The following is a 53,861-nucleotide window of genomic DNA, read 5'->3' as shown; positions in this document are numbered from 1 at the left end:
TTCGAGGCGCCGCAATCCTTCGATCAGCACCGGAACGATATTACGCTGCGCAACTGCGCCGACAATGCCGCACATGAATGGTCAATCCTGTAAGTCGACGCGGGCGCCGTCCGGGCGCCCGCAAAAGGGTTCAGCTCTTCTTCTTGACCGGGCGGACGTAGCCGCTTTTCGCGGTCTGCGTCTTCTCGTTCAATGCGAGGACGCCCTCGGCGACGTCCTTCCAGATCGTCGTGCCGGCCGCGATCGTCACGCCGCGGCCGACGCGCACCGGCGCGACGAGCTGCGTATCCGAACCGACGAACACGTCGTCCTCGATCACGGTGCGGAACTTGTTCGCGCCGTCGTAGTTGCAGGTGATCGTGCCCGCACCGATGTTCACGCGCGCGCCGATGTCGGCGTCGCCGATGTACGTCAGGTGGTTCGCCTTCGAGCCGTGGCCGATCACCGCGTTCTTCACCTCGACGAAGTTGCCGACGTGCGCTTCGTCCGCGAGCTGCGCGCCCGGGCGCAGCCGTGCGTACGGGCCGATCACGGTGTGCGCGCCGAGCTCGGCGCCGTCGATGTGCGTGAAGGCGTCGATGCGCGTGCCGGTGCCGATCGACGCATTGCGGATCACGCAGTTCGCGCCGATCGTCACGTTGTCGGCGAGCGTCACGTTGCCTTCGAACACGCAGTTCACGTCGATCGACACGTCGCGGCCGCAGCGCAGCGTGCCGCGCACGTCGAGGCGCGCCGGATCGGCGAGTGTGACGCCGTCGACGAGCAGCGCATCGGCGACGTTGCGCTGATGGATGCGCTCGAGCTCCGCGAGCTGCGCCTTGCTGTTCACGCCGAGCGTTTCCCAGTCTTCGTCGGGCTGCGACGTGACGATCTCGAAGCCGGCCTCGATCGCGAGCTCGACGACGTCGGTCAGGTAGTACTCGCCCTGCGCGTTCTCGTTCTTCAGCGCGCCGAGCCACATCGACAGCTGCGCCGTGGGCGTGACGATGATGCCGGTGTTGATCTCGGCGATCTTCAGCTGCTCGGGCGACGCGTCCTTCTGCTCGACGATGCGCGTGACGAAGCCGGATGCGTCGCGCACGATGCGGCCGTAACCGGTCGGATCGTCGAGCGTGACGGTCAGAATCCCGTAGCGGCCTTCGCGTGCGGCGTCGACGAGACGCTGCAGCGTCGATGCGCGGGTGAGCGGCACGTCGCCGTACAGCACCAGCGTCGGTTGCGCGGGATCGAGCAGCGGCAGCGCCTGGCGCACCGCATGACCGGTGCCGAGCTGTTCGGCCTGCACCGCGAACTGGACGTCGGGCGCGGCGACGGCGGCCTGGACCTGCTCGGCGCCATGACCGACGACGACGACGAGCCGCGACGGCTGCAGCGTGCGCGCGGTGGCGATGACGTGGGAGAGGAGCGGCCTGCCGGCCAGGGGATGGAGCACTTTCGGCAGCGCGGAACGCATGCGCTTGCCGGTGCCTGCCGCCAAAATCACGATATTCATGGCGAGCTTGTCAGAGGAGTTCGTAGCCGATCATTTTAGCATGCGGCCCCTGGCGTTCCGGGCCTGTCGCGGCGGGGCGACAGCGCCGGAAAAGGGGGCTTGCGCCCCGCGCCGGCGAGTGTTCTGGCCCTGCTTACAGGTCGTCGAACTGGACGATCGAGATCGGTTTGGCGGCGCCCGGTGCGGCGGTGTCGTCGCCGGACGCGCACGGCTCCTCGTCGAACGCGATGTCGCCCTGCGGATCGGCAACGCCGGTCGCGCGCAGCGACGCGAACGGGAACTGGGTCGTATCCATCAGGTGCGACGGCACGACGTTCGCGAGCGCGCTGAACATGTTGTCGACGCGGCCCGGGAAGCGCTTGTCCCATTCGCGGATCAGCGCCTTCATTTCCGCGCGCTTCAGGTTCGGCTGGCTGCCGCACAGGTTGCACGGGATGATCGGGAATTCGCGCAGCGCCGCGTATTTCTCGAGATCGGTTTCCTTCACGTACGCGAGCGGGCGGATCACGACGTTCCTGCCGTCGTCCGACTGCAGCTTCGGCGGCATCCCCTTCAGCTTGCCGCCGTAGAACATGTTGAGCAGCAGCGTCTGCAGGATGTCGTCGCGGTGGTGGCCGAGCGCGATCTTGGTCGCACCGAGCTCGCCGGCCACGCGGTACAGGATCCCGCGGCGCAGCCGCGAGCACAGCGAGCAGGTCGTCTTGCCCTCGGGCACGAGCCGCTTGACGATGCTGTAGGTGTCCTGGTTCTCGATGTGGAACGGCACGCCGACCTGCGTCAGGTACTCGGGCAGCACGTGCTCCGGAAAGCCCGGCTGCTTCTGGTCGAGGTTGACCGCGACGATGTCGAAGTCGATCGGCGCGCGCTCGCGCAGGCGCAGCAGCACGTCGAGCATCGCGTAGCTGTCCTTGCCGCCCGACAGGCACACCATCACCTTGTCGCCCTGCTCGATCATGTTGTAGTCGCCGATCGCCTGGCCGACCTGGCGCACGATCCGCTTGAACAGCTTGTTGTTCTCGTACGCTTCCTTCTGCTCGCGGCGCGTCAGCGCGCGGCGGCCGGTGTCGGCGGCGGTGGCTTCGATGGCGGCCGCGTCGGCCGTCGTGTCGTTCATGTGGGGGGCGTTCATGCCTCGTCCTTGATGCGAAAGACTTCGACGCCGACGGCATCGCAGTCCGGATAGGCGTCCGGTTTCTCGGTACAGACGCGTACCGCGCGCACGGCGTCGTGCGCCAGCAGGTGCGCGGCGATCGCGTCGCACAGCGTTTCCTGCAGGTGGATGTGGCCGCGCGCCACGCTCTGCGCGACGCTCTGCTTCATCAGGTCGTAGTCGACGACTTCATGCAGCCGGTCGTCGACGGGGGTGGACAGCGCGAGCGGCACGAACAGGTCGACGTTGATGACGACGCGCTGCTCGCCGCGCTTCTCGTGTTCGAAGGCCCCGATGTTGATGTGCACCTCGTAGTCGCGCAGGTAGAGCCTGCGGCAGTCCGCGAGGCGGGGGTGCAGGAGAGCGGAAAACATGGTCGTTCCAGTCAAATTGGCGTGCGCGCACGCAAAGCGGCGCGGGCGGCGGCATCAGGCCGCGCGCTCGCGCGGTTCATTCATTCGGGCCGGCGGCGGGTGGCACCAGGTGCTCGCCGCCGTCGACGGTCAGCGTCGCGCCCGTCACGCCGGGCGCGCTCGCGAGATAGCAGGCCGCCGCCGCGATGTCGTTCGCGTGCGCCGCGTGGCCGCGCACGAGCGCCGCGACGCGCACCTTCGGCGCGAGCGCCAGCGCCAACGCCGAGGTCGCGCGGTTCAGCGCGGCCTGCATCAGCGCGTGCGACAACTGCGCGGGCGCCGGGTGAAACAGGGCCTGATCCAGTACGTGGATCGCGCACGCGCGCAGCGATTCGTTGCCGCGCGCGGCGTCGGGCGTCGCATCGGCGAGCGCGCGGGCCAGCGCGAGCGGCGCCGTCACGTTGCGCGCGAGTGCGCCGGCGAGCGATGCGCCGTCAACCGTGTGCGCGTCGTCGGTGCCCGCGCATGCGCTGACGAACACCACGCAAGTGGGCCGGCCGAGTGCCTCGACGCACGCGGCGACGAGCGCGGCAGCGTCGGCTTCCAGGGCCAGATCGGCATCGAGCACGGCTGCGCGGCGGCCCCGTGCGGCGACTTCGGCGACGAGCGCGTCGGCGGCCGCGCGCGGCGCGCCGGGGCTGCGCTGCAGCGCGACGTCCCAGCCGCGCTGCGCGAATCCGGTCGCGAGCGCACGACCGAGCGACGCGGCGTCGGAAGCGCTGCCCAGCGCGCCTGCGACGAGCGCGATGCGCGGGGGCGACGTATCGGCTGAAACGGTCATTTACAATGCCGGGATGAACCCGAAAGCTCACGAACCCGCTAGTTTACCTGCTCCCGGCCCTGACGCGCTTGCGCAGTCCGAAACCCTTGCCGCGCAATTGCGCGACGAGATCGCGGCGGCGGGCGGCTGGCTGCCGTTCGACCGCTTCATGGAGCGCGCGCTGTACGCGCCCGGCCTCGGCTATTACAGCGGCGGCGCGCGCAAGTTCGGGCGCCGCGCCGACGACGGCAGCGACTTCGTGACGGCCCCGGAGCTGTCGCCGCTGTTCGCGCAGACGCTCGCGAATCCCGTCGCCGACGCGCTCGCGGCGAGCGGCACGCGCCGCGTGATGGAATTCGGCGCGGGCACGGGCAAGCTCGCGGCCGGGCTGCTCGCGGCGCTCGATGCGCTCGGCGTCGAGCTCGACGAATACCTGATCGTCGACCTGTCCGGCGAACTGCGCGAACGGCAGCGCGACACGATCGCGGCCGCCGCGCCGGCGCTCGCCGGCAAGGTGCGCTGGCTCGACGCGCTGCCCGAGCGCTTCGACGGCGTCGTGGTCGGCAACGAGGTGCTCGACGCGATGCCGGTGCGCCTCTTCGCGAAGGCGGACGGCGCGTGGCTCGAGCGCGGCGTCGCGCTCGACGCGCAGCACGCGTTCGTGTTCGACGACCGGCCCGCCGGCGCGGCAGGCCTGCCGCCGGTGCTCGCGACGCTCGAGGTCGACGACGGCTACGTGACCGAGACGCATGAAGCCGCGCTGGCGTTCACGCGCACCGTATGCACGATGCTCTCGCGCGGCGCGGTGCTGCTCGTCGACTACGGCTTTCCCGCGCACGAGTACTACCATCCGCAGCGCGACCGCGGCACGCTCATGTGCCACTACCGGCACCACGCGCACGACGACGCATTCCTGTACCCGGGGCTGCAGGACATTACCGCGCACGTCGAATTCACCGGCATCTACGACGCGGGCGTCGCCACCGGAGCGGACCTGCTCGGCTACACGTCGCAGGCGCGCTTCCTGCTGAACGCGGGCATCACCGACGCGCTGGCCGCGATCGATCCGTCCGACATCCACCAGTTCCTGCCGGCCGCGAACGCGGTGCAGAAGCTGATCTCGGAAGCCGAGATGGGCGAGCTGTTCAAGGTGATCGCGTTCTCGCGCGGGATCGACGGCACGCTCGACGCGTTCGCGCGCGGCGACCGCTCGCACGCGCTCTGACGGGGGCCGGGATGCTGCGCTGGCTGATGGCGTCGTTCGTCGCGGTGATGATCCTGACGCGCTGCTGGCCGTGGCTCGGCAAGTTCGGCATCGGACGGATGCCGGGCGACGTCACGCTGACGCTCGGCGGACGGCGCTACCCGTTCCCGTTCATGTCGACGCTGGTGCTGACGATGCTGGTGTCGATGGTGGCGCGGCTGCTCTGAGCCGCGAATGCGGCGCGTGCGTGATGGCCCGGCGCACTACAGTTCGATTTCGCCGAGGATCCGGTGCGCGAGCGCCTTCGCTTCGTCGAACGCCTCTTCCTCGCTCGGGCTCGTCGTGTGGACGTCGTAGCGCACGTTCTCCGTATCGTCGCCATCGTCCCGGGCGAGGATCACGTAGCCCTGGAACTGCCCGTTGGCGGCGTGCTGCGTATGCGCCTTGGCCGTGTAGATGCCTTTCGTGAACGTGTTCGTGTCCATCGTGCCTCTCCCGCAATAGGACACTTCATCGTAGCACTGCGGCGCAGCATGTACAGCGCCGCTAATCGGCGACCGATCAGCGCGCCGTCATCATGCCGTCACCATTCGAGCAGCGCGACGACCTCGTCGAGCGTCGGCGCATGCGCGCCCGTATGCCGGCATGCCGCGGCGCCCGCCGCGAGCGCGAACGCCAGATGTTCGCGCCACGACCGTTGCGGCGCGGCCATCAGGCTGAACAGCATGCCGCCGATCGACGCGTCGCCCGCGCCGACGGTGTCGACCACCTCGACGCGCGGCGGGCTCGCCTCGAGCACGTCGCCGTCCGCGTAGAGCGTCGCTGCCTGCGCGCCGCGCGTGACGAATACGGCCGTGCGCGGATTCAGCGCGCGCACCGCGGCGATCGCGTCGGGGCCGTCGCCGCCGAACAGGTGACGCAGGTCCTCGTCGGATACCTTGATCAGGTCGGCGAGGCCGGCCATCTTCGCGAGCGTCGGCTGGTACGCGGCCGTCATCAGGTTCCGGTAGTTCGGATCGAAGCTGATCTTCACGCCGCGCGCGTGCAGCTCGGCCGCGAGTGCGACGAGCGTGCCCGCGAGCGGTTCGCGCACGAGGCTGATACAGCCGAAGTGCGCCCATTTCACGTGTTCGGCCCAGCCGGCCGGCAGCCGCGCCGGGTCGAACGCGAGATCCGCGCTCGCATCGCCGATGAAGAAGTACGCAGGCGGCCGCGTCTCGTGGACGATCGCGAGCAGCGGCGCACGCGGCACGCGCTGCAGGAAGCGCAGATCGAGCCCGGCCGCATCGCTGGTGCGCCACAGCACGTCGGAGAAGCAGTCTTCGCCGATCGCGCCCGCGAGCGCGCTCGGCATGCCGAGCCGCGCAACCGCGCGCGCGACGTTCCAGCCGGCGCCGCCCGGCACCGACGTCCACTGCGCGTCGCCCACGCGCACCATGTCGGTCAGGATGTCGCCCGCCGACACGAATGCCGGAAACATGCCGCCGCTCATTGCGTCGGCTCGCTGCGCGCCGCGCGCGCGAGGGTCGCGAGCACGTCGTAGCACGCGCCCATCGTGTGATAGTCGGTCTTGCCGGCCGGGCTCTTCTCGTCGCTGTACTTGCGGTTGTCGCAGGTGAGGATCCGGTACCACGCGCCGTAGCGGTGATCGACGAAATGCGCCCAGCTGTAGCGCCAGATCTCGTCGTACCAGTCCCAGAAGCGCTCGCTGCCGGTGCGCGCGCCGAGCATCGCGGCCGCCGCGAAGGTTTCCGCCTGCACCCAGAAATACTTGTTGTGGTCGCAGATCGTGAAGTCGGGGCCGAAGCCGTAGCAGAGGCCGCCGTGATCGGCGTCCCACGCGTGCGTGAGCGCCGCGTCGAACAGCTCGGCCGCGCGCGGCGCGAGCCAGTCGAGCGGGCGGTGCCGCTCCAGGATCAGCAGCAGCTTCGCCCATTCGGTCTGATGGCCGGGCTGGAAGCCCCACGGACGGAAGATGTTCGAGCTGTCTTCCTTGTTGTAATCCCAGTCGATCGACCAGTCCGCATGGTAGTGCTCCCACACGAGGCCGCCCGACAGCGCGGCCTGGCGCTGCGTGACGTGGGTCGCGAGCTTCTCCGCGCGGTCGAGGTAGGTGAGGTGGCCGGTCGCCTCGTAGGCCGCGAGCAGCGCCTCCGTCATGTGCATGTTCGCGTTCTGGCCGCGGTACGACGACACGTTCCAGTTCGGCGTCGCGTCGTCCGCGTAGAGGCCCGCGGCCGCATCCCAGAAGCGGTGCTCCGCGAGCTCGTAGGTCGACGCGATCAGCGCGCGTGCTTCGTCGATGCCGGCCATCGTCGCATGCGCGGCGGCCAGCAGCACGAACGCAAGCCCGTAGCAATGGCGCGTGCCGTCGAGCGTCGCGCGTTTTGCGCCGTCGCGCCAGTCGAGTTCCCAGTCGTAGCCCTGCAGCGCTTCATCCCAGTGCGCGTCGCGCAGGAAGCGCAGCCCGTGGCGTGCATGGTCGAGATGACGCGGATCGCCGAAATGCCGGTACGCCATCGCGTAGTTGAAGACGAACCGGCAGCTGCTGACCAGGTGCCGCGACGTGCGGTTGTAGATGCTGCCGTCGTCGCGGAAGTAGTGGTAGAAGCCGCCCGTCGGGTCGAACGCGTTCGTCGCGTAGAAGCGCAGCGTGTCCTCGATGTGCGACAGCAGGAACGACGGATCGCGGAAGCTCGCGACGAACGGTGCCGCTTGCGCGTGGTTGGCCGGCGTGGCCGTGCGTGATTGGACCGGGGGCATGTTCATGATTCGGTGACCGTGGCGGTATCGAATGCCGGCGAGCCGGCGGGCTGGCTGCTGGCCCGCACGATCAGCTCGACGGGCAGGGAGATCTCGGTGTGCTCGGGCGCTTCCGCGAGCAGCAGTTCGACGCCGCGGCGGCCGAGCGCTTCCTTGTCGACGGCGAGCGTCGTGAGTGGCGGGTTCGCGTGCGCGGCGGCGGGGATGTCGTCGAAGCCGACGATCGCGATCTCCTCCGGAATCCGCACGCCACGCGCGATGCACACGCGCTGCGCGGCCAGCGCGGCGGCGTCGTTGTACGCGAACACGGCGTCGGGGCGCGGGCCCGGCGCATCGAGCAGCTGCTGCATCGCGCGCGCGGCGCCGGTGTCGGGGTCGAGCCCGGCGTCGATCGTCACTTCGTACGCAGGATCGAACAGCCGCCCGGCCTCGAAGAACGCGCGCCGGTAGCCGATCGCGCGCTGCGCGATGCTGTAGTGCGCGGCCGATCCGCCGATGAACGCGATCCGCGAGCGGCCGGTGGCGAGTAGATGGCGCATCGCGAGCGCCGCGCCCGTCGCGTTGTCGATGTTCACCGAGCGCAGGCCGGGCGCCCACAGGTCGATCAGCACGAGCGGGCGGCCGGTCGCGGCGAGCGCCTCGATCGTCTCGGGCTCGATGAAGCCGGCCACCGCGATCGCGTCGGGGGCGTGCGGGCGCATCTGGCGCAGCACGTCGTCGTTCGGGCCGACCGTGAGCAGCGTCGGCACGATGCCGCGCTCGCGGCACGCGTCCTCGACGCCGTGCAGCACGTGCGAGAAGAACGGGCTGGCGGGAAAGCGGTTGTGCTGGCGATGCAGCAGGAAGGTAAGCCGGCGGATGCGCGGACGCAACTGGGCCGGGTCGTAGCCGAGCCGCTGCGCGATTTCGACGATGCGCGCGCGCGTGGCTTCGGACAGGCCCGGCTGGTTTTTCAGCGCGCGGGAGACGGTGCCGATCGAGACCTCTGCCGCCCGCGCAACGTCGCGAATGGTGGTGCCCATCGTTCGGGATCCGATTTGTTTAGGGTGACGGCGATTGTATAGTAAAACGCCGTACCTAATTAGGGCTGGATAGCCGGGGAATACCCGGAAATAATGGGTTTTTTACGCGCTAATCTGCGAAAACGCCGTTACTAAAAATACTAAACAAATCGCGGAAAAGGCAAGGTGATCGCGCGGAAAGGGGGCTCGGAAGGCGGCGCGTCACATGGGCGGGCCGGATGTTCGACGCAAAGGGCGGACGCTCGACAGTCCGTCACCGTCGATCGGGGCGCCAGGGGCGCGGGAAGGGCCGCACCGTCGATGCTGTTCGGGCAGCCGACGGCCCGTCTGCTGCAGGCAGCCTGCCTGCGGTCGGTTGCCGCCCGCCGTTCAGCCCGCCGCCGCGTGCGGCGGCTCGCCGCGCTCCCGCAGCGCCGCGCGGCCCGCGTCGAGATCGACGACCGCGAGCCCGCCCGGCTGCTGTTTCGCGCGCCGTTTCGCGAGCGCCGCAACCGACGCGATCTCGTCGCTGCCGTAGCGCATCGCGCCGTTCGCACCGGCCGGCACGCCAACCGCGCCGATCGCCATCGTCACGAAACCAAAGAACGCGGGGTTGCCGTGGCGGTCCTCGCCGCGCAGCCCGCCCGCCAGCCGGTCGGCCTGCGTGTAGAAGCGCTGCGCGCCGTCGTTGAAGCGCGCGATCGCGTCGGCCGCACGCGTGCGCCAGTCGTCGCGCTGGAACAGCACGAGGAAATCGTCGCCGCCGACGTGCCCGAGGAAGTCACGCTGCGGATCGCACACGCCGGCCAGCACGGTGGCCGCGAACTTCAGCACTTCGTCGCCCTGCCAGTAGCCGTACTGGTCGTTGAACGGCTTGAACTGGTTCAGGTCGACGTAGCACGCGTGGAAACCGGCGTCGCGCTCCAGCAGGCGGTCGATGTGCGCGCTGATCGGGATGTTGCCGGGCAGGAAGGTCAGCGGATTCGCGTAACGCGCGGCCTCGATGCGCACTTCGGTCACCGCGCGCACGAGACTCTCGCCGGTGCCGAGCCCGACGTAGCGGCCGTGTTCGGTGATCACGAAACCATCCGCGAGATAACGCTGGTCATGGCTTGCGAGCAGCATCGCGAGCTGTTCGACCGTCGTCGCGTTGTCGATCATCAGCGGCGCGTCGTTCGCGAATTGCAGGCACGGCTTCTTGCCGAACACCTCGCGGTGGTACGGCAGTGCGAAGCGGTCCATGAAGCCGCGCCGGTTCACGAGCGCGACCGGCCGCCCGCGTTCGACGAGCGCGACCGCGTGCAGGCCCGGCATCCGGTTGAACAGGTCCAGCACGTCGTTGCTGCTCGCATCGCGCGGCAGCGCGGGCGCCGGGACCAGCATCTTCGCCGCGATCGTGCCGGCCGGCCGCACGGTGCGCGTGGCGCCCGGGAACACCGCGATGTGCGGGGTGCGGATCGCGTCGCGCGCGGCCGGCGCGACGACCCGCGGCGGATGCGCGTTCGGCCGGCCGAGCAGGAAGCCCTGCACGCAGCAGATGCCCATGTCGCGCACGACCATCAGGTCGCACGCGTTCTCGATGCCTTCCGCGATCAGCTGCGCACCGCTCGCCTGCGCGAAGTGCTGCATCGCCCTGACCGCCTCGAACTTGAGCGGGTCGCGGGCGATGTCGTGGATGAAGAAGCGGTCGATCTTCACGACGTCCGGATGCAGGCGCAGCCACAGGTTCATGCTCGCGTTCGCGGTGCCGTAGTCGTCGAGCGCGAACTGGATGCCCGCGTCGCGCAGCGACGCGACTGCCGGCTCGATGCGCGCGATGTCCGGTATCGCGGTCTGCTCGGTCAGCTCGATCACGATGCGCTCGGCGCCGACCCGTGCGCGGCCGAGCAGCTGCCGCGCGCGCTCGCGTTCGCGCGCGAGTTGCTCGATCGTGCCCGCGCTGAAGTTGAGGAACAGCTTGCCGTCGCAGCCGAGTGCCGCGAACGCGTCGAGGCACGTGAGCGCGGCCGCCTGTTCGAGCGCGACGGTCGTGCCGTCGCGGGCGGCCTGCGCGAACAGCGCGGCCGGCGGCTCGAGATCGGTGCCGCGCGGGCCGCGGATCAGGCCTTCGTAACCGACGACCGTGCCGGATCCGAGGTCGACGATCGGTTGGAACACGGCGGCGAGCGCGCGCTCCGCGATCAGGCGCGTGGTGGGGGCGGCGGACGAATCGGGATGGGGCGCGGGCATTGACGAGGACGGCAGAGACGATGGGACGCCCGACTTTAACGGCAGCGCGTGCAGAGAATTGAATGAAGATTTCGTGACGCGATGCACGTTGCTGGTGCATGCGCCGCGGCGGGCTGAAGGGACGCGGCGGCGCGGTGGTAGAGGCTGAGGCTGAGGCTGAGGCTGAGGCGGGAAGGCGGGAAGGCGGGAAGGCGGGAAGGCGGGAAGGCGGGAAGGCGGGAAGGCGGGAAGGCGGGAAGGCGGAAGGCGGAAGGGCGGAAGGCCGAGAGCCGAGAGCCGAGAGCCGAGAGCCGCGGGACGGAAGCAGAACGGCGAATACCCAGCGGCGGCCAGCCATGCCGGCCGCGCCCTCCCGCGTCAGTGCTTGCCCGCGTTCAGCGCACCCTGCGTGCGCGCCGTCCCGGCCGCGGCGCTCTCGCCGTCACGCTCGCCGCTCATGTCGCGCGCGCCCCAGCGCTGCGCGAGCGCCGCGCACGCCATCAGCTGGATCTGGTGGAACAGCATCAGCGGCAGCACGATCGCGCCGACCGCCTGCGCGGAGAAGATCACCTTCGCCATCGGCACGCCGGCCGCGAGGCTCTTCTTCGATCCGCAGAAAATGATCGTGATCTGGTCGGCCCGGTTGAAGCCGAGCCGCTTGCTGACGACCGTGGTCAGCACCAGCGCGATCACGAGCAGCACGACGTTGACGACCAGCAGGCCGCCGAGCGCGCGCGCCGGAATCTGGTGCCACAGCCCCTGGTTTACGGCCTCGCTGAACGCGACGTAGACGACGAGCAGGATCGAGCCCTGGTCGACGAAGCGCAGCACGCCGCGATTGCGGTCGATCCAGCCGCCGATCACGGGCCGCAGCAGCTGGCCTGCGATGAACGGCACGAGCAGCTGCATCACGATGCTGCCGACGGTGCTCCACGGCGACGCGGCCGCGGCCGACTGCGACGTGATCATCAGCCCGACGAGCGCCGGCGTCACGAAGATCCCGAGCAGGCTCGACGCGGACGCCGCGCACACGGCGGCCGGCACGTTGCCCTTCGCGATCGACGTGAACGCGATCGACGACTGGACCGTCGACGGCAGCGTGCACAGAAAGAGCACGCCGGCATAGAGCGTCGGCGTGACGAGCGGCTGCAGCACGGGCTTCAGCGCGAGGCCGAGCAGCGGGAACAGCGCGAACGTGCTGAGCAGCACGACCGCATGCAGCCGCCAGTGGGTCGCGCCCGCGACGACGGCTTCGCGCGACAGCTTCGCGCCATGCAGGAAGAACAGCAGGCCGACCGCGATGTTGGTCGCCCAGTTGAACGCATGGGCGGCCGGGCCGCGGCACGGCAGCAGGCTCGCGAGCACGACGGTGCCGACGAGCGCGAGCGTGAAGTTGTCGGGAAGGAAACGGGGACGGGCCATCGGGAAACTCGATTCGGAAACGGCGGGCGCGCACCTCGCGCGTGAAGCCGATATTGTCCCGATTGACTATTCAATACGCAAATTCATTGTGCGAATCAATTGATGAATCGATTGCATGCAACAGCGGGCGTCCGCGGCGGCCCGCTGTTGCGCAAAATGGCAGAAGAATGTTCTGCCACGATTGCGCCATGAAGTGAAAAAACCTAGCAGTAACATGGTGTTACACCGATGCCCGCGACCTAACACTTTTTGGCTCGACACCGTTTCGGACCGCTCATAAATTACTGCTGAAAGGCTTGCGTTGGCTGGAAACGGCCGGCGGCGAGCGGTAACAGGCACTGAATGATGACGGAACGGGTGAAACTGAAGGTCGGACGATGGGTGGCGGGCGTGCTCGGCGCGCTGCTGGTGCCGCTCGCGCTCGCGCAACCGCCGCACGGCGGCCAGGCGTTCGGCGGCCACGGCTTCGGTCACGGTTTCAGTCACGGTTTCGGTGGCGGCGACATGCACGCCTATGGCCGGCCGGCCGGCAACGCGCCGGTCTGGCGCAGGGCACTGCCGCCGGGCGGTGCCGGCGCGCGTGCCGGCGGCGTGAGCGGCTATGGTTCCCGCTGGGGGCTGCGGCCGACGCCGTCGTACGGCCATTACGCCGCGCAGAGCCCGTATCGCCCGATCAGCGCCGACTCCCGCCAGATGCCGCGGCCACCCGGCGGCGGCAACGTGCCGCTGCGTGCCGGCTCGATCCGCGCCGACGTCGCGCGCTACAACGAGGAGCGCGGCGGCCGTCCGATGCCGCCGCCTCGCGCGCAGGAAGAACCTTCCCACTCGCCGTTTTTCTCCCCGTTCTACCGAAACTGAGCGCCCTGCGCGTTCGCTGAGCGCCCCGCGCGTTCGTTCCCCCCCGCCGGCTGTGATGCGAATTCGCCACAGTCGCGCGCAGATTTCCGCTGATTTTCCCGCAGCATTGCGCTATCTTTCGCGCCCGGCACGCGCGCGCCCCGCGGCCGTCCGGTCGCGTGCCCGCTCCGCGCGGGGCCGCTGACGCGCGCCCGGTCATGTGTCGATTTCGCGAAGTTAATGCCGTCGCTATACCCGCAATAAGTGCGCGCAATTTTGACCGGACAAATGATCCGTAAAGATGGCTGCGCCCCATACGACGCAAGCAATCGGCTCCAAAAACAACGCTCGCGCCACTTATCGACTATTCGACAAAACCTGGAGATCCCATGAAAGCATTCGCTCGCCGTGCGTCGCGCACGTCCGTCAAGCTGATCGCCGCGGCCGCCTGCGTGGCGGCAACCGCACCCGTCCACGCGCAGTCGAGCGTTTCGCTCTACGGTCAGGTCGACGAATGGGTCGGCGCAACCAAGTTCCCGGGCGGCAATCGCGCATGGAACGTGTCGGGCGGCGGGATGTCGACGTCGTACTGGGGCCTGCACGGCGCAGAGGATCTCGGCGGCGGCTACAAGGCGATCTTCACGATGGAAAGCTTCTTCCGTGCGCAGAACGGCCAGTTCGGCCGCTTCCAGGGCGACACGTTCTTCGCGCGCAACGCGTACGTCGGCGTCAGCTCGCCGTACGGCACGGTGACGGCGGGCCGCCTGACGACGCACCTGTTCCTGTCGACGATCCTGTTCAACCCGTTCTACGACTCGTACACCTTCTCGCCGATGGTGTACCACGTGTTCCTCGGCCTCGGCACGTTCCCGACCTATCCGAGCGACCAGGGCGCGGTCGGCGATTCGGGCTGGAACAACGCGCTGTCTTACACGTCGCCTTCGTTCGGCGGCCTGAATTTCGCGGCGATGTACGCGCTCGGCAACACGGCCGGCGACAACCGCTCGAAGAAGTGGAGCGCGCAGTTCAACTACGCGAACGGCCCGTTCGCGGCGACCGCCGTCTACCAGTACGTGAACTTCAACAACGGCCCGCAGGACCTGAGCTCGCTCGTAACCGGCATGAAGAGCCAGGGCATCGGCCTGGTCGGCGCGACCTACGACCTGAAGTACGTGAAGCTGTTCGGCCAGTATATGTATACGAAGAACGACCAGGTCGCGGGCAGCTGGCACGTGAACACCGCGCAGGGCGGCGTGTCGGTGCCGCTCGGCGTCGGCAACGCGATGGCGTCGTACGCATACTCGCGCGACGCGGGCGGCCTAGACCAGACGCGCCAGACCTGGGCCGTCGGCTACGACTATCCGCTGTCCAAGCGCACCGACGTCTACGCCGCGTACATGAACGACCACATCAGCGGCCTGTCGAGCGGCAACACGTTCGGCGCCGGCATCCGCGCGAAGTTCTGACGATTCGTTCGCAGGGCGCGCACACGCAGCGCGCGTCCCGCCTGCCGGCTTTCCGCCCCAAAACGGCGCCGCCATCCGCGGCGCCGTTTTGCTTTTGTTGACCTTTTTGTTTCCTCGCCTTTGTTACCCTATCTCGTAATTGCATGATTCCCAGGAATTGCGAGCTAGTTCGATGGATACCCTCGTCAGCATGAATGTGTTTCGCTACGTCGTCGAAGTGGGCAGCTTCGTCGGCGCGGCCGAGCGCATGCAGATGTCGGCCGCGATGGCGAGCAAGCACGTGATGCATCTCGAGCAGCAGCTCGGCGCGCGGCTGCTGCATCGTACGACACGACGTGTCGCGCCGACCGAGGCGGGACGCGAATACTATGAGCGCCTCGTGCAGGCGCTGTCGGAACTCGACGAAGCCGGACAGGCGGTCGGCGCCGCGAGCGTCGTGCCGCAGGGCCGCCTGCGCGTGACGTCGCTGTCCGCGTTCGGATTGCGGCACGTGATGCAGGCCGTCACCGACTATGCAGGCCGGTTCCCGGACGTGACCGTCGACATGACGCTGTCCGATCGCGTGGTCGACCTGATCGAGGAAGGCTATGACGTCGCGGTGCGCGCGGCGCCGAACGGACTGAAATCGTCGTCGCTGGTCGCACGGCAGATCGCGACCGCGCACATCTTGCTGGTCGCGTCGCCCGCGTATCTCGAGAAGCACGGCACGCCTCAGACGATTGCCGATCTCGCGCACCACAACTATCTGCGCCGCGATTCGAATTCGACGATGCTCGATTCGCTGGTGATCGACGCGGCCGCCGCGTCGCGCGTGAGCCTGAACGGCAACCTGATCGTGAACCATCTCGAAGGGCTGCGCGCGGCCGTGCTCGCGGGCGCGGGCATCGCGCTGCTCGGCACCGAGGTGGTCGGCGACGACATCGAATCCGGCCGGCTCGTGCCGGTGCTGCTCGACTCCGTGCCGCCGCACGAGGCGCCGATCTATGCGGTGTACGCGAGCCGCCGCCATGTGTCCGCGAAGGTGCGTTCGTTCGTCGATTTCCTCGCCGCGCGATTCGAAGGGCAGTCGCTGTGCCCGTCGATCGAGTCGCGCCTGCGCGTGTTGCCGATCACGCGGATCAAGCGCGCGGGCTGAGCGGCGCCGGCCGTCCGCGGGTGGACATGAAAAAAGCGCGAGCCGTGTGCGGTTCGCGCTTTTTTGTTGAGGCCGGCATCAGGCGCGGCGGTGGAGCAACCCGCCGCCTGCTTCAGCGGGCGATGCCGAGCCGTGCCTTCGCGTCGTCGTACTCGCGCTTCAGCCGCTCGACGAGCGCGCCGACGCTCGGCAGGTCGTCCATCAGGCCGACGCCCTGGCCGGCGCCCCAGATGTCCTTCCATGCCTTCGCCTTGTCGCCGCCAAAGTTCATCTTCGACTTGTCCGATTCCGGCAGCGCGTCCGGATCGAGGCCGGCCTTCTCGATGCTCTCGCGGATGTAGTTGCCGTGCACGCCGGTGAAGAGGTTCGTGTAGATGATGTCGGACGATTTCGCGTTGAGGATCGCGTGCTTGTAGTCCTCGACCGCGTGCGCTTCCTGCGTCGCGATAAAGCGCGTGCCCATGTACGCGAAGTCGGCGCCCATCGCCTGCGCGGCGAGGATCGAGCCGCCGTTCGCGATCGAGCCGGACAGCACGATCGGGCCGTCGAACATCTGGCGCACTTCGCCGACGAGCGCGAACGGCGAGGTCGTGCCCGCGTGGCCGCCGGCGCCGGCCGCGACGAGAATCAGCCCGTCGACGCCGGCTTCGAGCGCCTTCTGCGCGTGACGCAGGTTGATCACGTCGTGCAGCACGATGCCGCCGTAGCTGTGCACCGCGTCGACGATCTCGCGCGCCGGCGCGCGCAGGCTCGTGATGAAGATCGGCACCTTGTGCTCGACGCACACGCGCACGTCATGCTCGAGCCGCACGTTCGACTGGTGGACGATCTGGTTGACCGCGATCGGGCCGATCACCGCGTCCGGGTGCTTCGCCTTGTGGTCCGCGAGCTCGGACTGGATCTGCGTGAGCCACTCGTCGAGCAGTTCGGCCGGACGGGCGTTGAGCGCGGGGAATGATCCGACGATACCCGCCTTGCATTGCGCGAGCACGAGTTCGGGGTAGCTGACGATGAACATCGGCGACGCGATGACGGGCAGCGTCAGGTTCTGCAGGGCGGCGGGCAATGCCATGTGATGTCTCCAGTCTCGAGGGGCGGCCGGACCCGGCGCGATCGCGCCGGCGCCGGCATGCATGCTTGGCGGTCGAACGGTGCTTCGAGTGTAGCGGCGCAGCGGTGCGTTCATATTGATACGAACGGTCGTGCGATTCTACGCGAGCTTAGCAAGCTGCGCGGTGTGGCGACAATCGAGTGAGTGTTCTCTTTCTACGCATTCGGGCATCTACCGCGCGCAGCAGTCGGCCGGGCGCTCCTACAATATCCGCCATAACAAGCCAACGAGAAAGAAACCATGTCGTTCGACGCGTTTGTACCGTTTCGCGTGACGGTGCAGGACACCGACATCTTCGGTGTCAAAGGAGGCGCGGGGCCGCCGCTTCTGCTGCTGCACGGCCATCCGCAGACCCACATGATCTGGCATCGCGTCGCCGCGACGCTCGCGAATCACTTCACGGTGATCGCGACCGACCTGCGCGGCTACGGCACGTCGGGCAAGCCGCCGAGCGACGCGCAGCACGCGCCGTATTCGAAACGCGCGATGGCGGCCGACCAGGTCGCCGTGATGCGGCATTTCGGCTTCGCGCAATTCCACGTATGCGCGCACGATCGCGGCGCGCGCGTCGCGCACCGGCTCGCGCTCGATCATTCGGCGGCCGTCGAGCGGATGATGCTGCTCGACATCGCGCCGACGCTCGCGATGTACGAGCAAACCGATCGTGCGTTCGCGACCGCGTATTTCCACTGGTTCTTCCTGATCCAGCCGGCGCCGCTGCCCGAAACGCTGATCGAAGGCCGCACCGATGCATACATCGAGCGCGTGATGGGCAATCGTTCCGCCGGGCTCGCGCCGTTCGAGCCGGAAGCGCTCGCCGCGTATCGCGCCGCGCTCGCGCAGCCGGGCGCCGTGCATGCGATGTGCGAGGACTACCGCGCGTCGGCGACGATCGATCTCGAACACGACCGCGCGGATCTCGAGCGCGGCAACAAGGTCGCGTGCCCGCTGCGCGTGCTGTGGGGCGAGAACGGGATCGTCGGCCGCTGCTTCGATCCGCTCGACGAATGGCGGCGCGTTGCGCGCGACGTCAGCGGCCGCGCGCTCGCGTGCGGGCACTACATTCCGGAAGAGGCGCCCGTCGCGCTGATCGACGAGCTGCTCGCGTTCTTCGAAGCGCGCGACGCGGCCGCGTGAGCGGCGCCGGCCGCAGCGGGTGGCGCGCGCCGACGGTCAGCGGCGCGCGGCATCGTCTTCGACGAGGGGCGGCAGGCGGCGCGGCACGGGCGTCGACTTCACGATCGCCGTGCTCGTTTCCGCGCGCTCCGTCACCTTCGACAGGATGTCGTCGAGGTGCTCGATCGAGCGCAGGTAGAGCCGGCAGATGAAGCAGTCCTCGCCGGTCACCTTGTCGCATTCGACGAATTCCGGGATCCGCCGCAACACCTCCTCGACGAGATGCAACTGCCCCGGCAGCGGCTTCACGCGGACGATCGCCTGCAGCGTGTAGCCGAGCGCGCGCGGGTCGAGCTCGACGGTGAAGCCCGCGATCACGCCCTGCGCTTCGAGCCGCCGCACGCGGTCGGCGGTCGCGGGCGCCGACAACCCGATCTGCCGCGCCAGTTCGCTGGTGGCGATGCGCGCGTCCTCGGCGAGCGCCGCGAGGATCGCGCGGTCGGTCGCGTCCAGCGACGCGACGGCGGGCGGGGAAAGGCGTTTCGACATGATCGCTTTGCTTTCGAAGGTGAATCGATTGTTTCGCTTCAGTTTAGTCGTGGATGCGCGGAAAGCAAGTTCCTAGAATCGAAGTCATCTCCTCTCGTCAAACGGAGTCCATGATGGCCTCGAACGAAATCCGCCGCGGTGCCGCCGAGATGGTCGTCGCGATGATGACGTCCGGCACGATCGGCTGGCTCGTGATGTCGTCGCAGCAACCGCTTACCAACGTCGTGTTCTTCCGCTGCCTGTTCGGCGCCGCGACGCTCGCGATCGTCTGTGCGGCGCTCGGCTTCCTGCGCCGCGCATTGTTTTCGCCGCGCATGCTCGCGCTCGCGACGCTCGGCAGCGTCGCGATCGTCGCGAACTGGCTGCTGCTGTTCGCCGCGTATTCGCGCGCGTCGATCTCGATGGCGACCGCCGTGTACAACACGCAGCCGTTCATGCTCGTTGCGCTCGGCGCGATCGTGTTCCGCGAACGGGTCGGCGCCTCGACGATCGCGTGGCTCGCGCTCGCCTTCATCGGGCTCGTGTGCGTGGTGCGGGTCGAGCCGGCGGTGCTCGCGGTACCCGGCGAATATCTCGAAGGCGTCGCGCTGTCGCTGGGCGCGGCATTCCTGTACGCCGTGTCGTCGATCGTCACGAAGCACCTGAAGGGCACGCCGCCGCATCTGCTCGCGCTGCTGCAGGCCGGCCTGGGCATTGTGCTGCCCGCGACGGCCGCGCAGTGGCTCGATCTCGTCGTGCTCGGCGTCGTGAACACCGGTCTGATGTATGTGCTGCTGTACGGTGCGATCCAGAAGCTGCCGGTCGCGATGACGGGCGCACTGTCGTTCGTCTATCCGGTCGTCGCGATCATCGTCGATCGCGTCGCGTTCGGGCAGACGCTCGCGTGGACGCAGGTGCTCGGCGCGCTCCTGATCCTGCTCGCGGCGGCCGGCGTGAACCTCGGCTGGCGCATCGTGCCCGCGCGTCGCGCGGCGGTCGGCAACTGAAACGGTCGTGCGATTCGGCTTGCCGCTACGGCTTGCCGCTACGGCCTGCCGTGCGGCTCGGCGCCGACGCCCGTCAGCGCCGCATCCGGGAACGCCGATTGCGCACGAAACATGCTGTAAGAAGTTGTAGGGAAACACCCGATGCGATGCTGCAGCGTCGCTCGTATGATGCGGGCTGTGACGTTGATCACGTTCACAGGATTCCGATCTCATGCCGTTCGCCAGACAGGCCGAACGGCATTTTTTTATGCGCCGCTCCTGGCGAGCAGGCGCCGCCGCGCGTCGAGCCGCGCCAGCAACGCGCGTCTCGCGTCGTCGTCCGACGCGCGCCATCCCTTGATCTCGTCGCGCGTGCGCAGGCAGCCCGCGCACCAGTCGGTACGCGGGTCGATCCTGCATACGTCGGTGCACGGCGACGCGACCGTCCCGACCGATACCGGCACGGCGCTCATGCGTCGTTGCGCAGCGCGATGTCGGCGACCGGCGCGCCCGTCAGCGTGACGAGCTCCTGCGGCGACAGGTTGAACACCGCGTGCGGATGGCCGGCGGCTGCCCACAGGCTGTCGAGCGCGAGGAGGTCGGCGTCGATCAGCGTGACCGGTTCGACGAGGTGACCGATCGGGCAGACGCCGCCGATCGCGTAGCCGGTGTTGTCGCGCACGAACTTCGCATCGGCGCGGCCGACCGTGCCGACCTGGGCGGCGACCTTCTTCTCGTCGACGCGGTTCGTGCCGCTTGCGACGACGAGTACCGGCAGGCCGTCCGATTCACGGCGAAACAGGATCGACTTCGCGATCTGCGCGACCGAGCAGCCGAGCCCGGCCGCGGCCTCGGCGGAGGTCTTGCCGGTCTCGGCGAGCATCACGATCCCTTTCTCATGGCCGCGTTCGCGCAGCAGCAGCGCGACGCGTCGCGCGGAATCGGGGAGAGCGTCGAATGAAGCGGGTGTCGTCATGGAGTAATCCGTCAATGTCGGGTCAGACGCAGCTCGGCGCGTCGGCCGCGCTCTGCGCCTTGGCGAGCAACGCGCGACCGGCGCGCGACACGTTCGCGCGGCCGATCGCGTTCGAGATGAAGTCGCCGGCGGCGACCACCTGCGCGAGGTCGATGCCGGTGTCGATGCCAAGGCCCTGCATCAGGTACAGCACGTCCTCGGTCGCGACGTTGCCGGTCGCACCCTTCGCGTACGGACAGCCGCCGAGGCCCGCGACCGACGCGTGGAAGATCTCGATCCCTTCGAACAGCGCCGCGTAGATGTTCGCGAGCGCCTGGCCGTAGGTGTCGTGGAAGTGGCCCGACAGCCGTTCACGCGGAAACACGCGCGTGACGGCCGCGAGCACTTCGCGCGTGCGCTTCGGCGTGCCGACGCCGATCGTGTCGGCGATGTCGATCTCGTCGCAGCCGAGCGCGGCGAAGCGTTCGACCACGTCGACGACCGAGGCGACCGGCACCTCGCCCTGGTACGGGCAGCCGAGCGTGCACGACACGCTGCCGCGCAGCCGCAGGCCGGCATCTTTCGCGGCCTTCGCGACCGGCTCGAAGCGCGCGATGCTCTCGGCGATGCTGCAGTTGATGTTGCGCTGCGAGAACGCCTCGCTCGCCGCGCCGAAGATCACCACTTCGTCGGCGCGTGCGGCGAGCGCGTTCTCGAAGCCCTTCAGGTTCGGCGTGAGCACCGAGTACACGGTGCCCGCGCGACGCTCGATGCCGGCCATCACGTCCGCGCCGTCGGCCATCTGCGGCACCCATTTCGGCGACACGAACGACGCGGCCTCGATATTGCGGAAACCGGCGCGCGACAGCCGGTCGACGAGCGCGATCTTCACGTCGGTCGGCACGAAGGTCTTTTCGTTCTGCAGCCCGTCGCGCGGGCCGACTTCGACGATCTTGACGGCGGTGGGGAACGTCATGGTTGTCTCCAGTTTTGTGTAGGGCGGAATTCAGTAGCCGCGCGCGTAGTCGACGATGCCGCCGATACGCTCGCCGCGCTCGAATGCGCGAATCTTGCCGGCGATCTGCTCGACGGCTTCGTCGCGCAGCGTCTCGGCCGAGCTGTGCGGCGTGATCGTGATGCGCGGCGCGTGCCAGAACGGATGATCGGCCGGCAGCGGCTCGTGCTGGAACACGTCGAGCGTCGCCGCGGCGACCTGGCCGCTCGCGAGCGCATCGAGCAGGTCGGCTTCGACGAGATGCGCGCCGCGTGCGACGTTCACCACGTACGCGCCCGGCGCGAGCCTGGCGAAGGTCCGTGCCGACAGGATCCCGTCGGTATCGCGCGTGCTCGGCAGCAGGTTCACGAGCACCTTCGCGCCGTCGATGCACGCGACGAACGCATCGCCGCCCGCGAAGGTTTCGATACCGTCGAGCTGCTTCGGGCTGCGGCTGTAGCCGCGCACCGGCAGCCCGAGCGCGGCAAGCGAGCGCGCGACCTGCGCGCCGAGCACGCCGAGGCCGAGCACCGCGACGGTGAAGCGCGCGCGCGGATGCGGTTCGAGCACTGTCCAGCGGCGCTCGTGCTGCAGCGCTTCGTATTCGTCGAAGCGGCGCAGGTAGCGCAGCACCGCGTGCGTCACGTATTCGATCATCTGCTGTGCCATGCCCGAATCCTCGAGGCGCACCAGCGGCACGTCGCGCGGCAGCGTGCCGGGATGCGCGCGGTCGAGCGCGAGCAGCGCGTCGACGCCCGCGCCGAGATTGAAGATCGCGCGCAGCCCGTCGCGCGGCGCGAACAGCTCGCGCGGCGCGCGCCATACGAGCGCGTAGTCGGCGGCGGCCGTGTCGCCCGGTTGCCACGCGCGCAGCTCGGCCTCGGGCAGCGCCTGCGCGATCGCGTCGCGCCATGCGCCGGCTTCCTGATGCGGCGAGTAGAACAGGATCTTCATGCGCTTACTTCGCGAACAGTTGGCCGATGTCGGCGAACGCCTTGAACTCGAGCGCGTTGCCGCACGGATCGAGGAAGAACATCGTCGCCTGTTCGCCGACCTCGCCCTTGAAGCGGATGTGCGGCTCGATCACGAAGCGCGTCTGCGCGGCCTTCAGTTTGTCGGCGAGCGCATGCCATTCGTCCATCGACAGCACGACGCCGAAATGGCGCACGGGCACGTCGTCGCCGTCGACCGGGTTCACCGCGCTTGCGCCGGTCTCGTGCGGCGCGAGATGCGCGACGAGCTGGTGGCCGAAGAAGTCGAAGTCGACCCAGTGCTCCGAGCTGCGGCCCTCCGGGCAGCCGAGCAGGCCGCCGTAGAACGCGCGCGCGTCGGCGAGGCTCGACACGGGAAAGGCGAGATGGAACGGGCGCAGCGCGCCGGCGGGCGTAGCGGACATCGGGCGTCTCCTGTCGATCGGAACCGGCGCGGCGGCCGGGTTCGATCCGATGCATGGCAAGCGGGAAGCCCACATTCTACGGTTTCGCGGCGCATTGCGCCGCCGCGAGGCCGCCGGCCCGCGCCGTGCGGCCTGCGGCGGGGGCTGCCCCGGTGGCTGTACCCGGTGGCCGTCCCCGGATGGCCGTCCCGCTCAAAAGCAAAGCACGAAATATTGGTTCGGCCGCCGAGGGCGGCGCGCCACAATCGAACCTCGTCTCCAAGCAAAGCAAGCGAGGGCAATCATGCGCGCATGCAGCAAATCGGCGTGGCCGCCGCGGCTCGTGACCGTTCCGGGCCTGCACGGCAGCGAAGGCGCCCACTGGCAGACCTGGCTGGAGCGGCAGTTCCCGCGTTCGCTGCGGGTCGAACAGGCCGACTGGGACGCTCCCGATCTGGCACGCTGGGCGCAGTCGGTGCGCGCGCTGCTCGACCGCGAGCGCGGCCCGTTCGTGCTGGCCGCGCACAGCTTCGGCTGCCTCGCGGCCGCGCATGCGCTCGCGCAATGGCCGCAGGCGGCCGACGTCGCGGGCGTGCTGCTCGCCGCACCGGCCAGTCCGCAGAAATTCGCGTTTGCCGGGCCGTTCGACCCGCGCCGGCTCGCGGTGCCGTCGATCGTGATCGGCAGCGAGACCGATCCGTGGATGCCGCTCGCCGATGCGCGCACGCTTGCGCAGCGGCTCGGCAGCGCGTTCGTGAACCTCGGCGATGCGGGACACATCAATACCGCGGCCGGCTTCGGGCCGTGGCCGCGCGCGAAGTATTTCATCGACACGCTGGTGCATTGCGCGGCGCCGCTGCGCTTTCGCGACGCGGACGACGGCTTCGACGCCGCGCGCGTCGACCGCGCGCTCGCGCACGCGATCTGACGTTCACGGGCACGCGCTGCGCGGCGGCTGCCGCGCGCCGTCGTGCCGCCGCGCTTACGACGCGGAGACGGGGTGCACCGCGGCCGGATCGGAGTAGCTCGATCGGCCGTTCTCGACGTGGCCCGCGAAGCGGCGCGAGAACGTGCCGTTCGCGCCGTCGCTCACCGTAACGTCATACCAGTGGTGGCTCGACGCGAGCGCCCATTGCTCGACATGTTCGTCGCCGCCGTGCAGCGTCACGTGGCGCGCGGGCGCGCCGTACGCGTTGTCGGCCAGCGTCAGCGTGACGTGACCCGCGCCGTGGTTGCGCAGCTTCAGGTACAGGTTGCCGTTCGCGATGTCGTAGCCGGCCTTGACCTCCGGCTGCGCGTGGTTGCGGCGGTGCGCGGCCGCGGCCGACACGTTGCCCGCGAACATGCGCACGAAACCGTTCGGCCCGTACACCGAGAACGCATACACGCCGTTCGTTTCCGTCAGGTCGAAGTCCGCGTGCAGTACGCGGCGCGCACCGACCGTGTAGCGCCACGGGCCGTCGGTGCGGTTCGTCGCGTACACCTGGAAGTGCGCGCCCTGGTTGCCGCGGTTCGCGAACTCGATGCGCAGCGTGTTGCCGCCGTAGATGCTCGCGTTCACATGCAGCTCGTAAGGCAGCGCGCGCGCCGGCCGCACGCCGGGTTCCTGCGGGTCGATCGGCGACGGCGTCGCGGGCACCGTCGGCGCCGGTTGCGACGTGCATTGCTGGTCGGCGATCGAACGGTACTGGCTCGTATCGGGCAGCGACGGGAACGAGGCGTCGGACGAGCGGAAGTCGAACGCGGCCGTGAGGTCGCCGCAGACGCTCCGGCGCCACGGCGTGATGTTCGGCTCGTCGACGCCGAAGCGCTCGCCGATGAAGCGGAGCACCGACGTGTGGTCGAACACCTGCGAGCACACGAAGCCGCCTTTCGACCACGGCGACACGACCGTCATCGGCACGCGCGGCCCGAGGCCGTACGGCAGCCCGTCGGCGGTGTAGCTGCCGCCGCGGCCGGGGTTCACGACGGTGTGCAGCTCGCCGTCGGTCGTCACGGTCGATGCGCCCTGCGCGGCGGATGTCGGCGGCTGCGGCGGCACGACGTGATCGAAGAAGCCGTCGTTCTCGTCGTACATGATGAAGAGCACGGTCTTCGCCCACACGTCCGGATTCGACGTCAGCGCGTCGAGGATCTGCGACGTGTAGTTCGCGCCGTACGCGGGCGTGTATTTCGGATGCTCGGAGAACACGGCGGGCGGCAGCAGCCACGACACCTGCGGCAGCCGGTCGTTGATCACGTCGTCCTTCAGGTTGTCGAGCGTGCGCACCGTCTGCGCGCGCTGGTACAGCGGCGAGCCCGGCTTCGCGTTGATGAAGTTCGTGAAGTTCTGCAGGATGTTCGTGCCGTAGTTGCCGTTGTACGGGTCGGCCCACGTCAGCCCCTGCTGGTAGATCTGCCACGACACGCCGTGCGCCTCGAGCCGCTCGGGGAAGGTCGTCCACGACAGCAGCTGATACGCGGGCGGCAGGTCGCCGTCGACGTAGTCGGCGTTGTCGAGCAGCGGGCCGCCGAACTTGCCGGTCGGGTCGACCGTCCCCGTCATCAGGTACGAACGGTTCGGGTGCGTCGGGCCCGGCAGCGAGCAGAAATAGTTGTCGCACACGGTGAACGCATCGGCGAGCGCGTAGTGGAACGGGATGTCCTCGCGCACGTGATAGCCCATCGTCATGTCGGTCTTGTTCGCGGGCCACTGGTCGTAGCGGCCGCCGTCGATCGCCGCGTGGGTCTTCGCCCACGAGTGGTCGAGCGCGCCGAGGCACTGCGCACTGGTCGTCTTCGTGTCGAGCCGGAACGGCAGCACGGGTTTCGCCGGGTCTTCCTTCGACGGCTGGCACCACACCGGCTTGCCGTTCGGCAGCGGGATCGGGAAGCGGTCGTTGTAGCCGCGTACGCCGCGCAGGTGCCCGAAGTAATGATCGAACGAGCGGTTTTCCTGCATGAACACGACGATGTGCTCGACATCGCGGATCGTGCCGGTGCCGCGCGCGGCCGGAATCGCGAGCGCGCGTCGGATCGATTCGGGGAACGCGTTGAGCGCGACGGCCGCGCCCGCGGATTGCGCGACGGTATGCAGGAAACGGCGGCGGCTGGATGACGTCATGTTATTTCACCTCGGTTCTGCGATCGGGGACGGAAGCAGGTGCGGCGGGATCAGTGCGGCGACGACGCGGCGACGCCGGACGCGCCCGCGTTCGGCGCGGTTTTGGCGTCGTCGTCATCGTCGGGCGGATAGTGGACGACGGGCGGCGCGAGCGGCGCGGCATCGGACGCGGCGGCATTCGCGCCCGCGTCGCTGTTGAACGCGCTCGCGGAGCCGGACGATGCGCCGGCCTGCTGCGAGGCGTCGGCCGCTTGCGCGTCGTGCGGCGCGTCGTCGCTGCAGGCGGCGACGAAGGTGGCGGCACATAGGACGACGAAGGCGGCGCAACGCATGACTTCTCTCCAGGCAGGCGGATCGGGAACGTTTTCGAGTATGCCGATGCGATGCGACGATTCGGTGAATCGTTTGCGACTGGAGCATGATCGCGAAAGGCTGTCGTGACGCTGACCGGATGCTTTCGACGACGCGGCTGCCGTGTTTCAGCGTCGCGGCGTCCTGCGCCGCACCTCGCTGCGCAGCCAGTCGAGCCACGTGCGGATCGCCGCTGCGTGCGGATGATCGGGACGCCACACCACGTAGTGCGCGTACACGTCGGTCACGCGCACCGTCGACACGCGCACGAGCGTGCCGGCAGCGAGTTCGGGTTCGATCAGCGAGCGGCGCGCGAGCGCGACGCCGCGTCCCTTCAGCGTCGCGTCGATCGAAGCCGCGCTCGCCGACGGCCGCACGTGGGCCGAGCCGGGCGGCCATTCGATCGTCGATCCGTTCCTGCTGGTGCTGTATCGCTGGGGGGGCCGCGATCGTGCTCGACATGACGCGGCATCCCGCGTGGACCGCGCATGCTCAGCGCGAGGCCGAGCGGCCGACCGTGCGGCGCGCGCTGTCGCGCGAGGCGGCATGATGGCGCGCGGACGTCGCGGCATGTGCGGCATGGACGACGACGTCCGCGTGTTCCGCGCGATGACGATCGCCGTCGCTATCGCGCAAAGAGTGGCCAGGTCGCGCCTGCGATCAGCGCGGCGGCGAGCCAGACCACGCTCCACGAACTGACGGCGAGCAGCGGCGGAATCGCGAGCGGCGTCGCGAACAGCCCGAGATAGACGATCGTGTTCGCCATCCCGAGCGCGGTGCCCGCGTGGTTCGCGCCCGCGAGCGTCGCGAGCTCGGTGTACGCGACGCCGTGCCACGCCGACACGCAGATGCCGGCGAACACGAGAATCGCGACGATCGCGGCGAGCGGCACGTGCGGGCTGCCGGCGGTCGCGGCCGCGAGCAGCGCGAACGATCCGGCCGCGACGCAGACCGACCCGCGCAGGTACGCACGCCGGTTGCCATGCCGATCGGTATGGCGGCCGCTCCAGACCCGCATCACCATGGCGCCGAGCTGCAGCGCGACCATCGCCGCGCTGATGCCGGCGAGGCCGAGCCGGCCGAAATCGTGCAGGAACACGGTCGCGAACGTGAGCACCGCGAACTGCGGCGCACACAGCGCGCCGATGCCGAGCACGATGCGCCAGACGCGGCCGTTCGCGAGCGGGCTGCGCGCGGGCGCGGCCGGCGGTTGCTGCGCGGCGGAGCGGTGCGCGGCGGCCGGTGCGTCGGGCGGTTCGTGCAGCCAGCGCCACGTCAGCGCGGCCGATCCGGCACACAGCAGCATCAGCGTGCCGTACACCGCGGCGAAGCCCGCATGCGATGCGAGCGATGGCAATAGCGCCGCGCCGACGCCGCCGCCGAGCGGCACGGCCGTCTGGCGGATGCTCATCGCGAGCCCGCGTTCGCGCTCGCCGAACCAGCGCATCACCGCGCGTCCGCTCGAGCCGTTCACGCTGCCGCCGAGCAGGCCGACGCAGCACATCGCCGCGACGACGCGCATGAGTGGCGGCACCGCATACGCGCTCGGGACGAGCAGGGCCGCCATCAGCGCAAGCATCGCGGCGGTTGCGACGAGGCCGGTGAGCAGCACGCGGCGGTCGCCGAAGCGGTCGGCGGCGATTCCCCAAGGCAGCTCGGACAGCGCGACGCCGAAGCCGAGCGCGCCGAGCACGAGGCTGAGCGCGCCGTTGTCGAGGTGGTAGGCCGAGCGCATCCACACCGCGGTGGTCGGAATGCCCGCCGCAGCGGCGGAAAAACTCATGTTCGCGGCGACCCCGGCCGCAAGCACGCGCCAGCGATGGGCCGGGCCGCGTGCGTCGCGCGCAGGCGAGGACGAGGAAGCGAGGCAGGAGGTATCCATGGCGACGGAGCCCGTTCGGAAATTGACAGCGCCAGTGTGGCGACCTACATTTATCCTGAAAATCGGAAAGTTTTTGATGAATCGTTCGATAAAATGGGATGGTTGAAATGTCCGGACAAGCCAATGCCCATGGCGCTGCGTCGCTCGCGGCACCCGACGCCGCGCTGGCCCGGCCGAACTTCGACGTCGCGGCGTTGCGCAGCCTGGTCGCGGGCGTGGATCTCGGCAGCTTCGCGAAGGCTGCCGATCGCGTCGCGCGTTCGTCGTCGGCGGTGAGCGCGCAGATCCGCAAGCTCGAGGAGCAGGCCGGTACGCCGCTGTTCGTGAAGGCCGGGCGCGGGCTCGCGCTGACCGACGCCGGCGACGCGATGCTGCGCTATGCGCGGCGGATGATCGAACTGAACGACGAAGCGGCCGCGGCCGTGCGCGGCGTGAATCTCGACGGCTGGGTGCGGGTCGGCCTGCAGGAGGATTTCGGCGAAGCGATCCTGCCCGACGTGCTCGGGCGCTTCGCGCGTGCGCATCCCAAGGTGAGGATCGAGGCGCGCGTCGCGCGCAACGCCGAGTTGCTCGAGCGGCTCGACGCGAACCAGCTCGATCTCGCGCTCGTGTGGGGCGACCCGGCGTCGGCGACGCTGGTGTCGCGCGCGGGTATCGCCAGCGACGCGATCGCGCAGGTGCCGATGCAGTGGATCGCGGCGATGGGCGCGGGCGGCTTCGGCATGCCGGACGGCGGCGGACCGGCGGATGCGGCCGAGGACGACGGCGCGAGCCTTCGTGCGAGGCGCGCGTCGGGCGAGCCGCTGCCGCTCGTCGTGTTCGACCGGCCGTGCCGCTTCTTCGGCGCGGCGACCGACGCACTCGATCGCGCGGGCGTGCCGTGGCGCGTTGCGTTCACCACGCCGAGCCTGGCCGGGCTGTGGGCCGCGGCGGCGGCCGGCCTCGGGCTGACGGTGCGCTCGCACTACGGGCTGCCCGCATCGGTGCGCGTGCTCGACGCGCCGTCGTCCGGGCTGCCGGAGCTGCCGAGCCTGCCGCTGATGCTGCTGCGGCGTACGTCGTCGGCGACGCCGACCGTCGAGCGGCTCGCGCGGATCGTCACGCAGGCGGTGCGGGACGCGACGCAGGGGGAGGCGGCGGCTCTGGCGGCGTGACGAAACGTTCCGGAGCAGCGGCTCGGCATGTTTGCGCGTTACGGCCTGTCCGTCGTTCTGACGGTTTGAAACAGTTTGGGCGAAGATTCGCCTGATGTCCGAGCCGCGTGTCGCGTCCCGGCCTACGCGACCTCGATGTCCCGGGCGATTGCACCGAGCGTGGCCAGCAGGGCGGCCAGCCGCTCCCGCAACCCTTCGCTCGCCGGCACGAACGGTAGCCGCAACCCGTCCTCGCACCATCCCTGCGCGGCCAGCACCGCCTTCACCGGTGCCGGATTCGGCTCCGCGAACAGCGCGGCAACCAGCGGCTGCAGCGCGACCGACAGCCGCCGCGCGTCGGCGAGGCGGCCGTCGCGCAGCAGCGCGTGAATGCGCACGTGCCATTCGGGCAGCACGTGCGCGCTGCTGGCGATCGCGCCATGCGCGCCGGCACACAGCGCGGCGAAGTTCTGGTTGTCGTCGCCGGAGAGGATCGCGAGCGGCGTGTCGTGCACGAGCCGGCTCATCCGGTCGAGCGTACCGCCGCATTCCTTGATGCCCGCGACGCGCGGGTCGCGCGCAAGCGCCTGCAGCGTCTCCAGTTCGACGTTCACGCCGGTGCGGTACGGGATGTTGTAGACGAGGACCGGCAGGTCGGCCGCGTCGACGATCGCTTCGACGTGGCGGCGGATGCCGTCCTGCGTGGGCCGAACGTAGACGGGCGGCGTGACGAGCAGCCCGTCGGGCCGCAGCGCGGCGAGTTCGCGTGCGCGGGCCGCCGCGAAGTGCGTCGCGCTCGCGGTGAGCCCGACGACGATCGGCAGGCCGGGCACCGCATCACGCAGCGTCGCGAACACGGCGTCCTGTTCGCGCGCGTCGAGCAGGACGCCTTCACCGGTCGTCGCGCCCGCGACGAAACCCGCGATGCCCGCCGCCGCGTAGTGATGCGCGAGCCGCGCGAGTGCGCTGTGGTCGACCTCGCCGTCGTGGAACGGCGTGATGAGCGGCAGCCAGATACCTTCGAAACGTGTGTGCATGCAAAGCCTCATGGTGGAAACGGAGTGGGAAGGAACCGTTCCGCCGGCGGTGTGCCGGAGCGAGGCGTGCGAGCAAGGAGAAAGAAACGACCTGCGTGCATCCCGTCCGGCATTCGCCTGACGGGACGCGACGTCCCCGTCAGTCGAGGAGTCGTTTTTTCAGTTTCAGCCCGGCCGCGCGCGCACCTGCCGCGATGGCGGCAAGGATCGAGGGCGAGCGCAGGGCAGCGGACATGGAGGAACAGTGAAAAGGGCTGAGCGGCGATCTTAACACCGGATCCGGCGCCCGCGCGAGGGGCGCGCGCCGTTTAGCAGGATTCAAGATTTGCTTTGCAGGACAGATTGGAAAGCGCGCCGCGCCCGGCCGCTAGAATGCCCGCTTACGTTTCGATGACAGCGCGTACGCGCGCCGTCACGCACATTCATCACCACTGGAAACGGGGCATATCACGATGGCAAGCATCAAGGGGATCGGTCGCTGGCTGCACACGGGCGCGGCGGCGGCGCTCGTCGTGGCGGCAACGGCCGCGCACGCGGACACGTCGATCCTGAACGTGTCGTACGACGTGACGCGCGAACTGTACAAGGACATCAACGCGAGCTTCGCCGCCACCTACAAGCAGCAGACCGGCGAAACCGTGACGATCAAGCAGTCGCACGGCGCGTCGAGCGCGCAGGCGCTGTCGGTGCTGCAGGGGCTGCAGGCCGACGTCGTGACGATGAACCAGCCGAACGACATCGACCTGCTCGCCGAGCGCGGTCAGTTGCTGCCGAAGGACTGGCGCGCGCGCTTTCCCGACAGCAGCTCGCCGTACTCGACGACGATGGTGTTCCTCGTGCGCAAGGGCAATCCGAAGGCGATCAAGGACTGGAGCGATCTCGCGAAGCCGGGCGTGCAGGTGATCATCGCGAACCCGAAGACGTCGGGCAACGGCCGCTACGCATATCTCGCCGCGTGGGGCTACCAGAAGCAGAAGGGCGCGACCGACCAGCAGGCGCTCGATTTCGAGAAGGCGATCTTCCGCAACGTGCCGGTGCTGGACTCGGGCGGCCGCGGCGCGACGACGACCTTCACGCAGCGCGGCATCGGCGACGTGCTCGTCACGTTCGAGAATGAAGTCGCGCTGATGGACACGGGCGCGTCGGGCGCGGAATTCGACGCCGTGTACCCGTCGGCGAGCATTCTCGCGGAACCGCCCGTCGCCGTCGTCGCCAGGGTCGTCGACAAGAAGGGCACGCGCAAGGTCGCGCAGGCGTATCTCGACTACCTGTACACGCCGCAGGCGCAGGAGATCATCGCGCAGCACCATCTGCGCCCGCGCGATGCGAACGTGCTGAAGAAGCACGCGGCGGAGTTCAAGCCGCTGAAGACGTTCAGCGTCGAGCAGGTTTTCGGCAGTTGGGCGAACGCGCAGAAAACCCACTTCGCCGACGGCGGCACGTTCGACCGCGTGATCGTCGACCGCAAGTAATCACGTCGCACGCCGCGCGCGTGCAGGCGGGATGACCGCACGGCCGGCCGCCCATGTGGCCGGTTTTTTCTCGCCGCACGCGGCGGTCCGCTCCGCATCGCCGTGCATTCCCGGCCGCCGCCTTCGCGTGCTACGCTCATCGCCTCCCTGCTTCAGGCCTCGCGCGATGAACGTCGATTCGTCCTCCCCAACTTTCCGTCGCCGCGGCCGCAAGATCTGGTCGGGCACCCGCTCCGTCATCGCGTACGGAATGCCGCCGCTCGGCTGGCGCGATCTTTATCACCGTGCGTTGACGGTGAGCTGGCCCGTGTTCTTCCTGTCGCTCGCGATCCTGTTCCTGCTGCTCAACGGCGGCTTCGCGACGCTCTACCTGCTGGGCCACGCGCCGATCGCGAACCAGTCGCCGGCAGGGTTCGCCGGTGCGTTCTTCTTCAGCGTCGAGACGCTCGCGACGGTCGGCTACGGCGACATGCATCCGCAGACCGTCTACGCGCACCTCGTCGCGACGTTCGAGATCTTCATCGGGATGTCGGGCATCGCGCTGGCGACCGGCCTCGTGTTCGCGCGGTTTTCGCGGCCGCAGGCGAAGATCCTGTTCGCACGTCATGCGGTCGTGCGCCCGCTGAACGGGAGGATGACGCTGATGGTGCGCGCCGCGAATGCGCGCCAGAACGTGATCGCCGAAGCGCAGGCGAAACTGCGGCTGATGCGCGTCGAAGGCACGCACGAGGGTTATACGCTGCGCAAGATTCACGATCTGCCGCTCGTGCGCAACGAGCATCCGATCTTCCTGCTCGGCTGGAACCTGATGCACGTGATCGACGAAACGAGCCCGCTGTTCGGCGAGACGGCCGAATCGCTGGCCGCGCGCGACGCGTCGCTGCTGATCACGATCGAGGGCTACGACGAGACGACCGCGCAGGTCATGCAGGCGCGCTACTCGTGGACGCATGCGGACATCCGCTGGCGTCACCGCTATGTCGACCTGATGCATGAGGAAGGCGGCATCACGCACATCGACTACACGCATTTTCACGAGGTCGTGCCGGTGGATGCCGATACCGACGAACGCGGTTCGCCGGGTGCGGTGCTTGAGCCGAGCACGGCGGTGCAGGCGCCCGGGCCGGCTGCATGACGGTGGCGAACGGCGCAAACGGCGCAAACGGGCGCCGGCCGTCGGGCGCGGCCGCCCCGGCCGGCTGCCGCGCCTTCACGCATCACGCATGCAGCAGGCGCGCCGCCTCGCGTTGTTCGACCGCCACCGCGCGGCGGTGACCGTCGCGGTCCTCGGCGCGCGCGACATAGTCGCCGAGCACGCCTTCGTGCGGCAGCAGGTGCGCGTCGAACGCGATCTTCAGCGTGCTGGCGAGCAGCAGGTCGGCCGCGGTGAAGCGGTCGCCGACGAGCCAGCGGCTGTGGGCGAGCGTTTGCGCGAGCGCTCGCTGCACGCGCGTGATGTTGCCCCAGCCGAAGGCGACCGGATTGCCCGACGCGCCGGTGAATTTCTCGGCCATCGCTGGCTCGAGGCAGGTGGGCGTGAAGAACATCCATTGCAGGAAGCGGCCGCGAAGCGGATCGTCGGGTGCGATACCGAGGCGGGCACCCGGGCAGCGATCGGCGAGATAGAGCAGCACGGCGCCGGATTCGGCGAACGGTTCGCTGCCGTCGTCGAGTGCGGGCAGCTTGGCCATCGGATTGACCTGGACGAACGCGTCGCTGCCCTGTTCGTGCGAACGCAGGTCGATCGGCACGAGCTCGTAGACGGCGCCGATTTCCTCCAGCATCCACAGTGCCCGGAATGCCCGGGTTTTCGGCCAGTAGTAGAGCTTCATCGCGCCTCCGCGTATGGGTGTGCGTGTCGGTTCGGTGGATGCTCAAGCGTACCCGAGCGCAAGCGGTTCGGACAGGGGCGCGCGGCGAAAGCGGCGGATAGTTGGCTTGATGGCGGCGCGGCGGGACGCGTGCGTTCGGCAGGATGGAAATGGTCGGAGAATTTCCCGCAAAGCCAGATGCGACGGTAATTCATGATTAAACTAGTTATAGATTAACTAGTTATTAATTGAGGTGCCTATGCTCGGCTGAAGTGAGCGCGGCTACACTGTCCTGTCGGCTTCGCAGCAGCAGTGTCGGCGGCCAGCCGCACGAGCCCGGACGATGATCGTCGGCAGCCCGCGAAACGCGAAAAATCGGATCGCCCGCGCGGGTCGCCCGAATGATCGAATTCAAGGCCATGCGATTCGCATGCGGCGAATCGGGCGGTGCCGTCATGCGTTGCATGCCGGTTCGATCGCACATGGAGAACAGCAACGAATGGCGCACGACGATCGCACCACGATCATTCCCCGGCGCACGCCGGAATCGGCCGCGATGCGCGCCGAGCTCAAGCGGGCGATGGCAATCATCGCCCGGCTCAACCGTCTGACGTTCGACGACGCGGACGAAGTCCGGGCATTGTTCGGAGAACTGGTCGGCAGGCCGATGGACGACGGCTTCCTGCTGATCCCGCCGTTCTATGCGACGGGCGGCGCCGATACGCGGATCGGCCGCAACGTGTTCGTCAACCAGAACTGCACGTTCCATGACCTCGGCGGCCTCGACATTGGCGATGACGTCATGATCGGGCCGAACGTCAGCCTCATCACGTCGGGCCATCCGGTCGAGCCGTCCCGCCGACGCGACTTCGTCGTCGGCCGGCCGATCGCGATCGGGAGCAATGTGTGGATCGGCGCGGGCGCGACGATCATCGGTGGCGTGACGGTCGGCGAGAACGCGGTCATCGGCGCGGGTTCCGTCGTGACACACGACGTTCCGCCGGATACGCTGGTTGGCGGAAACCCGGCGCGGATCATCCGGTCGATTGCCGAGTGACGGTGCTTGCGGGTGTCTCCCGTGGCGGAGTGAATGTGGACAACCGGCCCGTCCGCCCACTCGAAACACTGTGTATGCGAACGGTGAGTGTGCGGCCGGAGGCTGAATCCACGGGGCTTCCCGGCATTCGACACCGGTCGCGGGCAGGTGCTTGAGCCGGCGTTGCCGATGCGCCGGCGGCGAACTTCCGCGCGGCGCCGGTTGTGGATATCCCGGCCCCAAATCACTCGACACGCTGTGCCTTTCACCGGTGAGAGCGACCACATGCGGCCGCATGCGCGATGCAGCGTGTGGACAACCGCCACTCCCAACGACGAAAAATGCTGTGCTTTCGAAGGGTGAGCGTCGGCGGCCGATTGCCCGTGAGGCTTGCCTGGTGCGGACTTCCGGGCATCGTGCACGATTCGCGGCGCCGCGCATTCTAACGGCATGCGCGAATCGGCGATAGAGCCGCAAGCGTATCGCGGTGTGGATATCTTGTCGCCGAATTCACTCGAATCGCTGTGTATTTCAATGGTGAGCGTCGGCGGCCGCTCGGCCCATGTGTCGGCTCGCGCGCCCGTTTCCGATCGTCGACACGGTTTCGAGGGTCGCGCATTCTAACCGCACTCGCGATTGCGCGTTCCATTCGAGCCCACGCTCCGATGTGGATATCCGGTCAACGAAACCAATCGACGTGCTGTGTATTCCAGCGGTGAGGGCGCGTGCATGAGGATCGGCCGCGTCTGCGCGAATCAGGATGCGCGGGTCGCCGAGGGGTTGCGGGCGCCGCTGTTCACGCCGAATCGGCGCCTTCGGGCAATATCACGCCCACGCTCACCGTCGAATTTCACAGCGTTTCGAGTGGCCATGGATCGAGCTGTCCACACCCGAATCGATGCCCTCGCTCGATCGTCTTGCCGTTGCTCACCGTTGGCATTCACAGTGTTTTGCGTCGTCGTCGGTCGGGGGATTCGCCCCCGAATCGGCGCCCTCGCTTGATCGTCGTGCCGTCGCTCACCATCGAAATTCACAGCGTTTCGAGTCGTCGCTGATCGATCTGTCCACACCCGAATCGGCGTCCTTGTTGGGTCGCGTGCCGATGCTCGCCGTCGAAACTCACAGGGTTTCGCGTGTCCGCGGGGGGCGATATCCACACCCGTGCCAGCGCGCCGGAACGTTGCGAGGCGGGGCGACCGAGATGTGGATATCGTGCCGCCCGATCGACTTGCAATCCTGTGCATCGGAAAGGTGAGTGCGCACGTCGCATCGACGAGGCAGGGATCCGACGGTGTGGATATCTTCTGCCGACACCGACTCTTCGCGCTGTGGATTTCGATGGTGAATGTCGGAATCCGCTGGAACTGCGGACCGATTGCAGTGTGGACATCCGGCGCCCGACGCAACTCGAAACCCTGTGCAATCGAACGGTGAGCGCACCTGCAGGCTCTGCCCGCAGCCCCCGGCATTGTGGACATCCCGCGCTCGCGACCAATCCCAACGCTGTGCATCCGAAAGGTGAGCACGCGCCCGTTCCCTGGCCCAAACCCTTGTCGCACGGGCGGCGAGCGCCTGCGGCCGCGCCCGCGGCTCGCCTCCTGCCCATCCCCGCCATTTCGAGGCACCTCACCGACCCATCCCGACACACGTCCAACCGCCGCGCAACACCTCGCGCGAAAACTCTCTCAATTCCCGCCCGAAACCTGCGCAGTTTTTCTCGCTCCGAGGCCGCCCGAGCAAGATGAGAAAAAACTTTCTCGTCTCCCCGCGAAAAAATAGAGCCATCCAACCGAACGCCCGGCCGGCGTCGCCCGACGCCTCGGTGCGCGGCCCAGAACAGCACAATCAGGAGACATCCCCATGACCGCCCGCCTGCCCGTCGACGGCACGCCCGCTCTATCCGACTACCGCCTGACCGACAACCTGACCGCCACGCGCGGCCGGATCTTCCTGACCGGCACGCAGGCGCTGGTCCGCCTGCTGCTGATGCAGCGCGCGTCCGACACCGCGCAGGGGCTCAACACCGCCGGCTTCGTCAGCGGCTACCGCGGCTCGCCGCTCGGCATGGTCGACCAGCAGCTGTGGAAGGCGAAGAAACTGCTCGACGGCAGCAGCGTGCGCTTCCTGCCCGCGATCAACGAGGAACTCGGCGGCACCGCGGTGCTCGGCACGCAGCGCGTGGAAGCCGACCCCGAACGCACCGTCGATGGCGTGTACGCGATGTGGTACGGCAAGGGTCCCGGCGTCGACCGCGCCGGCGACGCGCTGAAGCACGGCAACGCGTACGGTTCGTCGCCGCACGGCGGCGTGCTGGTGGTAGCGGGCGACGACCATGGCTGCGTGTCGTCTTCGATGCCGCATCAGAGCGACTTCGCGATGATCGCGTGGCACATGCCGGTCGTGAACCCGTCGAACATCGCGGACATGCTCGAGTTCGGCCTGTACGGCTGGGCGCTGTCGCGCTACTCGGGCGCATGGGTCGGCTTCAAGGCGATCTCGGAGACCGTCGAGTCGGGCTCGACCGTCGACCTCGACGCGCTGCAGACGCAATGGCCGGCGCCGGCAGGTTTCACGCCGCCGGCGGGCGGCCTGCACAATCGCTGGCCCGACCTGCCGAGCCTCACGATCGAGGCGCGCCTCGCCGCGAAGCTCGACGCGGTGCGCCATTTCGCGCGCACCAACAGCATCGACAAGTGGATCGCGCCGAGCGCGCAGGCGAACGTCGGGATCGTCACCTGCGGCAAGGCGCACCTGGACCTGATGGAAGCGCTGCGCCGTCTCGACCTGACGGTCGCCGATCTCGATGCGGCCGGCATACGGATCTACAAGGTCGGCCTGTCGTACCCGCTCGAGATGACACGCATCGAGACCTTCGTCGACGGGCTGGCGGAAGTGCTCGTGATCGAGGAGAAGGGCCCCGTCATCGAGCAGCAGATCAAGGACTACCTGTACAACCGCGCGGACGGCGCGCGCCCGCGCGTGCTCGGCAAGCACGATGCGGCGGGCGCGTGCCTGCTGTCCGAGCTCGGCGAACTGCGCCCGTCGCGGATCCTGCCGGTGTTCGCCGAATGGCTTGCGCGGCACAAGCCGGCACTCGATCGCCGCGAACGCGTCGTCGATCTCGTCGCGCCGCAAATCCTGTCGAACGAAGCCGACGCGGTGAAGCGCACGCCGTACTTCTGCTCGGGCTGCCCGCACAACACGTCGACGAAGGTGCCGGAAGGCTCGATCGCGCAGGCCGGCATCGGCTGCCACTTCATGGCGTCGTGGATGGAGCGCGATACGACGGGCCTGATCCAGATGGGCGGCGAGGGCGTCGATTGGGCCGCGCACGCGATGTTCACCAACACGAAGCACGTGTTCCAGAACCTCGGCGACGGCACCTACTTCCACTCGGGCATCCTCGCGATCCGCCAGGCGGTCGCCGCGAAGACGAACATCACGTACAAGATCCTCTACAACGATGCGGTCGCGATGACGGGCGGCCAGCCGGTCGACGGCAGCATCTCGGTGCCGCAGATCGCGCGGCAGGTCGAGGCGGAAGGCGTGTCGCGCTTCGTCGTGGTGTCCGACGAACCGGAGAAGTACGAAGGCCATCACGGGCAGTTCCCGCCCGGCACGACGTTCCATCACCGCAGCGAACTCGACACGGTGCAGCGCGAGCTGCGCGAGACGCCGGGTGTCACCGTGCTGATCTACGACCAGACCTGTGCGGCCGAGAAGCGCCGCCGCCGCAAGAAGGGCGAGTTCCCCGACCCGGACAAGCGCCTGTTCATCAACGACGCGGTGTGCGAAGGCTGCGGCGACTGCGGCGTGCAGTCGAACTGCCTGTCGGTCGAGCCGCTCGAAACGCCGCTCGGCCGCAAGCGCCGCATCGACCAGTCGTCGTGCAACAAGGACTACTCGTGCGTGAACGGCTTCTGCCCGAGCTTCGTGACGGTCGAAGGCGCGGCGCTGAAGAAGGCCGCGGGCGCGGCATTCGACGAGGCGGCGCTCGCCGTGCGCGTCGACGCGCTGCCGGTGCCGGCGACGCATCTCGACGCGGCGCCGTACGACATGCTCGTGACGGGTGTCGGTGGCACGGGCGTCGTGACGGTTGGCGCGCTGATCAGCATGGCCGCGCACCTCGAAGGCAAGAGTGCGTCGGTGCTCGACTTCATGGGCTTTGCGCAGAAGGGCGGCTCGGTGCTGTCGTTCGTGCGGATCGCGTCGAGCGACCGGTGGCTGAACCAGGTGCGCATCGACACGCAGCAGGCCGACGTGCTGCTCGCGTGCGACATGGTCGTCGGCGCCAGCGCCGAGGCACTGCAGACGGTGCGTCACGAGCGTACGCGCATCGTCGTCAATACGCACCGGATCCCGAACGCGTCGTTCGTGCAGAACCCCGACGCGGACCTGCACGCGGATGCGCTGCTCGAGAAGATGCATCACGCGGCCGGCGACGGCTACCTGTCGAGCTGCGACGCGCAGGCGCTCGCCGCGAAATTCCTCGGCGACTCGATCGGCGCGAACATCCTGATGCTCGGCTACGCGTGGCAGCTTGGCCTCGTGCCGGTGTCGCACGCCGCGATGATGCGCGCGATCGAGCTGAACAACGTCGCGGTGCCGATGAACAAGCTCGCGTTCGCGATCGGCCGGATGGCGGCCGGCGACGCGGCGGGCCTCGATGCATTGTGGAACGCACGCCATACGGCGGCCGCGCCGGTCGCGCCGCAGACGCTCGCCGAACTCGTCGCCGATCGCGAAACGCGGCTCGACGCATACGGCGGCGCGCGCTACGTCGAGCGCTACCGGGCGCTGGTGAACGCGGCGCGCGCGAAGGGCGACGATGCGCTGACACGCGCGGTCGCGACGACGTTCTACCGGCTGCTCGCGGTGAAGGACGAATACGAGGTGGCGCGGCTGTATGCGGACGGCGCGTTCCGCACGGCGCTCGAAGCGCAGTTCGAAGGCGTGCCGGGGCAGGACTATCGCGTGAAGTTCAACCTTGCGCCGCCGACGGTCGCGAAGGCTGGCAGCGATGGCGGCGCGCCGAAGAAGCGCGTGTTCGGCCAGTGGATGTGGCCGGTGCTCGGCACGCTCGCGCGCGTGCGCAGCCTGCGCGGCACGTGGCTCGATCCGTTCGGCCGCACGGCCGAGCGCAGGATGGAGCGCGCGCTCGCGGACGACTACGAGACGACGCTCACGCGCGCGCTCGCGGCGACGACCGCCGGCAATGCTGCGCAGGTCACGCAGCTGGCCGACCTGCACGCCCGCGTGCGCGGCTTCGGTCACGTGAAGGTGCGCAACCTCGCGGGCGTGAAGCGTGCGGAACGCGAGCTCGCGCTGCAACTCGGCATCGACGCGGCGACGAGCGCGGCCGTGCAGCACGCGCTCGACGAGATGAAGGGCGCGGGGATGCTGAAGGGCATTCCGGTCGTCGTCGCGAAGTAACGCGAACACGCGCGGATGTGAAAACGGCGACGCCCGCGCGTCGCCGTTTTTTCATCGGGAAGCCGTGCCATCGCAGCGCGGCGCAGCCGCTCAGATGATCCCTCTCTTGCGCGTCGACAGCGCCGTTTCCGACAGGTCGATCTCGCGGATCAGCTTCGTCAGCGTCTCGTCGGAAATCCTGCTTTCGCTGCGCAGCCGATAGAGCACCGAACGTTCCGCGCGCACCGCCGCGATCCGCATCTGCAGTTCCATCGTTTCGGTCTGCTTCGCTTGCGCGCGCGGCGTCGGGCCGTCCTCGGCGAGCGCGGCGAGGCGGCGGCGATAATGGTCCATCACGCGCGCGGAGATGTCCGCGCAGCGTGCGGCGCCCGATTCGTCGAGATCGGCCGAGATCGCGTCGTGCGACGAGTCGATCGCGCGGATCGCGGCCTGCGCGGCGGCCGCGCGCGCGGTGCGCTCCTCGTCGGCGAGCGGGTTGCGCGTCGAGCGCACGCCGCGCAGCAGCAGCGGCAGGCCGATCACCGCGACGACCAGCGAACCGAGAATCACCGCCGATGCGACGAAGATCGCGGTGTCGCGCCCGGGCAGCGGCGCGCCGTCGGACAGCGCGACGGGGATCGACAGCACGCCCGCGAGCGTGACCGCGCCGCGCACGCCGCCCACCGTCATCACCGCGATCGTGCGCACGCCGGCCATCGTGCCCGCGAGGCCGTGGCGCGCGGCGCGGCGGCTTGCGATCCGGCGCAGCAGCCAGACCCACAGGAAGCGGATCGCATACAGCGCGAGCATCATCGCGCATACGTTGAAGATCATCCGGCCGACGAGCGCGTCGCTCGTGCGGTGTGCGTCGACCAGCGCGCGGCCGATGATGTGCGGCAGCTGCAGCCCGAGCATGATGAACACCATGCCGTTGAACACGAACTCGATCAGCGCCCACGTGCTTTCGGCCCGCACGCGCGATGCGACGGTGCTTTTGCGGGAGAAGCTCGTGTAGTTCATCATCATCCCGGCCGACACGGCCGCGAGCACGCCCGACAGGTCGAGGTGCTCGGCGAACAGATAGGCGGCGAACGGCACGAGCAGCGTCATCACGATGCCGGGAGCCGGATCGCCTTCCTGCTCGGCATTCAGGAAGCGCGTCGACAGCGCGCTGAACAGCCACGCCACGATCGCGCCCGTCGCCAGCCCGCCGGCGGCGACGATCACGAACGTGATCGACGCGTCGCGCAGCGAGAACATGCCCGTGAGCGCAGCCGCGACCGCGAATTTCAGCGCGACGAGGCCCGACGCGTCGTTCATCAGCGCCTCGCCTTCGAGGATGTGCATCAGCTGCGGCGGAATCCTGCCACGGCCGGCGATGCCCGACAGCGCGACCGCGTCGGTGGGCGACAGCACGGCCGCGAGCGCGAACGCGATGGGCAGCGGCAACTCGGGTATCAGCCAGTGCGCGAAGTAACCGACCGCGAGTACCGTCATGAACACGAGTCCGAACGCGAGCATCAGGATCGCGCGGCGCTGCAGGTACAGCTCGCGTTTCGGAATCCGCCAGCCGTCCGCGAACAGCAGCGGCGGAATGAACAGCAGCATGAAGATTTCGGGATCGAACGTGACGTGCAGGTTCAGCTTCGGCCACGCGAGCATCGCGCCGAACGCGATCTGCATGAGCGGCAGCGGAAGCCGCAACGGCAGCAGGCGCGTGACCGCGCCGGACAGCGCGACGGCGAGCAGCAGGATCAGGACTGTGAAGACGATTTCCATCGATACGGCAATTGTGGAGAATGAAACGATCGTCCGGAGTTTAGCGTGACGGCGCGACGGCTGCGCTCGAGTGCGCCGGTGCGTATGCACGCAAACGGTGCGTGGTGTCTGCGCCACGCTGGTGCGGCGGTGCTGCACGTTGGCGCGGCGCAGGTGTTCAGCCCTTGCACGGAGCTTGCTTGATGCTTGCGTACCGTCCGGCACCGGCCGGACATCCGAGGATTCGAACATGACATTGCGCGCGCCATCCCGAACACCCGCCGCGTTCGGCCGCACCACCAGGAGGGAGCCATGACGATCGTGCAGCAGGAGCGCCCGGCCACCGCGTCGCCGTATCGTTTCGAGCGGGAGATGAGCTCCGGCCTCGAACGCCTGGTGACGCGGCACCGCGACCTGACGCTCACGACCGTATTCCAGCCGATCTTCAGCCTGTCGCACCAGCGTGCGGTGGGCTACGAGGCGCTGTTGCGCGCGCATGACGCGCTCGACCGCGCGGTGTCGCCGCTCGACGTGTTCGGCGAGGCCGCGCGCCGGGGCGAGCTGCTGCAGCTCGACCGGCTCGCGCAGGCGCTGCATCTCGAGAACTTCGCGTTGCTCGGCGCCGAGCGCGAGTGGCTGTTCCTCAACGTGCATCCGGGCGTGCTCACCGATCCGTTCCAGGCCGCCGCGCTGCTCGCGAACCTGAAGCGGATCGGCATGCCGCCGCGCCGCATCGTGCTCGAAGTGCTCGAACAGCGCGCCGACGACGTCGAGCGGCTCGCCGACGCCGTGCGGGAATTCCGCGCGCAGGGCTTCCTGATCGCGCTCGACGATTTCGGTGCCGGCCACTCGAATCTCGAGCGGATCTGGCAGCTGAACCCGGACATCGTGAAGCTCGACCGGATCATGCTGTCCCACGCGGCGCACCGCACGGGGCTCACCGCGATCCTTCACGGGCTCGTCACGCTGCTGCACGAGGCCGGCAAGCTCGTGCTCGTCGAAGGGATCGAGACCGAGCACGACGCGCAGATCGCGCTGTCGTGCGAGGCCGATTTCGTGCAGGGCTATTTCTTCGGCCGGCCGGCGCCCGGGCTGCCCGACAGCGCGACGGCGACCGGCTGCATCGGCGAGCTGACCGAACGCTTTCGTGAGCAGACCGAAGCGCGCGAGCGACGCGACACGCAGCGGCTCGCCCCGTACCTGCGTGCGTTCAAGCGCGCGGCCGAGCGGCTGGCGGCCGGCGAGCCGCTCGACGAGGTGTGCTGGAATTTCCTCGCGCTCGACGCCGCCGCGCGCTGCTTCCTGCTCGACGCGCGGGGCCGCCAGGCGGGCCGCAACGTCGTGCTGCGGGCGGACCGCGCGCTCGCCGAGGCGCGCTTCTCGCCGCTGTCGGATGCGCAGGGCGCGAACTGGCTGCGCCGGCCGTATTTCCGCACGGCGATCGCCGAGCCCGGGCGCGTGCAGGTGACGCGCCCATACCTGTCGATCAACGAGGCGCAGCCGTGCGTGACGCTGTCGGTGGCCGTGCGCATCGGCGATGCGCAGCACGTGCTGTGCGGCGATATCGACTGGACGGACGAGGAGGCCGACGGCGCATAGCGCGGGCGTCGTGCTGGCGCCGTTCACGGCGCTCGACTAGGATGCGCGAATTGTCCTGACGATTCGCGAGCCGCCGATGAACCGAACCGCCGCATCCTCCGTCCTCCTCGAGGTGATCGCCACGACCGTCGGCGACGCGAAGGCCGCCGCCCGCGCGGGCGCCGACCGCCTCGAGCTCGTGACCGCGATCACCGAAGGCGGGCTCACGCCGAGCGCCGGCCTGATCGAGGCCGTCGTGGCCGCCGTGCCGATTCCGGTCAACGTGATCGTGCGCCCACACAGCCGCTCGTTCGTCTACGACGCCGACGACCTGCGCGTGATCGAGCGCGACGTGCGCGCGGCCGTCGCGGCCGGCGCGAACGGTGTCGTGTTCGGGGCACTCGATGCGCGCGGCGACGTCGATCTCGCCGCGCTCGAGCGCATCGCCGCCGCCGCGGGCGGGCGCGACCTGACGTTCCATCGCGCGTTCGACGTGTCGCGCGACCTCAACGCCGCGTTCGACGCGCTGCTGCGCGTGCCGGCCGTCACGTCGGTGCTGACGTCGGGCGGCCATCCGTCGGTGCTCGACGCCGTCGCGACGATCACGCGGCTGGTGCGGCAGGCGGCCGGCTCGACCTGCACGGTGCTGGCCGGCTCGGGGCTCACGATCGATGCGGTCGGCGATTTCGTTCGCGCGACTGGCGTGCGCGCGGTGCATTTCGGCTCGGGTGTGCGGCCGCGCGGCGAGGTGCTGGCACCCGTCGACGGACCGCGCGTCGAGCGCGTGCGCGCGGCGCTCGACGGCGCGGCGGCGCACGTGTGACGCGCACGCTGAAGCAGCCGCGCGCCGGCGCGGACGCGATCGATGGGCTCGGCGGCGTGTGCTGGCGCGCCGGGAAGATCGCGATTCGCAACGCGCAGCGCAACCCGGCGCAGACGATCGGGCGAAAAAAAGCCGGGGCACGCCCCGGCTTTTTCGTTTGCACGCTGAGTGCGATAGCGCCGCTTACGCGTTCTCCGCCAGTGCGTCGGCCTGGCTCGCGCGGATGCCGAGGCGCTCGAACAGTGCGCGGTCGCGCTGCGTTTGCGGGTTGCTCGTCGTCAGCAGCTGGTCGCCGTAGAACATCGAGTTCGCGCCTGCGAGGAAGCACATTGCCTGCATTGCGTCGTCGAGCTGCTCGCGGCCGGCCGACAGGCGCACGACGGCCTTCGGCATCGTGATGCGCGCGACCGCGATCGTGCGCACGAACTCGAACGGGTCGAGCGGCGCGGTGCCTTCGAGCGGCGTGCCTTCGATCGCGACGAGGTTGTTGATCGGCACCGATTCCGGATACGGGTTCAGGTTCGCGAGCTGCGAGATCAGGCCCGCGCGTTCGCGGCGCGATTCGCCCATCCCGATGATGCCGCCGCAGCACACGTTGATGCCCGCATCGCGCACGCGGTCGAGCGTGTCGAGACGATCCTGGTACGTGCGCGTCGAGATCACCTGGCCGTAGAACTCCGGCGACGTGTCGAGGTTGTGGTTGTAGTAGTCGAGGCCCGCAGTGGCGAGCTGCTGCGCCTGCTCGTCCTCGAGCATGCCGAGCGTCATGCAGGTCTCGAGGCCCAGCTCCTTCACGCCGCGCACCATCTCGGTCAGCGCCGGCATGTGGCGCTCCTTCGGGTTGCGCCATGCGGCGCCCATGCAGAAGCGGCTCGCGCCGTTCGCCTTCGCCGCGCGCGCCGCGTCGAGCACCGCGTCGACGTCCATCAGCTTCTCGGCCTTCAGGCCCGTTTCATGGTGCGACGACTGCGAGCAGTAGCCGCAATCCTCCTCGCAGCCGCCCGTCTTGATCGACAGCAGCGTCGACAGCTGCACCGCGTTCGCGTCGAAATGCTCGCGATGCACCTGCTGCGCGCGGAACATCAGGTCGTTGAACGGCAGCTCGAACAGCGCGACGACGTCGGCAACGCGCCAGCGCTGCGGCGCCGGAGCGGCCACGGGGATCGCGTCGGGTTGCACGGCGGCGGTCTGGGCTTGGGTCATGGTGGTTTTCCTGTCGTGAATGCGGGGATCGGGGCGTCAATGCTGCGCGCGGCGCAGCGTATCGACGAGCGCGGCGATGTCGAGCATCGCCGCGGCGGATTCGGGGGCGGCCGGGCGCAGGTGCGCGATGCGGCCGAGGAGCGGGGCGCGATGCTCGCGCGCGAGCCAGTCGCGGATCGTCGCGACGTTCTCGTCGGCGTACGACATGGCCGGGTCGACGTGGTTCGCGACCCATCCGGCGAGCGTGAGGCCGCGCTGGCGAATCGCGTCGGCCGTCAGCAGCGCGTGGCTGATGCAGCCGAGCCGCACGCCGACGACGAGCACGACAGGCAGGCCGAGCGCGACCGCGAGATCGGCCGTGTCCTGCGTGTCGGTGAGCGGTACGCGAAAGCCGCCGACGCCTTCGACGACGACGACGTCCGCACGCGTCAGCGCTTCGCGGTGGCTTGCGACGATCGTGTCGATGTCGAGCGTCACGCCTTCCTGCGCGGCGACGATGTGCGGGGCGGCGGGCGCCTTCAGCAGGAACGGCGTGCGCAGCTCGGGCGGCAGCACGACGTTCGCGGCCGCGTCGAGCTGGTCGGCGTCCTCGTTGCGCCAGACGCCGTCGCGTTCATACGCGCCGGCGGCGACGGGTTTCAGCGCGGCCGCACGCAGGCCGTGCCGCGCGAAGCCGTGCAGCATCGCGGCCGACACGAAGGTCTTGCCGATCTCGGTGTCGGTGCCGGTGACGAACAGGGAAAGCGGGGCGGTCATGCTGCTGCCTCGCTGGCTTCGATCAGTGCGGCTTCGAGCCGCGCGAGATCGTCGAACGAATGCGCGGCCGACAGCGAGATCCGCAGCCGCGACGTGCCGACGGGCACCGTCGGCGGCCGGATCGCCGGTACCCACAGGCCGTGCGCATCGAGCGAACGCATCGCTGCGAGCGTCGCGTCGTTGCTGCCGATCACGAGCGGCTGCACGGCCGTGTGCGAGTCGACTGGTTGCCAGCGCGTCGTGTGCAGCAGCGTGCGCGTGCGCTCGATCAGCGCGGCGAGGTGCGCGCGTCGCGCATCGCCTTCGTCGCCGCCGATCACCTTCAGGCTCGCCGATACCGCATGCGCGACGGCCGGCGGCGCGGCCGTCGTGAAGATGTAGCTGCGCGCACGCTGGATCATCCATTCGATCACGGTCTCGTGCGCGACGACGAATGCGCCCGCGACGCCGGCGGCCTTGCCGAGCGTGCCGACGTAGATCAGGTTCGGCGAGCGCAGCGCGGCGGCCGCGAGCGCGCCGCGACCCTGCGGGCCGAGCACGCCGAAGCCGTGCGCGTCGTCGACGACGAGCCACGCGCCGTGGCGCTCGGCCAGCGCGACGAGTTCGGCGAGCGGCGCGATGTCGCCGTCCATGCTGAACACGGTGTCGCTGACGATCAGTTTCGTGTCGGCGTCGGACGCGTCGAGCAGCGCGGCAAGCGCGGCCATGTCCGCATGCGGGTAGACCTGCACGTTCGCGCGCGACAGCCGGATTCCGTCGATCAGCGACGCGTGGTTCAGCGCATCGGAGAAGATCGTCGCGTGCCTGGCCGTCAGCGCCGTCATCGCGGCGAGGTTCGCCATGTAGCCGGTGCTGAAGTACAGCGCGCGCGGCGCGTCGGAGAAGCCGCCCGCGAAGCCGGCGAGCTCGTCCTCGAGCGTCGCGTGCGCACGCGAATGGCCGCCCAGCAGATGCGAGCCGCCGCTGCCGGAGCCGTAGCGCTGCGCACCTTCGGCGAACGCGGCGACGAGCGCCGGATGCGCGGCGAGGCCGAGATAGTCGTTGCTCGCGAAGCCGACGATGTCGCGGCCGTCGACGCGCATGTGCGCGTCGCACGCGGTGTCGGCGGTGCGGCGCACGCGGCGCAGCCCCTGCGCATCGAGTTCGGCTAAGCCGCGCTGCAGCGTGTCGAGCAGCGGCGTGGTCGTTTCAGGCGAGGATCGTTTCATCGCACCCCCTCGGCGAGCGTCGCATCCAGCGTGTCGCGCGTGCGTTGCGCGAGCCATGCGATGTCGTCATCGCTCATCACGTACGGCGGCATCAGGTACACGGTCGTGCCGATCGGGCGCAGCAGCAGTTCGCGTTCGAGCGCGCGCTCGAAGAAGCGCCGCGAGAAGCCGCGCGCCGCGTCGCCGTCGAGCGCGACGTCGAGGGCGAACAGCGTGCCGCGCTCGCGCAGGTGGCGCACCTGCGGGTGCGCGTCGAGCGGCGCGAGCGCGGCGCGCATCGCGGCCGATTTGCGCGCGTTGCCGGCGAGCACGTCGTCGCGCGCGAACAGGTCGAGCGTCGCGACCGCCGCGCGGCACGCGAGCGGGTTGCCGGTGTACGAGTGCGAATGCAGGAAGCCGCGCGTCGTGTCGTCGTCGTAGAACGCCGCGAACACGTCGTCGCGCGTGAGCACGAGCGACAGCGGCAGGTAGCCGCCGCTGATGCCCTTCGACAGGCACAGGAAATCGGGCCAGACGCCGGCCTGCTCGCACGCGAAGAAGGTGCCGGTGCGGCCGCAGCCGACCGCGATCTCGTCGGCGATCAGGTGCACGCCGAACTCGTCGCACAGCGCGCGCAGCCCGCGCACGTACGACGGATCGTGCATCGCCATGCCGGCCGCGCATTGCACGAGCGGCTCGACGATCAGCGCGGCGATCCGGTCCGCGCGTTCGGCGAACAGGCGCCGCACATCGTCGAGCGCGCGGCCCGCGACATCGGCGGCCGTCTCGCCCGGCAGCGCGCCGCGCGCATCGGGCGACGCGACCACGTGCGCGTTGCGGATCAGCGGGTCGTACGCATCCTTGAACAGCGCGACGTCGGTCACGCCGAGCGCGCCGATGGTCTCGCCGTGGTAGCTGTTCGCGACGCATACGAATTCGCGCTTGTCCGAGCGGCCGCGGTTGCGCCACGCGTGGAAGCTCATCTTCAGCGCGATCTCGACCGCCGACGCGCCGTCCGACGCGAAGAACGCATGGCCGAGCGTGCGCGCGGTGAGCGCATGCAGCCGCTCGGCGAGTTCGATCGCCGGCTCGTGCGTGCAGCCGGCGAGCATCGCGTGCTCGAGCGTGTCGAGCTGGTCCTTCAGTGCCGCGTTGATGTCCGGGTTCGCATGGCCGAACAGGTTCACCCACCACGAGCTGATCGCATCGAAGTAGCGGCGGCCGTCGCGATCGTACAGCCATACGCCCGCGCCGCGCGCGACGGGGATGAGCGGCAAGCGCTCGTGGTGCTTCATCTGGGTGCAGGGATGCCAGACCGCGCGCAGGCTGCGCGCGACCCAGTCGTCGGTGGCTGGCGTACTCAAGGCAACTCCGGGGGGTAAAACGGCGGCGGGCATCGGACGGGATGCCGCGCGGCGACAGACGGGAAACGCGGTGAGATTAGCGTGTTCCGCCGCACGTTGCACTACCGGTTACAAACGCCGCAAAGCCTTGTCGGACGGGAGTTCGGCGCAGATCCGGGGTGCTCGGAACGGTACGCGCCAGATGCATCGAAATGACCGCAGATGACGACGTTCGAGTGACACCCCCGACAGAAAAAAATCGTCGGGCCGTGGGGCGTGCGCGGGTCAAAAATCGGGGCGGAAAGGAAAAGGGGGCGCGAGGCGCGACGCAACGGATGCGGCGAGCAGCGAATGGTGTGCGGAATCGGGCGCGGCCGAGGATCAGGAAGGGCGCCGGGAAAAGGCTTCAGGGGCGTCGTGAGCGGGGCGCGCTTCGACAGCTCGCATGACCCGGTGAACGCGCATGCGAACGCCGCTGCGGGCCGCGCGAGCGTTCAGGAAAGGGAGAGGAGAAGGGGGGCGGGAAGCACCCGCTCCGGGCGTCGCGACCCGCGCGTCAGCGTGAAGCCAGCGCGCGCGTATCGGCGTCGCCGTTGTCGGCCGTCTGCGTCGCGTTCGCGTTCCACACGACGCGGTCGTTGACCGCGTACAGCCGGCATGCGCCCGCGGCCTGCTTCGTGCAGTTGTCGAGCGCGAGCGCCATCGGATCGTCGCCGCCTTCGGCCCACGACCACGCGCCTTCGGCGGACACCGCGAACGCGCGGCTCGGATGCTGGCTCAGGAAGCGGCGATAGCCTTCGCGGCCGGCCTCGTCGAGGAACGGCACCGCGTCGACCGCATCGATCGACGCGTAGCCGGTCGCATTCGGTTCGTGCGGGTTCGCGACCGCATAACGCACCGAGGTCGGCAGGTTCAGTTCCGCGAGGAACGCATGCACGGCCGGCCACCATACGGGCACGCCGTCCCGATCGACGATCAGCCGGTGCGCGTCGTCCTTGTAGCGGCCGAAGTCGATGAACTGCGCCTGCGTGCCGTGCGACACGTACGCGTCGTGCATCTGCGCGACGAGCGCGGGCGTCCACACCGAATCGTTGTCGCCGTACAGCCACAGCGAGCGCACGGCCGTATGCGCGCCGTACTGGTCGAACGCGTCGACGAGATTGCGCTGCCAGCCGTCGCAGAGGTCCTGGCGCAGCCCGCCGGAGAAGTTGATGATGCCGCGCACGCCGGGCGCCGCTTCGGTGCCGTACGCGACCGACACGAGGCCGCCGTGCGACGTGCCGGCGACGACGATGTGCGACGCATCGACGTACGACTGACGCGACATGTAGCGGACCGTCGCGGCGACGTCGGCGGCCTGCGCGAGGCCGTTCTTGCCGACGTTGCAGCCTTCCTGCTGGTACGTGCCGCCCGACCCGGCGAAGCCCTGGCGGTTCGGCGCGATCACCGCGTAGCCGCGGCGCACGAATTCACGCGCGAACGCGAGCGGCCGGCTGCGCGGCTGCAGATGGAGATCGCCGGTGTTCTTGCCGTGGTTGAAGACGACGAGCGGAAACGGGCCGGGGCCGTTCGGCTTGAACAGCGTGGCCTCGAGCATCACGGAGCCCGAAGCATCGGCCGGAATGCTGATGATTTGCTCGTTGAGGTTCGCGGCGACCTGCGGGAGGCCCGAATTGCCGTAATCGAAGCGCTCGGCATGCGCGAGCGAGCCGCCGGCCGCGGCTGCGCCGACATTTGCGTTCGGCGGCGTACCGGCCTGAGCGGCCGACAGCGCGCACGCCGCCATCCATCCCACCAATACCTTGCTGAACGTGAACGCCATTCGTAAGCCCTGCCATGCAACATGACTAATCTGACGGCCATCCTAGCCCGACAAATTCAGGTTGTGCAATGCGGGAATTACCCGGCGTCTGACACAGCAACTATTTGTCAGCGCTCACTTACATCGCCGTCGACATAGCGCCAGAAACCGTGCTCGTCGCGAGTGAAGCGACTCGTCTCGTGGAGCCGGTACGCGCGCCCGCCGACCTTGTAGCGGGCCACGAATTCGACCTCCGCGTGCCGTTCGTCGAGCGGCGCGTGGCGTTTGACCGCGAGGCCGAGCCAGCGCGGCGCGTCGGGCGCATTCGGGTCGGCATCGAGATCGGCCGGGCAGGTGCGCGCGTCCCAGGTCGCGCGCAGGTAGTCGGTCGCGCCGAGCACGTATGCGCTATACCGGGAGCGCATCAACTCGAGCGCGGTCGGTGCGGCTTCGCCGCCGTCGATGAAGCGGCCGCAGCACGCCGCATAGCGCGGTGGCGGGGCCTTGCCGGCAGGAACGGGGGACGCGCCGCCGCACGGGCACGCGTCAGGTCGGTTCAAAATCATGCGAATCGTGAATTAACGACGCCGAATTGTCATGCCGGCTTACCAGCTCAACTCGACACCGTCGTACTGGAAGAAACGGCCGTTGGCCTGCGACATGTCCGCGCCGGCTTCGGCGATCACGCGGCGCATGCCGGCCACGCTGGTTTCCGGATCGATCGCGGCCTGCGCGCCACCCATGTCGGTGCGCACCCAGCCGGGATGCAGCGAGATGCATGCGGCGTGGCGCGTCTGCAGCGACGCGATGCGCAGCACGTCGTTCAGCGCAGCCTTGCTCGCGCGGTACAGCCAGCCGGTCGTGCCGGTCGCCTCCGCGATGCTGCCCATCCGGCTCGAGACGACGGCCAGCACGCCGCGCGCGTCCTCGACGAGCGGCAGCAGGATCGGCAGCAGCTGCATCGGCCCGCGCACGTTCGTATGCATCACCGCGTCGAAATCCTCCGCGCTGATCGTTTCGACCCCTTCGGTGCGCGGCCCGTACACGCCCGACACGAGCACGGCCGCGTCGAGCCGTTCGCCGTCGAGCTTCCAGCCGAGCGCCGCGATCTGTTCGGGCTGCGCGATGTCGAGCGCATGCGCGTGGGCGCCGAGTTCGCGCAGCGCGGCGAGCGACGCGTCGTCGCGCGCGGTCGCGATCACGTTCCAGCCGTCGCGCCGGTATTGCCGGACGAATTCGCGCCCCAAGCCGCGCGATGCGCCGACGATCAGTACGGTTTTCATGTTCGCCGCTCCTTTGCGTTGCACTGCCGTCGCGGCAGTGCCGGTGTCAGATCAGTTCGATGCCCGTCGTCGCGCTACCGCATGCGTGCAGCGTATCGGTCGGGCGATGCGACGCTGGCGGCGCGGCGCGGCGTCATGATGCGTGTTCGGCCGGTGGCGCGCGGCGCGCGTGCGGCGCGCCGCGTCGGCGTGGGTGCCGGTTACTTCGCGTCGCCGCACGGCTTCAGCGTGTCGGCGACCGCCTGCGCGACGCCTTCGAGCCGCGCGGCATCCGCCGCGACCATGTCGTTGTCGGGCGCATGCTGGCCGCGCGCGGTCAGTGCCGCGACGCAGCGCTTGTAGGTTTCGCCGAGCGCGTCGAAGCTCGACACGGACATCCCGAGGTTGCGCATCCGCCCGTCGTGCACGCCGTACACGAGCCCGTGCACGGTGAGCGACTGGCCGCGCGCCCACGCGTCGTTGACGATCGTCGTGCGGCACACGTTGACGACCTGCTCGATCGAGTTCAGCTCGATCAGGCGGCGATAGCGGGCTTCGCCGACCGGCCATTCGTCGAGCAGCGCCGCGTGGCGTTCGCGCACGTCCTGCACGTGGTGCAGCCAGTTGTCGGCGAGGCCGACGCGGCGGTTGTGCAGCGCGGCGTTCACGCCCGAGCAGCCGTAATGGCCGACGACCATGATGTGCTTCACGCGCAGGATGTCGACCGCGAACTGAATCACCGACAGGCAATTCAGGTCGCTGTGCACGACGACGTTCGCGATGTTACGGTGCACGAACACTTCGCCCGGCGGCAGGCCGATGATCTGGTTCGCAGGCACGCGCGAATCCGAGCAGCCGATCCACAGATATTCCGGCGCCTGCTGGTCGGCGAGACGCGCGAAGAAATCGGGATCGTCGGCGAGCTGGCGCTTGACCCAGGCGTCGTTGTTGTCGAACAGGTGCGAAAGCGGATTGTCTTGGGTATTCATCGGTGTGGATTCCGTTGGCGGAAAGCGGGTCGATAACGGGTTCGATTCGATCGGATCCGGTCGTGCGTCAGGCGGCGCGCTGCGCGTCGCCTGCGCCGTCGTCGGCGTCCGGTGTCGCGTCGAAGCGCGCGGGGTAGCGCACGCTGAAACGAAGCGACACGTCGTACGGGTAAAAATCGGGCAACTCGCCCTGCAGCAGCTTGTCCTTGCTGGCCTGCCACAGCGCAGGCTCGAAAAAGTCCGCGTGATGCTTCATGAAGACCGTCCGCACGCGCGGGTCGCCGAGCAGGAACGGTCCGTAGGTTTCCGGAAAGATGTCGTGCGGGCCGACGGTATACCACGGTTCGCCGGACAGTTCGTCTTCCTCGTTGCGCGGCGGCGGCACGCGCCGCACGTTGCAGTCGGTCAGGTACTCGATCTCGTCGTAGTCGTAGAACACGACGCGGCCGTGGCGCGTGACGCCGAAGTTCTTGTACAGCATGTCGCCGGGGAAGATGTTCGCCTTCATCAGCTCCTTCACCGCGTTGCCGTATTCCTTCACGCCATGCTCGACGTCCGCGTCGCTGCCGTTCTGCAGGTACAGGTTGAGCGGCGTCATCCGGCGCTCGATGTACAGGTGCTTGATCACGAGGTTGCCGTCCTCGTATTCGAGCAGCGACGGCACCTCCTTCTCCAGCTCGCGCACGAGCGCATGGTCGAGCCGCGAGATCGGCAGCGCGACGCTCGAATACTCGAGCGTGTCGGCCATCCGCCCGAGACGATCGTGGCGCTTCACGAGCTGGTACTTCTCCATGATCTGCGCGCGCGTCGTTTCCTTCGGCGGCGGGAAGTGATCCTTGATGATCTTGAACACGTACGGGAACGACGGCAGCGTGAACACGAGCATCACGAGACCCTTGATCCCGGGTGCGATGATGAAGCGGTCGCTCGAATGTGACAGGTGATGCAGCAGGTCGCGGTAGAACAGGTTCTTGCCCTGCTTCTGCAGGCCGACCGACGTGTAGATCT

General features: G+C 69.0%; 47 protein-coding genes and 2 pseudogenes. 16 read left to right on the top strand and 33 right to left on the bottom strand.

Annotated features, from left to right (window positions below; translation table 11 throughout):
• Positions 1–130: 130 nt before the first annotated feature.
• From glmU to DIE15_RS33090, 4 genes are all read right to left on the bottom strand, one after another.
• A complete protein-coding gene (gene glmU / locus DIE15_RS33105) occupies positions 131–1,492 on the bottom strand; it encodes a bifunctional UDP-N-acetylglucosamine diphosphorylase/glucosamine-1-phosphate N-acetyltransferase GlmU (protein WP_057928630.1) in 1,362 nt (453 codons plus the stop codon).
• Between the two features lie 133 nt (positions 1,493–1,625).
• Entirely contained in the window at positions 1,626–2,621 is a 996-nt protein-coding gene (ttcA, locus tag DIE15_RS33100; protein WP_124835503.1) for a tRNA 2-thiocytidine(32) synthetase TtcA, read from the bottom strand.
• The gene (locus DIE15_RS33095) at positions 2,618–3,016 is read right to left on the bottom strand and encodes a dihydroneopterin aldolase (protein ID WP_057928628.1); all 399 of its coding nucleotides are present in this window, start codon (positions 3,014–3,016) and stop codon (positions 2,618–2,620) included. The genes ttcA and DIE15_RS33095 overlap by 4 nt, the downstream gene beginning before the upstream one ends.
• 76 nt (positions 3,017–3,092) lie before the next feature.
• Positions 3,093–3,836: an SDR family oxidoreductase gene (locus DIE15_RS33090; protein WP_057928627.1), complete on the bottom strand. Its 744-nt coding sequence runs from the start codon at positions 3,834–3,836 to the stop codon at positions 3,093–3,095.
• A 13-nt stretch (positions 3,837–3,849) separates the two neighbouring features.
• On the opposite strand from DIE15_RS33090, the gene DIE15_RS33085 reads away from it, so the two are divergent.
• Together DIE15_RS33085 and DIE15_RS33080 are read left to right on the top strand one after the other, a co-directional pair.
• Complete coding sequence (locus DIE15_RS33085) at positions 3,850–5,040, top strand: class I SAM-dependent methyltransferase (protein WP_124835502.1); 1,191 nt, start codon at positions 3,850–3,852, stop codon at positions 5,038–5,040.
• An 11-nt stretch (positions 5,041–5,051) separates the two neighbouring features.
• Positions 5,052–5,246 carry a DUF2905 domain-containing protein gene (locus DIE15_RS33080; RefSeq protein ID WP_057928625.1) on the top strand — a complete coding sequence of 65 codons (195 nt, stop codon included), beginning with the start codon at positions 5,052–5,054 and terminating at the stop codon, positions 5,244–5,246.
• A 36-nt stretch (positions 5,247–5,282) separates the two neighbouring features.
• On the opposite strand, the gene DIE15_RS33075 is transcribed toward DIE15_RS33080, so the two are convergent.
• The 6 genes from DIE15_RS33075 to DIE15_RS33045 all read right to left on the bottom strand — a co-directional run bounded on the left by DIE15_RS33075 (position 5,283) and on the right by DIE15_RS33045 (position 12,413).
• Positions 5,283–5,504, bottom strand: coding sequence for a hypothetical protein (locus DIE15_RS33075; protein WP_057928624.1), 222 nt, complete (start codon positions 5,502–5,504; stop codon positions 5,283–5,285).
• Between the two features lie 98 nt (positions 5,505–5,602).
• Positions 5,603–6,511, bottom strand: coding sequence for a carbohydrate kinase (locus tag DIE15_RS33070; RefSeq protein WP_124835501.1), 909 nt, complete (start codon positions 6,509–6,511; stop codon positions 5,603–5,605).
• A complete protein-coding gene (locus DIE15_RS33065) occupies positions 6,508–7,788 on the bottom strand; it encodes an AGE family epimerase/isomerase (RefSeq protein ID WP_057928622.1) in 1,281 nt (426 codons plus the stop codon). The genes DIE15_RS33070 and DIE15_RS33065 overlap by 4 nt, the downstream gene beginning before the upstream one ends.
• On the bottom strand, positions 7,785–8,804 hold the full coding sequence (locus tag DIE15_RS33060) for a LacI family DNA-binding transcriptional regulator (protein WP_057928621.1): 1,020 nt from the start codon (positions 8,802–8,804) through the stop codon (positions 7,785–7,787). Before DIE15_RS33060 ends, DIE15_RS33065 begins: the two co-directional genes overlap by 4 nt.
• 369 nt (positions 8,805–9,173) lie before the next feature.
• Positions 9,174–11,012 carry a phosphodiesterase gene (locus tag DIE15_RS33055; protein ID WP_057928620.1) on the bottom strand — a complete coding sequence of 613 codons (1,839 nt, stop codon included), beginning with the start codon at positions 11,010–11,012 and terminating at the stop codon, positions 9,174–9,176.
• Between the two features lie 357 nt (positions 11,013–11,369).
• Complete coding sequence (locus DIE15_RS33045) at positions 11,370–12,413, bottom strand: bile acid:sodium symporter family protein (protein WP_057928619.1); 1,044 nt, start codon at positions 12,411–12,413, stop codon at positions 11,370–11,372.
• Positions 12,414–12,758: 345 nt separating this feature from the next.
• Here DIE15_RS33045 and DIE15_RS33040 point away from each other — a divergent pair, with 345 nt between their 5' ends.
• The 3 genes from DIE15_RS33040 (at position 12,759) to DIE15_RS33030 (ending at position 15,851) form a co-directional block, all read left to right on the top strand.
• Positions 12,759–13,271, top strand: a complete 513-nt coding sequence (locus tag DIE15_RS33040; RefSeq protein WP_124835506.1) for a peptide-binding protein — start codon at positions 12,759–12,761, stop codon at positions 13,269–13,271.
• A 368-nt stretch (positions 13,272–13,639) separates the two neighbouring features.
• Positions 13,640–14,716, top strand: a complete 1,077-nt coding sequence (locus DIE15_RS33035) for a porin (RefSeq protein ID WP_057928618.1) — start codon at positions 13,640–13,642, stop codon at positions 14,714–14,716.
• Between the two features lie 172 nt (positions 14,717–14,888).
• Positions 14,889–15,851 (top strand): LysR family transcriptional regulator, encoded by a 963-nt coding sequence (locus DIE15_RS33030; RefSeq protein ID WP_057928617.1) that lies wholly within the window; start codon positions 14,889–14,891, stop codon positions 15,849–15,851.
• 112 nt (positions 15,852–15,963) lie between these two features.
• On the opposite strand, the gene DIE15_RS33025 is transcribed toward DIE15_RS33030, so the two are convergent.
• Positions 15,964–16,923 carry a nitronate monooxygenase family protein gene (locus DIE15_RS33025; RefSeq protein ID WP_057928616.1) on the bottom strand — a complete coding sequence of 320 codons (960 nt, stop codon included), beginning with the start codon at positions 16,921–16,923 and terminating at the stop codon, positions 15,964–15,966.
• Positions 16,924–17,202: 279 nt separating this feature from the next.
• Here DIE15_RS33025 and DIE15_RS33020 point away from each other — a divergent pair, with 279 nt between their 5' ends.
• Positions 17,203–18,099, top strand: coding sequence for an alpha/beta fold hydrolase (locus tag DIE15_RS33020; RefSeq protein ID WP_124835500.1), 897 nt, complete (start codon positions 17,203–17,205; stop codon positions 18,097–18,099).
• 36 nt (positions 18,100–18,135) lie between these two features.
• Here DIE15_RS33020 and DIE15_RS33015 read toward each other — a convergent pair whose 3' ends face one another.
• A complete protein-coding gene (locus tag DIE15_RS33015) occupies positions 18,136–18,627 on the bottom strand; it encodes an Lrp/AsnC family transcriptional regulator (protein ID WP_057928614.1) in 492 nt (163 codons plus the stop codon).
• 113 nt (positions 18,628–18,740) lie between these two features.
• Here DIE15_RS33015 and DIE15_RS33010 point away from each other — a divergent pair, with 113 nt between their 5' ends.
• On the top strand, positions 18,741–19,613 hold the full coding sequence (locus DIE15_RS33010) for a DMT family transporter (protein ID WP_124835499.1): 873 nt from the start codon (positions 18,741–18,743) through the stop codon (positions 19,611–19,613).
• A gap of 245 nt (positions 19,614–19,858) precedes the next feature.
• Here the strand turns inward: DIE15_RS33010 and DIE15_RS33005 are convergent, their stop codons facing one another.
• The 5 genes from DIE15_RS33005 to DIE15_RS32985 are packed head-to-tail and all read right to left on the bottom strand — an operon-like array spanning position 19,859 to position 22,937.
• Entirely contained in the window at positions 19,859–20,065 is a 207-nt protein-coding gene (locus DIE15_RS33005; RefSeq protein ID WP_057928612.1) for a DUF1289 domain-containing protein, read from the bottom strand.
• On the bottom strand, positions 20,062–20,568 hold the full coding sequence (locus DIE15_RS33000; RefSeq protein ID WP_057928611.1) for a YbaK/EbsC family protein: 507 nt from the start codon (positions 20,566–20,568) through the stop codon (positions 20,062–20,064). Before DIE15_RS33000 ends, DIE15_RS33005 begins: the two co-directional genes overlap by 4 nt.
• 22 nt (positions 20,569–20,590) lie before the next feature.
• A complete protein-coding gene (locus DIE15_RS32995) occupies positions 20,591–21,523 on the bottom strand; it encodes a hydroxymethylglutaryl-CoA lyase (protein WP_057928610.1) in 933 nt (310 codons plus the stop codon).
• A gap of 30 nt (positions 21,524–21,553) precedes the next feature.
• A complete protein-coding gene (locus DIE15_RS32990) occupies positions 21,554–22,495 on the bottom strand; it encodes a glyoxylate/hydroxypyruvate reductase A (protein ID WP_124835498.1) in 942 nt (313 codons plus the stop codon).
• A gap of 4 nt (positions 22,496–22,499) precedes the next feature.
• Entirely contained in the window at positions 22,500–22,937 is a 438-nt protein-coding gene (locus DIE15_RS32985) for a VOC family protein (protein WP_057928608.1), read from the bottom strand.
• A 283-nt stretch (positions 22,938–23,220) separates the two neighbouring features.
• Here DIE15_RS32985 and DIE15_RS32980 point away from each other — a divergent pair, with 283 nt between their 5' ends.
• Positions 23,221–23,844 (top strand): alpha/beta hydrolase, encoded by a 624-nt coding sequence (locus DIE15_RS32980; protein ID WP_124835497.1) that lies wholly within the window; start codon positions 23,221–23,223, stop codon positions 23,842–23,844.
• A gap of 54 nt (positions 23,845–23,898) precedes the next feature.
• Here the strand turns inward: DIE15_RS32980 and DIE15_RS32975 are convergent, their stop codons facing one another.
• The 3 genes and pseudogenes from DIE15_RS32975 to DIE15_RS32965 all read right to left on the bottom strand — a co-directional run.
• Positions 23,899–26,019 carry a phosphocholine-specific phospholipase C gene (locus DIE15_RS32975; protein WP_124835496.1) on the bottom strand — a complete coding sequence of 707 codons (2,121 nt, stop codon included), beginning with the start codon at positions 26,017–26,019 and terminating at the stop codon, positions 23,899–23,901.
• A 50-nt stretch (positions 26,020–26,069) separates the two neighbouring features.
• Positions 26,070–26,351, bottom strand: a complete 282-nt coding sequence (locus DIE15_RS32970; protein ID WP_124835495.1) for a hypothetical protein — start codon at positions 26,349–26,351, stop codon at positions 26,070–26,072.
• Between the two features lie 147 nt (positions 26,352–26,498).
• A pseudogene (locus DIE15_RS32965) lies at positions 26,499–26,726 on the bottom strand (LysR substrate-binding domain-containing protein); the annotation flags it as partial.
• On the opposite strand from DIE15_RS32965, the pseudogene DIE15_RS32960 reads away from it, so the two are divergent.
• Positions 26,713–26,920: pseudogene (locus tag DIE15_RS32960) on the top strand (glutathione S-transferase); the annotation flags it as partial. The pseudogenes DIE15_RS32965 and DIE15_RS32960 overlap by 14 nt on opposite strands.
• A gap of 75 nt (positions 26,921–26,995) precedes the next feature.
• Here the strand turns inward: DIE15_RS32960 and DIE15_RS32955 are convergent.
• The gene (locus tag DIE15_RS32955; RefSeq protein ID WP_124835494.1) at positions 26,996–28,252 is read right to left on the bottom strand and encodes an MFS transporter; all 1,257 of its coding nucleotides are present in this window, start codon (positions 28,250–28,252) and stop codon (positions 26,996–26,998) included.
• Between the two features lie 107 nt (positions 28,253–28,359).
• Here DIE15_RS32955 and DIE15_RS32950 point away from each other — a divergent pair, with 107 nt between their 5' ends.
• Complete coding sequence (locus DIE15_RS32950; protein ID WP_124835504.1) at positions 28,360–29,406, top strand: LysR substrate-binding domain-containing protein; 1,047 nt, start codon at positions 28,360–28,362, stop codon at positions 29,404–29,406.
• A gap of 122 nt (positions 29,407–29,528) precedes the next feature.
• Here the strand turns inward: DIE15_RS32950 and dapA are convergent, their stop codons facing one another.
• On the bottom strand, positions 29,529–30,422 hold the full coding sequence (gene dapA / locus DIE15_RS32945) for a 4-hydroxy-tetrahydrodipicolinate synthase (protein ID WP_124835493.1): 894 nt from the start codon (positions 30,420–30,422) through the stop codon (positions 29,529–29,531).
• A 452-nt stretch (positions 30,423–30,874) separates the two neighbouring features.
• Here dapA and DIE15_RS32935 point away from each other — a divergent pair, with 452 nt between their 5' ends.
• Both DIE15_RS32935 and DIE15_RS32930 read left to right on the top strand, forming a co-directional pair.
• Entirely contained in the window at positions 30,875–31,894 is a 1,020-nt protein-coding gene (locus DIE15_RS32935) for a sulfate ABC transporter substrate-binding protein (protein ID WP_057928597.1), read from the top strand.
• A gap of 166 nt (positions 31,895–32,060) precedes the next feature.
• Positions 32,061–33,029 carry an ion channel gene (locus tag DIE15_RS32930; protein ID WP_124835492.1) on the top strand — a complete coding sequence of 323 codons (969 nt, stop codon included), beginning with the start codon at positions 32,061–32,063 and terminating at the stop codon, positions 33,027–33,029.
• 82 nt (positions 33,030–33,111) lie between these two features.
• On the opposite strand, the gene DIE15_RS32925 is transcribed toward DIE15_RS32930, so the two are convergent.
• Complete coding sequence (locus tag DIE15_RS32925; RefSeq protein ID WP_057928595.1) at positions 33,112–33,726, bottom strand: glutathione S-transferase family protein; 615 nt, start codon at positions 33,724–33,726, stop codon at positions 33,112–33,114.
• A 478-nt stretch (positions 33,727–34,204) separates the two neighbouring features.
• Between DIE15_RS32925 and DIE15_RS32920 the strand changes: the two genes are divergently transcribed.
• The gene (locus DIE15_RS32920) at positions 34,205–34,762 is read left to right on the top strand and encodes a sugar O-acetyltransferase (protein WP_124835491.1); all 558 of its coding nucleotides are present in this window, start codon (positions 34,205–34,207) and stop codon (positions 34,760–34,762) included.
• A gap of 1,839 nt (positions 34,763–36,601) precedes the next feature.
• On the top strand, positions 36,602–40,174 hold the full coding sequence (locus DIE15_RS32910; protein WP_124835489.1) for an indolepyruvate ferredoxin oxidoreductase family protein: 3,573 nt from the start codon (positions 36,602–36,604) through the stop codon (positions 40,172–40,174).
• Between the two features lie 90 nt (positions 40,175–40,264).
• Here the strand turns inward: DIE15_RS32910 and DIE15_RS32905 are convergent, their stop codons facing one another.
• Entirely contained in the window at positions 40,265–41,932 is a 1,668-nt protein-coding gene (locus tag DIE15_RS32905) for a Na+/H+ antiporter (protein ID WP_057928591.1), read from the bottom strand.
• A 291-nt stretch (positions 41,933–42,223) separates the two neighbouring features.
• Here DIE15_RS32905 and DIE15_RS32900 point away from each other — a divergent pair, with 291 nt between their 5' ends.
• On the top strand, positions 42,224–43,510 hold the full coding sequence (locus DIE15_RS32900) for an EAL domain-containing protein (RefSeq protein WP_124835488.1): 1,287 nt from the start codon (positions 42,224–42,226) through the stop codon (positions 43,508–43,510).
• A gap of 76 nt (positions 43,511–43,586) precedes the next feature.
• Complete coding sequence (locus tag DIE15_RS32895) at positions 43,587–44,312, top strand: copper homeostasis protein CutC (RefSeq protein ID WP_057928589.1); 726 nt, start codon at positions 43,587–43,589, stop codon at positions 44,310–44,312.
• 183 nt (positions 44,313–44,495) lie between these two features.
• Here the strand turns inward: DIE15_RS32895 and bioB are convergent, their stop codons facing one another.
• The 9 genes from bioB to aceK form a co-directional block, all read right to left on the bottom strand.
• Positions 44,496–45,515 carry a biotin synthase BioB gene (gene bioB, locus DIE15_RS32890; protein ID WP_124835487.1) on the bottom strand — a complete coding sequence of 340 codons (1,020 nt, stop codon included), beginning with the start codon at positions 45,513–45,515 and terminating at the stop codon, positions 44,496–44,498.
• Positions 45,516–45,551: 36 nt separating this feature from the next.
• On the bottom strand, positions 45,552–46,271 hold the full coding sequence (gene bioD, locus DIE15_RS32885) for a dethiobiotin synthase (RefSeq protein ID WP_124835486.1): 720 nt from the start codon (positions 46,269–46,271) through the stop codon (positions 45,552–45,554).
• Positions 46,268–47,479: an 8-amino-7-oxononanoate synthase gene (gene bioF / locus DIE15_RS32880; RefSeq protein ID WP_124835485.1), complete on the bottom strand. Its 1,212-nt coding sequence runs from the start codon at positions 47,477–47,479 to the stop codon at positions 46,268–46,270. Before bioF ends, bioD begins: the two co-directional genes overlap by 4 nt.
• Complete coding sequence (gene bioA / locus DIE15_RS32875; protein WP_124835484.1) at positions 47,476–48,822, bottom strand: adenosylmethionine--8-amino-7-oxononanoate transaminase; 1,347 nt, start codon at positions 48,820–48,822, stop codon at positions 47,476–47,478. The genes bioF and bioA overlap by 4 nt, the downstream gene beginning before the upstream one ends.
• Positions 48,823–49,357: 535 nt before the next feature.
• A complete protein-coding gene (locus DIE15_RS32865; RefSeq protein WP_124835482.1) occupies positions 49,358–50,623 on the bottom strand; it encodes a dienelactone hydrolase family protein in 1,266 nt (421 codons plus the stop codon).
• Between the two features lie 107 nt (positions 50,624–50,730).
• On the bottom strand, positions 50,731–51,168 hold the full coding sequence (locus DIE15_RS32860) for a YchJ family protein (protein WP_057928583.1): 438 nt from the start codon (positions 51,166–51,168) through the stop codon (positions 50,731–50,733).
• Between the two features lie 39 nt (positions 51,169–51,207).
• Positions 51,208–51,885, bottom strand: a complete 678-nt coding sequence (locus tag DIE15_RS32855) for an SDR family oxidoreductase (protein WP_057928639.1) — start codon at positions 51,883–51,885, stop codon at positions 51,208–51,210.
• 200 nt (positions 51,886–52,085) lie between these two features.
• Positions 52,086–52,853, bottom strand: a complete 768-nt coding sequence (gene can / locus DIE15_RS32850; RefSeq protein ID WP_057928582.1) for a carbonate dehydratase — start codon at positions 52,851–52,853, stop codon at positions 52,086–52,088.
• 67 nt (positions 52,854–52,920) lie between these two features.
• Positions 52,921–53,861: bifunctional isocitrate dehydrogenase kinase/phosphatase (aceK, locus tag DIE15_RS32845; RefSeq protein ID WP_124835481.1), on the bottom strand; the 941-nt coding region annotated here is incomplete at its 5' end.

Source organism: Burkholderia sp. Bp9031, assembly GCF_003857965.1.
GTDB classification, from domain to species: Bacteria; Pseudomonadota; Gammaproteobacteria; order Burkholderiales; family Burkholderiaceae; genus Burkholderia; species Burkholderia ambifaria_A.
The sequence above is the reverse complement of the archived record's forward strand: the minus strand, read 5'-3'. Positions and strand labels throughout refer to the sequence as shown.

Bases quoted from the DNA above. Each gene is read 5' to 3' on its own strand.
- glmU (WP_057928630.1), bottom strand. From the start codon at position 1,492: ATGAATATCGTGATTTTGGCGGCAGGCACCGGCAAGCGCATGCGTTCC.
- ttcA (WP_124835503.1), bottom strand. From the start codon at position 2,621: ATGAACGCCCCCCACATGAACGACACGACGGCCGACGCGGCCGCCATC.
- DIE15_RS33095 (WP_057928628.1), bottom strand. From the start codon at position 3,016: ATGTTTTCCGCTCTCCTGCACCCCCGCCTCGCGGACTGCCGCAGGCTC.
- DIE15_RS33090 (WP_057928627.1), bottom strand. From the start codon at position 3,836: ATGACCGTTTCAGCCGATACGTCGCCCCCGCGCATCGCGCTCGTCGCA.
- DIE15_RS33085 (WP_124835502.1), top strand. From the start codon at position 3,850: ATGAACCCGAAAGCTCACGAACCCGCTAGTTTACCTGCTCCCGGCCCT.
- DIE15_RS33080 (WP_057928625.1), top strand. From the start codon at position 5,052: ATGCTGCGCTGGCTGATGGCGTCGTTCGTCGCGGTGATGATCCTGACG.
- DIE15_RS33075 (WP_057928624.1), bottom strand. From the start codon at position 5,504: ATGGACACGAACACGTTCACGAAAGGCATCTACACGGCCAAGGCGCAT.
- DIE15_RS33070 (WP_124835501.1), bottom strand. From the start codon at position 6,511: ATGAGCGGCGGCATGTTTCCGGCATTCGTGTCGGCGGGCGACATCCTG.
- DIE15_RS33065 (WP_057928622.1), bottom strand. From the start codon at position 7,788: ATGAACATGCCCCCGGTCCAATCACGCACGGCCACGCCGGCCAACCAC.
- DIE15_RS33060 (WP_057928621.1), bottom strand. From the start codon at position 8,804: ATGGGCACCACCATTCGCGACGTTGCGCGGGCGGCAGAGGTCTCGATC.
- DIE15_RS33055 (WP_057928620.1), bottom strand. From the start codon at position 11,012: ATGCCCGCGCCCCATCCCGATTCGTCCGCCGCCCCCACCACGCGCCTG.
- DIE15_RS33045 (WP_057928619.1), bottom strand. From the start codon at position 12,413: ATGGCCCGTCCCCGTTTCCTTCCCGACAACTTCACGCTCGCGCTCGTC.
- DIE15_RS33040 (WP_124835506.1), top strand. From the start codon at position 12,759: ATGACGGAACGGGTGAAACTGAAGGTCGGACGATGGGTGGCGGGCGTG.
- DIE15_RS33035 (WP_057928618.1), top strand. From the start codon at position 13,640: ATGAAAGCATTCGCTCGCCGTGCGTCGCGCACGTCCGTCAAGCTGATC.
- DIE15_RS33030 (WP_057928617.1), top strand. From the start codon at position 14,889: ATGGATACCCTCGTCAGCATGAATGTGTTTCGCTACGTCGTCGAAGTG.
- DIE15_RS33025 (WP_057928616.1), bottom strand. From the start codon at position 16,923: ATGGCATTGCCCGCCGCCCTGCAGAACCTGACGCTGCCCGTCATCGCG.
- DIE15_RS33020 (WP_124835500.1), top strand. From the start codon at position 17,203: ATGTCGTTCGACGCGTTTGTACCGTTTCGCGTGACGGTGCAGGACACC.
- DIE15_RS33015 (WP_057928614.1), bottom strand. From the start codon at position 18,627: ATGTCGAAACGCCTTTCCCCGCCCGCCGTCGCGTCGCTGGACGCGACC.
- DIE15_RS33010 (WP_124835499.1), top strand. From the start codon at position 18,741: ATGGCCTCGAACGAAATCCGCCGCGGTGCCGCCGAGATGGTCGTCGCG.
- DIE15_RS33005 (WP_057928612.1), bottom strand. From the start codon at position 20,065: ATGAGCGCCGTGCCGGTATCGGTCGGGACGGTCGCGTCGCCGTGCACC.
- DIE15_RS33000 (WP_057928611.1), bottom strand. From the start codon at position 20,568: ATGACGACACCCGCTTCATTCGACGCTCTCCCCGATTCCGCGCGACGC.
- DIE15_RS32995 (WP_057928610.1), bottom strand. From the start codon at position 21,523: ATGACGTTCCCCACCGCCGTCAAGATCGTCGAAGTCGGCCCGCGCGAC.
- DIE15_RS32990 (WP_124835498.1), bottom strand. From the start codon at position 22,495: ATGAAGATCCTGTTCTACTCGCCGCATCAGGAAGCCGGCGCATGGCGC.
- DIE15_RS32985 (WP_057928608.1), bottom strand. From the start codon at position 22,937: ATGTCCGCTACGCCCGCCGGCGCGCTGCGCCCGTTCCATCTCGCCTTT.
- DIE15_RS32980 (WP_124835497.1), top strand. From the start codon at position 23,221: ATGCGCGCATGCAGCAAATCGGCGTGGCCGCCGCGGCTCGTGACCGTT.
- DIE15_RS32975 (WP_124835496.1), bottom strand. From the start codon at position 26,019: ATGACGTCATCCAGCCGCCGCCGTTTCCTGCATACCGTCGCGCAATCC.
- DIE15_RS32970 (WP_124835495.1), bottom strand. From the start codon at position 26,351: ATGCGTTGCGCCGCCTTCGTCGTCCTATGTGCCGCCACCTTCGTCGCC.
- DIE15_RS32955 (WP_124835494.1), bottom strand. From the start codon at position 28,252: ATGGATACCTCCTGCCTCGCTTCCTCGTCCTCGCCTGCGCGCGACGCA.
- DIE15_RS32950 (WP_124835504.1), top strand. From the start codon at position 28,360: ATGTCCGGACAAGCCAATGCCCATGGCGCTGCGTCGCTCGCGGCACCC.
- dapA (WP_124835493.1), bottom strand. From the start codon at position 30,422: ATGCACACACGTTTCGAAGGTATCTGGCTGCCGCTCATCACGCCGTTC.
- DIE15_RS32935 (WP_057928597.1), top strand. From the start codon at position 30,875: ATGGCAAGCATCAAGGGGATCGGTCGCTGGCTGCACACGGGCGCGGCG.
- DIE15_RS32930 (WP_124835492.1), top strand. From the start codon at position 32,061: ATGAACGTCGATTCGTCCTCCCCAACTTTCCGTCGCCGCGGCCGCAAG.
- DIE15_RS32925 (WP_057928595.1), bottom strand. From the start codon at position 33,726: ATGAAGCTCTACTACTGGCCGAAAACCCGGGCATTCCGGGCACTGTGG.
- DIE15_RS32920 (WP_124835491.1), top strand. From the start codon at position 34,205: ATGGCGCACGACGATCGCACCACGATCATTCCCCGGCGCACGCCGGAA.
- DIE15_RS32910 (WP_124835489.1), top strand. From the start codon at position 36,602: ATGACCGCCCGCCTGCCCGTCGACGGCACGCCCGCTCTATCCGACTAC.
- DIE15_RS32905 (WP_057928591.1), bottom strand. From the start codon at position 41,932: ATGGAAATCGTCTTCACAGTCCTGATCCTGCTGCTCGCCGTCGCGCTG.
- DIE15_RS32900 (WP_124835488.1), top strand. From the start codon at position 42,224: ATGACGATCGTGCAGCAGGAGCGCCCGGCCACCGCGTCGCCGTATCGT.
- DIE15_RS32895 (WP_057928589.1), top strand. From the start codon at position 43,587: ATGAACCGAACCGCCGCATCCTCCGTCCTCCTCGAGGTGATCGCCACG.
- bioB (WP_124835487.1), bottom strand. From the start codon at position 45,515: ATGACCCAAGCCCAGACCGCCGCCGTGCAACCCGACGCGATCCCCGTG.
- bioD (WP_124835486.1), bottom strand. From the start codon at position 46,271: ATGACCGCCCCGCTTTCCCTGTTCGTCACCGGCACCGACACCGAGATC.
- bioF (WP_124835485.1), bottom strand. From the start codon at position 47,479: ATGAAACGATCCTCGCCTGAAACGACCACGCCGCTGCTCGACACGCTG.
- DIE15_RS32865 (WP_124835482.1), bottom strand. From the start codon at position 50,623: ATGGCGTTCACGTTCAGCAAGGTATTGGTGGGATGGATGGCGGCGTGC.
- DIE15_RS32860 (WP_057928583.1), bottom strand. From the start codon at position 51,168: ATGATTTTGAACCGACCTGACGCGTGCCCGTGCGGCGGCGCGTCCCCC.
- DIE15_RS32855 (WP_057928639.1), bottom strand. From the start codon at position 51,885: ATGAAAACCGTACTGATCGTCGGCGCATCGCGCGGCTTGGGGCGCGAA.
- can (WP_057928582.1), bottom strand. From the start codon at position 52,853: ATGAATACCCAAGACAATCCGCTTTCGCACCTGTTCGACAACAACGAC.